This is a genomic window from Lentzea sp. NPDC058436 (assembly GCF_042721515.1).
Lineage (GTDB): Bacteria > Actinomycetota > Actinomycetes > Mycobacteriales > Pseudonocardiaceae > Lentzea.
Map to the genome: position 1 here is coordinate 790,308 of NZ_JBHXLF010000003.1, position 56,111 is coordinate 846,418.

53 protein-coding genes (1 of these 53 only partly in view) are annotated in these 56,111 nt (G+C 70.2%); 25 read left to right on the forward strand and 28 right to left on the reverse strand.

Going from position 1 to position 56,111, the window contains the following annotated elements:
• The 3 genes in view from ACFWN2_RS17400 to ACFWN2_RS17410 are tightly spaced (at most 13 nt apart) and all read left to right on the forward strand, a layout consistent with a single transcriptional unit that may run on beyond the window.
• On the forward strand, positions 1-339 hold the 3' portion of the coding sequence (locus tag ACFWN2_RS17400; RefSeq protein WP_253323863.1) for a VOC family protein. It extends 180 nt beyond the left edge of the window; the window shows 339 of its 519 coding nt (coding positions 181-519); its start codon lies off the left edge, out of view; its stop codon occupies positions 337-339.
• A 13-nt stretch (positions 340-352) separates the two neighbouring features.
• Positions 353-1,441 (forward strand): S-(hydroxymethyl)mycothiol dehydrogenase, encoded by a 1,089-nt coding sequence (locus tag ACFWN2_RS17405; RefSeq protein ID WP_382428498.1) that lies wholly within the window; start codon positions 353-355, stop codon positions 1,439-1,441.
• A complete protein-coding gene (locus ACFWN2_RS17410) occupies positions 1,441-2,040 on the forward strand; it encodes an MBL fold metallo-hydrolase (protein ID WP_382428499.1) in 600 nt (199 codons plus the stop codon). The genes ACFWN2_RS17405 and ACFWN2_RS17410 overlap by 1 nt, the downstream gene beginning before the upstream one ends.
• Positions 2,041-2,043: 3 nt before the next feature.
• Here the strand turns inward: ACFWN2_RS17410 and ACFWN2_RS17415 are convergent, their stop codons facing one another.
• Entirely contained in the window at positions 2,044-2,802 is a 759-nt protein-coding gene (locus ACFWN2_RS17415; protein WP_382428500.1) for an enoyl-CoA hydratase/isomerase family protein, read from the reverse strand.
• A 56-nt stretch (positions 2,803-2,858) separates the two neighbouring features.
• On the opposite strand from ACFWN2_RS17415, the gene ACFWN2_RS17420 reads away from it, so the two are divergent.
• Together ACFWN2_RS17420 and ACFWN2_RS17425 are read left to right on the forward strand one after the other, a co-directional pair.
• Positions 2,859-3,827: a DUF2332 family protein gene (locus ACFWN2_RS17420; protein WP_382428501.1), complete on the forward strand. Its 969-nt coding sequence runs from the start codon at positions 2,859-2,861 to the stop codon at positions 3,825-3,827.
• Positions 3,828-3,838: 11 nt separating this feature from the next.
• Positions 3,839-4,759 carry a hypothetical protein gene (locus ACFWN2_RS17425; RefSeq protein WP_382428502.1) on the forward strand — a complete coding sequence of 307 codons (921 nt, stop codon included), beginning with the start codon at positions 3,839-3,841 and terminating at the stop codon, positions 4,757-4,759.
• Between the two features lie 166 nt (positions 4,760-4,925).
• Here ACFWN2_RS17425 and ACFWN2_RS17430 read toward each other — a convergent pair whose 3' ends face one another.
• The gene (locus ACFWN2_RS17430; RefSeq protein ID WP_382428503.1) at positions 4,926-5,660 is read right to left on the reverse strand and encodes an SDR family oxidoreductase; all 735 of its coding nucleotides are present in this window, start codon (positions 5,658-5,660) and stop codon (positions 4,926-4,928) included.
• A gap of 65 nt (positions 5,661-5,725) precedes the next feature.
• On the opposite strand from ACFWN2_RS17430, the gene ACFWN2_RS17435 reads away from it, so the two are divergent.
• Together ACFWN2_RS17435 and ACFWN2_RS17440 are read left to right on the forward strand one after the other, a co-directional pair.
• On the forward strand, positions 5,726-6,505 hold the full coding sequence (locus tag ACFWN2_RS17435; RefSeq protein ID WP_382428504.1) for a helix-turn-helix transcriptional regulator: 780 nt from the start codon (positions 5,726-5,728) through the stop codon (positions 6,503-6,505).
• A 302-nt stretch (positions 6,506-6,807) separates the two neighbouring features.
• Complete coding sequence (locus tag ACFWN2_RS17440; RefSeq protein ID WP_382428505.1) at positions 6,808-7,956, forward strand: hypothetical protein; 1,149 nt, start codon at positions 6,808-6,810, stop codon at positions 7,954-7,956.
• A 73-nt stretch (positions 7,957-8,029) separates the two neighbouring features.
• Here ACFWN2_RS17440 and ACFWN2_RS17445 read toward each other — a convergent pair whose 3' ends face one another.
• Positions 8,030-8,848: an esterase/lipase family protein gene (locus ACFWN2_RS17445; protein WP_382428506.1), complete on the reverse strand. Its 819-nt coding sequence runs from the start codon at positions 8,846-8,848 to the stop codon at positions 8,030-8,032.
• Between the two features lie 221 nt (positions 8,849-9,069).
• On the opposite strand from ACFWN2_RS17445, the gene ACFWN2_RS17450 reads away from it, so the two are divergent.
• Together ACFWN2_RS17450 and ACFWN2_RS17455 are read left to right on the forward strand one after the other, a co-directional pair.
• Positions 9,070-10,596, forward strand: coding sequence for a wax ester/triacylglycerol synthase family O-acyltransferase (locus ACFWN2_RS17450; protein ID WP_382428507.1), 1,527 nt, complete (start codon positions 9,070-9,072; stop codon positions 10,594-10,596).
• Positions 10,597-10,646: 50 nt separating this feature from the next.
• Positions 10,647-11,150: a hypothetical protein gene (locus ACFWN2_RS17455; RefSeq protein ID WP_382428508.1), complete on the forward strand. Its 504-nt coding sequence runs from the start codon at positions 10,647-10,649 to the stop codon at positions 11,148-11,150.
• Here ACFWN2_RS17455 and ACFWN2_RS17460 read toward each other — a convergent pair.
• Genes ACFWN2_RS17460 through ACFWN2_RS17470 form a run of 3 tightly spaced genes read right to left on the reverse strand, consistent with a single transcriptional unit; the run spans position 11,060 to position 13,417 of the window.
• Entirely contained in the window at positions 11,060-11,974 is a 915-nt protein-coding gene (locus ACFWN2_RS17460; RefSeq protein WP_382428509.1) for an alpha/beta fold hydrolase, read from the reverse strand. The two genes, ACFWN2_RS17455 and ACFWN2_RS17460, sit on opposite strands and share 91 nt — an antisense overlap.
• Before the next feature lie 46 nt (positions 11,975-12,020).
• Positions 12,021-12,854 (reverse strand): hypothetical protein, encoded by an 834-nt coding sequence (locus ACFWN2_RS17465; RefSeq protein WP_382428510.1) that lies wholly within the window; start codon positions 12,852-12,854, stop codon positions 12,021-12,023.
• Positions 12,851-13,417 (reverse strand): RNA polymerase sigma factor, encoded by a 567-nt coding sequence (locus tag ACFWN2_RS17470; protein ID WP_382428511.1) that lies wholly within the window; start codon positions 13,415-13,417, stop codon positions 12,851-12,853. The genes ACFWN2_RS17465 and ACFWN2_RS17470 overlap by 4 nt, the downstream gene beginning before the upstream one ends.
• Before the next feature lie 63 nt (positions 13,418-13,480).
• Here ACFWN2_RS17470 and ACFWN2_RS17475 point away from each other — a divergent pair, with 63 nt between their 5' ends.
• Positions 13,481-14,380, forward strand: coding sequence for a phosphotransferase (locus tag ACFWN2_RS17475; RefSeq protein ID WP_382428512.1), 900 nt, complete (start codon positions 13,481-13,483; stop codon positions 14,378-14,380).
• On the opposite strand, the gene ACFWN2_RS17480 is transcribed toward ACFWN2_RS17475, so the two are convergent.
• Positions 14,377-16,557, reverse strand: coding sequence for a hypothetical protein (locus tag ACFWN2_RS17480; RefSeq protein WP_382428513.1), 2,181 nt, complete (start codon positions 16,555-16,557; stop codon positions 14,377-14,379). The two genes, ACFWN2_RS17475 and ACFWN2_RS17480, sit on opposite strands and share 4 nt — an antisense overlap.
• Before the next feature lie 301 nt (positions 16,558-16,858).
• Between ACFWN2_RS17480 and ACFWN2_RS17485 the strand changes: the two genes are divergently transcribed.
• Genes ACFWN2_RS17485 through ACFWN2_RS17515 form a run of 7 tightly spaced genes read left to right on the forward strand, consistent with a single transcriptional unit; the run spans position 16,859 to position 23,265 of the window.
• Positions 16,859-17,974 carry an ROK family protein gene (locus tag ACFWN2_RS17485; RefSeq protein WP_382428514.1) on the forward strand — a complete coding sequence of 372 codons (1,116 nt, stop codon included), beginning with the start codon at positions 16,859-16,861 and terminating at the stop codon, positions 17,972-17,974.
• A gap of 44 nt (positions 17,975-18,018) precedes the next feature.
• A complete protein-coding gene (locus ACFWN2_RS17490; protein WP_382428515.1) occupies positions 18,019-18,975 on the forward strand; it encodes a TauD/TfdA dioxygenase family protein in 957 nt (318 codons plus the stop codon).
• Entirely contained in the window at positions 18,975-19,457 is a 483-nt protein-coding gene (locus ACFWN2_RS17495; protein ID WP_382428516.1) for a flavin reductase family protein, read from the forward strand. Before ACFWN2_RS17490 ends, ACFWN2_RS17495 begins: the two co-directional genes overlap by 1 nt.
• Before the next feature lie 4 nt (positions 19,458-19,461).
• A complete protein-coding gene (locus tag ACFWN2_RS17500; protein WP_382428517.1) occupies positions 19,462-20,484 on the forward strand; it encodes an ABC transporter substrate-binding protein in 1,023 nt (340 codons plus the stop codon).
• Positions 20,481-21,314 (forward strand): ABC transporter permease, encoded by an 834-nt coding sequence (locus ACFWN2_RS17505; protein ID WP_382428518.1) that lies wholly within the window; start codon positions 20,481-20,483, stop codon positions 21,312-21,314. Before ACFWN2_RS17500 ends, ACFWN2_RS17505 begins: the two co-directional genes overlap by 4 nt.
• Positions 21,290-21,952: an ABC transporter ATP-binding protein gene (locus ACFWN2_RS17510; protein ID WP_382428519.1), complete on the forward strand. Its 663-nt coding sequence runs from the start codon at positions 21,290-21,292 to the stop codon at positions 21,950-21,952. The genes ACFWN2_RS17505 and ACFWN2_RS17510 overlap by 25 nt, the downstream gene beginning before the upstream one ends.
• Entirely contained in the window at positions 21,949-23,265 is a 1,317-nt protein-coding gene (locus ACFWN2_RS17515; protein WP_382428520.1) for an LLM class flavin-dependent oxidoreductase, read from the forward strand. The genes ACFWN2_RS17510 and ACFWN2_RS17515 overlap by 4 nt, the downstream gene beginning before the upstream one ends.
• Here the strand turns inward: ACFWN2_RS17515 and ACFWN2_RS17520 are convergent.
• Positions 23,254-24,114, reverse strand: a complete 861-nt coding sequence (locus tag ACFWN2_RS17520) for a patatin-like phospholipase family protein (RefSeq protein WP_382428521.1) — start codon at positions 24,112-24,114, stop codon at positions 23,254-23,256. The two genes, ACFWN2_RS17515 and ACFWN2_RS17520, sit on opposite strands and share 12 nt — an antisense overlap.
• Positions 24,115-24,159: 45 nt before the next feature.
• The gene (locus tag ACFWN2_RS17525) at positions 24,160-25,257 is read right to left on the reverse strand and encodes an alkaline phosphatase family protein (RefSeq protein ID WP_382428522.1); all 1,098 of its coding nucleotides are present in this window, start codon (positions 25,255-25,257) and stop codon (positions 24,160-24,162) included.
• A 49-nt stretch (positions 25,258-25,306) separates the two neighbouring features.
• Between ACFWN2_RS17525 and ACFWN2_RS17530 the strand changes: the two genes are divergently transcribed.
• Positions 25,307-27,637 (forward strand): Tex family protein, encoded by a 2,331-nt coding sequence (locus tag ACFWN2_RS17530; protein WP_382428523.1) that lies wholly within the window; start codon positions 25,307-25,309, stop codon positions 27,635-27,637.
• Between the two features lie 54 nt (positions 27,638-27,691).
• Here the strand turns inward: ACFWN2_RS17530 and ACFWN2_RS17535 are convergent, their stop codons facing one another.
• Positions 27,692-28,930, reverse strand: a complete 1,239-nt coding sequence (locus ACFWN2_RS17535) for an ABC transporter substrate-binding protein (RefSeq protein ID WP_382428524.1) — start codon at positions 28,928-28,930, stop codon at positions 27,692-27,694.
• Between the two features lie 205 nt (positions 28,931-29,135).
• On the opposite strand from ACFWN2_RS17535, the gene ACFWN2_RS17540 reads away from it, so the two are divergent.
• Positions 29,136-29,999, forward strand: coding sequence for an NAD-dependent epimerase/dehydratase family protein (locus tag ACFWN2_RS17540; protein WP_382428525.1), 864 nt, complete (start codon positions 29,136-29,138; stop codon positions 29,997-29,999).
• Positions 29,996-31,534 carry a phytoene desaturase family protein gene (locus ACFWN2_RS17545; RefSeq protein ID WP_382428526.1) on the forward strand — a complete coding sequence of 513 codons (1,539 nt, stop codon included), beginning with the start codon at positions 29,996-29,998 and terminating at the stop codon, positions 31,532-31,534. The genes ACFWN2_RS17540 and ACFWN2_RS17545 overlap by 4 nt, the downstream gene beginning before the upstream one ends.
• Here the strand turns inward: ACFWN2_RS17545 and ACFWN2_RS17550 are convergent.
• The 4 genes from ACFWN2_RS17550 to ACFWN2_RS17565 all read right to left on the reverse strand — a co-directional run bounded on the left by ACFWN2_RS17550 (position 31,528) and on the right by ACFWN2_RS17565 (position 33,808).
• Positions 31,528-31,965, reverse strand: coding sequence for an SRPBCC family protein (locus tag ACFWN2_RS17550; RefSeq protein ID WP_382428527.1), 438 nt, complete (start codon positions 31,963-31,965; stop codon positions 31,528-31,530). The two genes, ACFWN2_RS17545 and ACFWN2_RS17550, sit on opposite strands and share 7 nt — an antisense overlap.
• Before the next feature lie 21 nt (positions 31,966-31,986).
• Positions 31,987-32,472 (reverse strand): DUF4041 domain-containing protein, encoded by a 486-nt coding sequence (locus ACFWN2_RS17555; RefSeq protein WP_382428528.1) that lies wholly within the window; start codon positions 32,470-32,472, stop codon positions 31,987-31,989.
• A gap of 43 nt (positions 32,473-32,515) precedes the next feature.
• Entirely contained in the window at positions 32,516-33,274 is a 759-nt protein-coding gene (locus tag ACFWN2_RS17560; protein WP_382428529.1) for an LLM class flavin-dependent oxidoreductase, read from the reverse strand.
• A 63-nt stretch (positions 33,275-33,337) separates the two neighbouring features.
• The gene (locus tag ACFWN2_RS17565; protein WP_382428530.1) at positions 33,338-33,808 is read right to left on the reverse strand and encodes a hypothetical protein; all 471 of its coding nucleotides are present in this window, start codon (positions 33,806-33,808) and stop codon (positions 33,338-33,340) included.
• 142 nt (positions 33,809-33,950) lie between these two features.
• Here ACFWN2_RS17565 and ACFWN2_RS17570 point away from each other — a divergent pair, with 142 nt between their 5' ends.
• A complete protein-coding gene (locus tag ACFWN2_RS17570) occupies positions 33,951-34,502 on the forward strand; it encodes an NlpC/P60 family protein (protein WP_382428531.1) in 552 nt (183 codons plus the stop codon).
• On the opposite strand, the gene ACFWN2_RS17575 is transcribed toward ACFWN2_RS17570, so the two are convergent.
• The 6 genes from ACFWN2_RS17575 to ACFWN2_RS17600 all read right to left on the reverse strand — a co-directional run bounded on the left by ACFWN2_RS17575 (position 34,492) and on the right by ACFWN2_RS17600 (position 41,126).
• Entirely contained in the window at positions 34,492-37,332 is a 2,841-nt protein-coding gene (locus ACFWN2_RS17575) for a BTAD domain-containing putative transcriptional regulator (protein WP_382428532.1), read from the reverse strand. The two genes, ACFWN2_RS17570 and ACFWN2_RS17575, sit on opposite strands and share 11 nt — an antisense overlap.
• Before the next feature lie 192 nt (positions 37,333-37,524).
• The gene (gene mug, locus ACFWN2_RS17580; protein ID WP_382428533.1) at positions 37,525-38,019 is read right to left on the reverse strand and encodes a G/U mismatch-specific DNA glycosylase; all 495 of its coding nucleotides are present in this window, start codon (positions 38,017-38,019) and stop codon (positions 37,525-37,527) included.
• A 9-nt stretch (positions 38,020-38,028) separates the two neighbouring features.
• Positions 38,029-38,343 carry a hypothetical protein gene (locus tag ACFWN2_RS17585; protein WP_382428534.1) on the reverse strand — a complete coding sequence of 105 codons (315 nt, stop codon included), beginning with the start codon at positions 38,341-38,343 and terminating at the stop codon, positions 38,029-38,031.
• 10 nt (positions 38,344-38,353) lie between these two features.
• Positions 38,354-38,809 (reverse strand): hypothetical protein, encoded by a 456-nt coding sequence (locus tag ACFWN2_RS17590; RefSeq protein WP_382428535.1) that lies wholly within the window; start codon positions 38,807-38,809, stop codon positions 38,354-38,356.
• A gap of 74 nt (positions 38,810-38,883) precedes the next feature.
• Positions 38,884-40,560, reverse strand: coding sequence for a bifunctional metallophosphatase/5'-nucleotidase (locus tag ACFWN2_RS17595; RefSeq protein ID WP_382428536.1), 1,677 nt, complete (start codon positions 40,558-40,560; stop codon positions 38,884-38,886).
• Between the two features lie 62 nt (positions 40,561-40,622).
• Positions 40,623-41,126 carry a hypothetical protein gene (locus tag ACFWN2_RS17600; protein WP_382428537.1) on the reverse strand — a complete coding sequence of 168 codons (504 nt, stop codon included), beginning with the start codon at positions 41,124-41,126 and terminating at the stop codon, positions 40,623-40,625.
• Between the two features lie 109 nt (positions 41,127-41,235).
• On the opposite strand from ACFWN2_RS17600, the gene ACFWN2_RS17605 reads away from it, so the two are divergent.
• From ACFWN2_RS17605 to ACFWN2_RS17620, 4 genes are read left to right on the forward strand one after another with little or no spacing between them, the layout of a single operon-like run.
• Positions 41,236-41,961, forward strand: coding sequence for a response regulator transcription factor (locus ACFWN2_RS17605; RefSeq protein ID WP_382428538.1), 726 nt, complete (start codon positions 41,236-41,238; stop codon positions 41,959-41,961).
• Positions 41,939-43,333 carry a sensor histidine kinase gene (locus tag ACFWN2_RS17610; RefSeq protein ID WP_382428539.1) on the forward strand — a complete coding sequence of 465 codons (1,395 nt, stop codon included), beginning with the start codon at positions 41,939-41,941 and terminating at the stop codon, positions 43,331-43,333. Before ACFWN2_RS17605 ends, ACFWN2_RS17610 begins: the two co-directional genes overlap by 23 nt.
• 18 nt (positions 43,334-43,351) lie before the next feature.
• On the forward strand, positions 43,352-45,073 hold the full coding sequence (locus ACFWN2_RS17615) for an ArnT family glycosyltransferase (RefSeq protein WP_382428540.1): 1,722 nt from the start codon (positions 43,352-43,354) through the stop codon (positions 45,071-45,073).
• A complete protein-coding gene (locus tag ACFWN2_RS17620; protein ID WP_382428541.1) occupies positions 45,070-46,887 on the forward strand; it encodes a glycosyltransferase family 39 protein in 1,818 nt (605 codons plus the stop codon). Before ACFWN2_RS17615 ends, ACFWN2_RS17620 begins: the two co-directional genes overlap by 4 nt.
• Here the strand turns inward: ACFWN2_RS17620 and ACFWN2_RS17625 are convergent.
• From ACFWN2_RS17625 to ACFWN2_RS17660, 8 genes are all read right to left on the reverse strand, one after another.
• Entirely contained in the window at positions 46,863-47,639 is a 777-nt protein-coding gene (locus tag ACFWN2_RS17625) for an SGNH/GDSL hydrolase family protein (RefSeq protein WP_382428542.1), read from the reverse strand. The two genes, ACFWN2_RS17620 and ACFWN2_RS17625, sit on opposite strands and share 25 nt — an antisense overlap.
• Positions 47,640-47,692: 53 nt before the next feature.
• On the reverse strand, positions 47,693-48,865 hold the full coding sequence (locus ACFWN2_RS17630; RefSeq protein ID WP_382428543.1) for a hypothetical protein: 1,173 nt from the start codon (positions 48,863-48,865) through the stop codon (positions 47,693-47,695).
• A 285-nt stretch (positions 48,866-49,150) separates the two neighbouring features.
• Positions 49,151-50,962 (reverse strand): aspartate--tRNA ligase, encoded by a 1,812-nt coding sequence (gene aspS, locus ACFWN2_RS17635; RefSeq protein ID WP_382428544.1) that lies wholly within the window; start codon positions 50,960-50,962, stop codon positions 49,151-49,153.
• 66 nt (positions 50,963-51,028) lie between these two features.
• Complete coding sequence (locus ACFWN2_RS17640; RefSeq protein WP_382428545.1) at positions 51,029-51,406, reverse strand: hypothetical protein; 378 nt, start codon at positions 51,404-51,406, stop codon at positions 51,029-51,031.
• A complete protein-coding gene (locus tag ACFWN2_RS17645; RefSeq protein ID WP_382428546.1) occupies positions 51,403-52,434 on the reverse strand; it encodes a hypothetical protein in 1,032 nt (343 codons plus the stop codon). The genes ACFWN2_RS17640 and ACFWN2_RS17645 overlap by 4 nt, the downstream gene beginning before the upstream one ends.
• Before the next feature lie 62 nt (positions 52,435-52,496).
• The gene (locus tag ACFWN2_RS17650) at positions 52,497-53,666 is read right to left on the reverse strand and encodes a S8 family peptidase (protein WP_382428547.1); all 1,170 of its coding nucleotides are present in this window, start codon (positions 53,664-53,666) and stop codon (positions 52,497-52,499) included.
• Positions 53,667-53,784: 118 nt separating this feature from the next.
• Positions 53,785-54,858, reverse strand: coding sequence for a S8 family peptidase (locus ACFWN2_RS17655; RefSeq protein ID WP_382428548.1), 1,074 nt, complete (start codon positions 54,856-54,858; stop codon positions 53,785-53,787).
• Between the two features lie 78 nt (positions 54,859-54,936).
• Positions 54,937-56,097, reverse strand: coding sequence for a S8 family peptidase (locus tag ACFWN2_RS17660; protein ID WP_382428549.1), 1,161 nt, complete (start codon positions 56,095-56,097; stop codon positions 54,937-54,939).
• Between the last annotated feature and the right edge of the window lie 14 nt (positions 56,098-56,111).

Sequence of the window (56,111 nt, forward strand, 5' to 3'; positions counted from 1 at the left end):
TTCCCGCTGGTCGAGCTCGTCGAGAACCGCGACTACAACGGCTCCAGCCACTTCTTCTTCGACCTCGGCAGCAAGAACCTGCTGGGGTTCTTCGACTTCCCCGGCCACGACCACCCGGCGTTCTCCGAGACGATCGGCGCCGTTCAGCACCTGGCCCTCTCGACTTCCCCCGAGCGCTTCGACGAGATCAAGTCCAAGCTGGACGAGGCGGGGATCGAGTACCTGGGCCCCGACCGCGGCGTCGAGGACAGCCTGTACATCCGCGACCCCAACGGTGTAGGGATTGAGTTCTACCGGGAAGAACTCGGCGAGTTCGAAGGCACGACACTGATCAACTGAGGACGGAGTCGCAGTGGCGCAAGAGGTCAAGGGCATCGTCGCCCGGGGCAAGGGTCAACCCGTAGAACTGACCTCGATCCTGGTGCCCGATCCCGGCCCCGGCGAGGCAGTGGTGAAGGTCCAGGCGTGCGGCGTCTGCCACACCGACCTGCACTACCGCGAGGGCGGCATCAACGACGAGTTCCCGTTCCTGCTGGGCCACGAGGCCGCGGGTGTCGTGGAGTCGGTCGGCGAGGGCGTCACCGACCTGGAGCCCGGCGACTTCGTCGTGCTGAACTGGCGGGCGGTCTGCGGCACGTGCCGCGCATGTCGCCGGGGCAAGCCCTGGTACTGCTTCTCGACGTACAACGCCTCGCAGCCGATGACGCTGACCGACGGCACGAAGCTGTCGCCCGCGCTGGGCATCGGCGCGTTCGCGGAGAAGACGCTCGTCCACTCGGGACAGTGCACGAAGGTCGACCCGTCCGCGCGCGCCGCGGCGGTGGGCCTGCTGGGCTGCGGTGTCATGGCCGGCGTCGGTGCCGCCGTGAACACCGGCAACGTGGGCCGCGGCGACTCGGTGGCCGTGATCGGCTGCGGCGGTGTCGGTGACGGCGCCATCGCGGGCGCCCGCATCGCCGGTGCCGCGAAGATCATCGCCGTCGACACCGACCCGCGGAAGCTGGAGTGGGCCAAGGGTTTCGGCGCGACGCACACCATCAACGCGCGGGAGGTCGACGACGTCGTCACCGCGATCCAGGACCTGACGGACTCGTTCGGCGCGGACGTCGTGATCGACGCGGTCGGCCGCCCGGAGACGTGGAAGCAGGCGTTCTACGCCCGCGACCTCGCCGGAACCGTTGTCCTGGTGGGTGTTCCGACGCCGGACATGCAACTGGAGATGCCGCTGATCGACTTCTTCAGCCGCGGCGGCTCCCTGAAGTCCTCGTGGTACGGCGACTGCCTGCCCTCGCGCGACTTCCCGATGCTCGTGGACCTGTACCAGCAGGGCCGCTTCGACCTGGACGCGTTCGTCACCGAGGAGATCGCGCTCGACGGCGTCGAGGGCGCGTTCGAGAAGATGCACCACGGCGACGTGCTGCGATCGGTCGTGGTGTTCTGATGGCGCTCCGCGTTGACCACACCGTCACGTCCGGCACGTTCTCGCTGGACGGCGAGACGTTCGACGTCGACAACAACGTCTGGGTCATCGGCGACGACGCGGAGTGCGTCGTCATCGACGCCCCGCACGACGTGGACGCGATCCTCAAGGTCGTGGGCGGCCGTCGCGTCGTGGCGATCCTGCTGACGCACGCGCACGACGACCACGTCCGCGTCGCACCGGACCTTGCGCACGCCACGGACGCGCCGCTCGCGCTGCACCAGGCCGACCACGTGGTGTGGAGCCTGACGCACACCGGCGTCATCCCCCACCAGGCGCTGGAGGACGGCCAGGTGCTGACCGTGGCCGGCGAGGAGATCCACGTGCTGCACACGCCGGGCCACTCGCCCGGCGCCGTGTGCTTCTACGTGCCGTCGCTGGGCGCGGTGTTCACGGGCGACACGCTGTTCCAGGGCGGGCCGGGCGCGACCGGCAGGTCGTTCTCGGACCGTCCGACGATCGAGCAGTCGATCCGGGAGAAGCTGCTGACGCTGCCCGGTGAGACCGTGGTGCACACGGGCCACGGCGACGACACGACGATCGCCGCCGAGGTGTTCTAGGGCTCAGAACCGCGGAGGCCGCTTCTCCAGGAACGCCGTCACGCCCTCGGCGTAGTCGGCGCTGGAGGCGGCCTCCGCGTACAGCGCGCGCACGAAGTCGTCCTCGTGCCCGCCGTCCGTGATCGAGTTGATGATCTTCTTCGCGCCCCGCACCGAGACCTGCGCGCGGCCCGCGATCTGCTCGGACAGCTCCTTCACGCGCACGTCCAGCGACTCCACGACCTCGTTGACCAGGCCGATCCGCAGCGCGGCGGCGGAGTCGATCAGGTCGGCGGAGAACAGGATCTGCTTCGCCCACGCCGGGCCGACGGCGTCGACCAGGGCCTTGGTGGACGTGAAGTTGTAGACGATGCCGAGCTTCGCCGGCGTGATGCCGAAGCGCGCGTCCACGGAGGCGATGCGGATGTCGCAGGCGAGCGCGATCTCGCAGCCGCCGCCGACGCAGAAGCCGGAGACGGCGGCGATCGTCGGCTTGTCCAACTGGGCGATGGCGCGCTCGCCGGCGTGCACCGCCTCGCCGTAGTGAGCGGCGCCCTCGGCACCCCTGCGCAGGGTCGAGAACTCGGCGATGTCGGCGCCCGCGGAGAAGTGCTCACCGCCGCGGATGACGAGCACCCGCACGTCCTCATCTGCGGAAACGCGACTGAGCAACCCCGGAATGGCCGACCACATGTCGTAGCTCATGGCGTTGCGCTTGGACGGGCGGTTGATCGTCAACGTGGCGACCGGGCCGGCCGCGGAAAGCTCCAGGAACTCGCTCACCCGTCGCACGATACCGACGCCCTAGTAAAGTCCCCTGGCCGAAGACAGGAGGACCCGTGACCGCGGCTGCTATGGGTGCGTCCACGCTGCGCACGTTCGCGGTGCGGTTGCGCACCACCGCGCCGGTGTCCGCGCGCATCCTGTCCGAGCTCGCGAGTGAGCTCGACAAGGGCGGGCCGGTGGCCGACCTGCTGTGCTCGCACAGCGCCGTGCACAGCCCGCTGTTCGGCGTGCAGGCGCTGGCGGGGGTGCGGTTGCTGATGCTGTCGGGCAAGGCGCCGGAACTCAGCCAGCGGTTCACCAGCGCGCACGCGGCGGCGATGGCCGGGGAGTCGGACTCGGCGGCGCTGCTGACGTGGCTGGCGGCCCGCAGCGCGATCATCGAGAACCCCGGCGAGATCCTCGCCGCGCTCGACCGCACGGTGCAGCAGCACCAGCCGAAGACGGCCGGGTTCCTGCTCAGGGGGCTCACCATGATCGGGGCGCCCAAGGTCCGGCTGCTCGAACTCGGCGCGTGCGCCGGGCTGAACCTGATCCTCGACCACTACCGCTGGTTCGGCCTCGGCTGGGAGTGGGGCGACAAGGACTCGCCGGTGCGCCTGGCCGCGGTGGGGCCGCAGCCGCCGAACCTGCGGATCGTCGACAGGGCGGGCTGCGACCTGCAGCCGCGCGACCCCGCCGACCCCAAGCACGCGATGATCCTGCAGTCGTTCATCCCGCCGGAGCACGACGCGCTGCGGTGGGACCTCGACGACGCCATCGAGCTCGCCTCCCAGGTCGGCGTGAAGGTCGCCCGCTCCCCCGCCGGGCGGTGGCTGCGCGAGAACCTCGTGCCGCCCGAGGACCGCGGCACGTACACGGTGATCTGGCACAGCTCGTTCTGGGCGTACCTGACCGAGGACGAACGCCACGAGATCGAGACGACGCTGACGGCGGCCGCCGGGTCGATGCCACTCGCGCGCGTCGCCTACGAGTCGACGGACTTTCGCTCAAACCCCCGCCTGACCGTAACCATCTACAGCTAACCTCCGGCGGCGTGAAAACGATCCGCGCCTCCCTGCTGGCCGTCGCCCTCTTCACGACGACCCTCGCCGCGCCCGCCCAGGCGGCCGTCTCCGACCACGACCTCGCGTTCCACTGGGCCCCTGTCCACCACCAGGACACCGACTCGTCCGACTACGACGCCGACTACCTGTCCACTGTGGACTTCGACGGCGACTGGAACACGCTGAACAACTGGGAGAACCAGCCCCAGCTCGCGAAGCTGACCGGCGCCGCCTACTACTCCGTCGTCGAGACGGACACGCACTGGTTCGTCGTCTACGGCTTCTTCCACCCGCGCGACTGGGACGACCAGCCGGACCCGTTCGGTCAGCGCACCCACGAGAACGACCTGGAGGGCGCCCTGTTCGTCGTCCGCAAGGACGGCTCGCAGTACGGCAAGCTCGAAGCCGCCGTCACGGTGGCGCACAGCGACTTCTACTCCTACGTGCCCGCCGACTCGCCGTACCAGAACGGCGCGGAGACCATCGACGGCACGCTGCTGCTGGTGGGCGGCCGCCCAGCCACGTTCCAGGAGGCCAAGGGCCACGGCCTGTACCGCTGGAACGGCGCCGACTTCCCCGGCGGTGACGGCGTGGTCTACCAGCCGTCCGCGACCGGCGAGGTGCCGTCGGGCGGCAACGACCGCAGCGTCGGCTACCGCCTGGTGAACACGTTGGAGGCCAACGGGATGTGGGCCCGCCGCAACAACGCGGAGACCTACTCCTCGTTCGGCACGTTCCGCGGCGACAACGGCAAGGACAACGCCGCCAACGCGCCGTGGGGCTGGGACGACCAGAACGACGGACCGGTCTACCGCGGCTACCTGGCCACCGACCCGGCCCTGCTGGTCGACCGGTACTTCTCCAACAAGGGCGACTTCAGCCTCACCTACACGCGCAACTCCTTCCGCTAGAGCCAGGGCGTGTCCCGGAAGTCCCGTCGGGCGGCAGTGGCGGCCGAGGGCCCCGGAGACGGCACCGCCGCAACGTCCGAATACGCCCGGTATGAGGCCGTCGCGGCGGCACCGTCTCCGGGGCTCTCGCCCGCGCCTGCCACCAGACGAACTTCCGGGACACGCCCTAGGCCTGGGCAGCCGGCCGGACGACGATCTCGTTCACGTCCACGTCGGCCGGCTGCTCGATCGCGAACGCGATGGCGCGGGCGATCGCGTCCGGAGGGATCGCGATCTCGTCCCGTAAGCCCGCGATCCGTTCCCGTACAACGGTGTTCGACGACGCCTCCGCGAATCCGGTGTGGACGAACCCAGGGAACACGGTGGTGACGCGCAGATCAGGACCAGCCTCCTGGCGCAGTCCCTCGCAGATCGCCCGCACCGCCACCTTCGTGCCCGCGTAGACCGCCATGGCCGGCACGACGGTGAACGCGGCCGTCGAGGCGGTGGTCACGAAGTGCCCCGACCGCTGCTCCCGGAACACCGGCAGCGCGGCCGCGATGCCGTGCAGCACGCCCTTGACGTTGACGTCGACCATCTCGTCCCACTCGTCCACGCGCAGGTCGTCCAGCGGCGAGATGGGTCCCACCCCGGCGTTGCCGACCAGCACGTCGAGCCGCCCGAACCGTTCCCGCGCCAGTCCCACCAACGCGTGCAGGTCGTCCCGACGGGTCACGTCCGTGCGCGTGCTCACCGCCGTGCCGCCCGCACCCTCGATCCTGGCCACGAGATCCGCGAGACGCTCCGTCCGGCGTGCCCCGAGCACGAGCAGCGCACCCCGTTCGGCCAGCAGCAACGCGGTCGCCTCCCCGATCCCGCTGCTCGCTCCGGTGATCGCCACGACCTTTCCCTCAACACTCATGACCCCAGCCTGCGACGACCTCAGCCTGGTATCCAGAGCCTGTTTATTCTGGTACCGGAGGTGCCATGACCGCGGACCGGAGACGAGAGCTGGGTGTGTTCCTGCGCAGCCGCCGGGAACGGATCACGCCCGCCGAGGCCGGTCTGCCGACCACCTCGCGGCGTCGCACACCCGGTCTGCGGCGCGAGGAGATCGCGGTGCTCGCCGGGATCAGCGCCACCTGGTACACGTACCTCGAACAGGGCCGCGACGTCCAGGCGTCCGACCAGGTCCTCACCGCCCTCGCCACGGCGCTGCGGCTCGACCGGCCGGAGAGGGACCACCTGTTCCACCTCGCCGGTCACGCGCCCGCCCAGGAGGCCGAGGCGGAGCCGCTGACGGCGGAGGCGGCCGCCGTACCGCACCTGCTGCAGCCGAACCCCGCGTACGTCATCGGCGCCACCTACGACGTGCTCAGCCACAACGAGGCCGCCGCGGACCTCTTCCCCGTCCTGCGCACGCCCGCGCCGAACTTCGCGCGCTGGACGTTCACCGACGAGACGGCCCGGCTCGTCGTGCTCGACTGGGAGCAGGAGGCGCGCGGCCTGCTCGCCCGGCTGCGCACGCTCGCGGCCCGGCACCCCGGCGACGAGCGGTTCACGCGGCTGTTCGAGGAGCTGCGCGAGGCGAGCCGCGAGGTGCGGGCGTGGTGGCCGCACCAGGAGGTGCAGGCCCAGAGCGGGGGTCGCAAACGTCTGCGCCACCCGGATCTGGGCGCCCTCGACTACGCGTACACGGCGTTCCACCTCGCCGGGCAGCCGAGCCAGACGCTGGTGATCTACGCGGATCCGCGCCCCTGCGAGTGACGGTTCATCCGTCCGGTGGTCGTCCCAGGCATGCGGGACGTCGCTCGTTCAGGTGGCGCGCGCTCAGCAGGTTTTTCGGGCTCGAACGCGGCTACTCCAGACGGCGCAACCAGGTGTTCCGCCCAGGGGAGGAGCTCGTGCACGGAACGCCGGAGCGACGGTGGCGGCAAGTTCTCCTTTCCCAGCACGACATCACCCTGCGGTCCGGATGCCTGCGTACTCCGGGCCGTGGTGGACGCATGGGATCCCGCCGCCGAAAACACCTCACGTGAACGAGAAGTTGTCGTCAAGAGAGGAAGAACATGCGCAAGAACGTCACGACCGGCCTCCTGGCCGCATTCGCGGCCTTTGGCCTCGTGCTCGCGGGCGGACCGACCGCCAGTGCCGACACCGGCACGTTCCCCCCGTTCCAGACCGGTGGCGCGGGACACCATCCGACGAACGCGGAGTGGTTCGCCTTCGAGGCCTGGGCCACCGCGGTGGCCGGGCACGGAGCGGCCTCCGGCGAGGGCGGCGACGCCGAGAGCTCCAACTCCGCCACGACCGGCGACTCGGGTGACTCCGACGACCTGCCCACGGGCGACACCGGCGACGCCACGAACAACAGCAACACCGAGGGCGGCAACACCGGCACCGGTGGCAACGGCGGAGACGCCGACGCCGCAACGGAAAGCGCCACCGCGTCCACTTGGGACGAGGACGAGGGCGACTACGACGACGAGAGCAAGGAGCAGCACAGCCGCCCCGCCGACAACAACGACTCCGACGCCACGGCGTCCGCGACCGCCGGCAACGGCGGGCCGTCCGGTGACGGCGGCGACGCCGACAGCACCAACACCGCGACGACCGGCGACTCGGGCGACAGCGGCGACTCCGGCGACACCGGGCACAACTCCGCCATGGTCATGTGCGTGCACTCCACCTGCCTGACCGGCACGAACTCCGGCCACTCCGGCTGGACGGCCACGGGTGACACCGGCGACGCCACGAACAACAGCAACACCCAGGGCGGCGACACCGGCAGTGGTGGCGACGGCGGAAACGCCGACGCCGCAACGGAAAGCACCTCCACCGAGTGGGACGAGGACGACGAGAGCAAGGACTGGAACAACCGTCCCGCGCACAACGACTCCGGCGCCACGGCGTCCGCCACCGCCGGCAACGGCGCGGCCTCGGGTGACGGCGGCGACGCCACCAGCACCAACACCGCCACCACCGGCGACTCGGGCGACAGCGGCGACTCCGGCGACACGGGCCACAACTCCGCCATGGTCATGTGCGTGCACTCCACCTGCCTGACCGGCACGGACTCGGGTGCTTCTGGCTGGGCGGGCACCGGCGACACGGGCGACGCCACCAACAACAGCAACACCCACGGCGGCAACACCGGCGCGGGCGGCAACGGCGGCGACGCGCTGGCCACTTCCCTGACCGAGGTGATGGGCGGCTGACCGGCTGAGACGATCACCTGGCGAGCGGGTGGGAACCGAAGTCCCACCCGCTTTCCGGGCGCCGCAAGGCTTTCTAGGCGGCGCGCGGGTACAGCCGCGCCATGCCGGGAGGTGCGGCGAAGGGCGCCCACGTGCCCTCCGCCTGCGCCAGCCGGTCCGCCACGACCCACAGCACGCTGGAGTTGAAGCCGTAGCCCAGATGTGAGGACGACACCTGGATGTTCTCCCTGCGCGGCCCCGGTTCCTCGACGCACGACTCCCACGAGACGATGCCGTCCGTTTTGGAGTAGACGGACGTAGCGGGCACCGGGATCGGCGGCCGCGTCGACTCCAGCGGCGGGAACTCGTCCTTCGGGATGTGCAGGCGCGACAACAACGAGAACGCCGGCATCGCCCGTGACTGCACGGGATCGCTCATGTTGTACGGCGACCCGAGGGTGATCACCTGCCGGACGCGGTGCGGGTGGTCGCGCGCCATCTCGCGCGCGAAGATCCCGCCCAGCGACCAGCCGACGATCGACACCGGTCCGCCGTGGGCGTCGGAGACCTTCTTCACCAACGCGTGCATGCCGTCCACGGCCTTGCGCGTCGGCCCGATGTTGCGGCCCAGCCCCCACGGGTTGACCTGGTAGCCCAGACCGGACAGGAAGCGGCGCAGCATCACCGTGGACGAGTCCGCGGCGCCGAGGCCGGGGAACACGAGGACCGGGTGGCCGTCACCGGAGGGCGCGCCGCGCAGCATCGACCTGGTGGCCACGAACTCGCTGACGTCGAGTGCGCAGCGGGTGGGCTCGGTGAGGTACCAGAAGAGGCCTGGCGCGCTGCCTCTGACGAGGTGCAGGGGCGAAGTGGCAGCCACTTCGAAGACTTCGTCCGAAGGTACGGCGGACATAGGAGCCTCCCCACACGTCGACAACCCCGAGCCGGCGCCCCGGGCGGCGTCGCCCGGTGAGTCCATGATGTTTCGTGAACGATCTTTTAGCCAGCACTTTCGAGTCTCGATTCGCCACGAAGATGTAACGCGTTGGCAACCTCACACCTGTGCAGTGCCTCTCACCTGCATGGACGTCGATTGAGACGCAACCCTGCTCTACTCTTTTTCGAGTGGATCGCATGAGCTCACTGGACGCCAGCTTCTACTTCATCGAGGACGAGAACGTGCCGATGCACGTCGGCTCCGTCCTGATCTTCGACGGGCCCGTGCCGTCCTACGGCGACGTGATCCGTCTCTTCCTGTCGCGCATGGACCAGGTCCCGCGCTACCGGCAGAAGGTGAAGGCGCTGCCGTTCCACGTGGGGCGTCCGGTCTGGGTCGACGACGACCACTTCAACATCCTCTACCACGTCCGCCACACCGCGGTGCCGTCGCCGGGCGGGGAGGACCAGCTGCGCAACCTCGCCGGCCGGATCTTCGCGCAGAAGCTCGACGACTCGAAGCCGATGTGGGAGGCGTGGCTGGTCGAGGGCCTCGAAGGCGGTCGCTGGGCGATCATCTCCAAGGTCCACCACTGCATGATCGACGGAGTGTCCGGTTCGGACATGCTGCAGCTCACCCTCGACTTCCGGCAGGACAGCGTGCTGCCGGAACCGAAGGAGTGGAAGCCGCAGCCGCAGCCCTCCACGCTCGACCTGGTGATCGACGGTGTCCGCGACGCCGTGGTGACGCCGGTGCAGCACCTGTCCGCTTTGCCCGCCGTCGCGCGCAACGTCCGTTCCTTCAGCGAGATCGTCGACTTCGGCAAGTCCGTTCTCGGTTCCCTTCCCGGTACGGCACGGCGTCTGGTGACGCGCGCGGCGACCTCTTTGAACGGTCCTATCGGGCCACACCGCCGCTGGGTGTGGGCGCGCGCGAACCTCGCCGAGATCAAGCAGATCCGCAAGGCCACGGGCGGCACGGTCAACGACGTCATCCTGACGGCGATCACGCGGGGTTTCCGGGACCTGCTGGAGAAGCGCGGCGAGCTGACCGAGGGCATGGTCGTGCGGACCATGGTCCCCGTGTCGATGCGCAAGGCCGACCAGCACAACGAGCTGAACAACCGCGTGAGCGCCGTGCTGGTCAACCTGCCCGTGGGCGAGGCGGACCCGGTGAAGCGCCTCGCGTCGATCCGCGAGCAGATGGACGACCTGAAGGGCTCGCGCCAGGCCGCGGGCGCCGACGTGCTGACGAACCTGTCGAACTTCGCCGCGCCGACGCTGATGGCGCTGGGCTCGCGGACCGCGATGCGGTTCCCGCAGCAGATCCTGCAGACCGTCACCACGAACGTCCCCGGCCCGCGCATCCCGCTCTACATGCTCGGCCGGCCGCTGGTGGAGATGTTCCCGTACGTGCCTGTCGCGTCGACGATCCGGCTCACCGTCGGCATCTTCTCCTACCTCGACAGGTTCACGTTCGGCATCAACGCGGACTTCGACGGCGTGCCGGACGTGCAGCTGCTCGCGGACGGCATCCGCGCGGGCTTCGACGAGATGGTCGCGCTGGCCGCCGAGGCCGCGGAACGCACGGAGGCGGCCCAGAGGGTCGAGCAGGTCAAGGAGGTCGTCGAGGCCAAGGCCGCCGTGAAGAAGCCCGCCGCGAAGCCGCGTGCCCCGCGTGCGAAGGCCTCCACCAACGGCGTGAAGCCGGAGACGACGGCCTGAGACACGATCTGACGGTTCAGGCGGGCGAGCACGACCTGCGCCTGACCGTGGTGGGACTCGACGCACGGCTGGGCGCCCTCAGGCTGGCTCTCGGCCAGGTCGACGACGTCCGCGTCGAGCTGGAGGACGTGCGGTGGTCGCGCTGGCGGGCCCGCCGCGCCACCGTCGTGTGCCGGGACGTCCACGTGAACCCGCCCGCCGTCCTGGTGGCGTCACCCGTCGAGTTTCGGGTCGAAGTGGACTTCGCGGACATTCCGGAGTTACAACCGGTCAGTTGGTTGCCGTTGACCGTCCGGTTGGTCGGCTCGGAGCTGCACGTGCGGCTGCACAAGTGGCTGCCCGCACGCGTGTTCGCGGTGCCGGAGCTGCCGCGCGGCATCGAACTGACGGGCGTCGAGCAGCACGAGGACCACTTCGTGCTGACCGGGGCCGCCCCCGTGCTGCGGGAGCGGCTCACGCTGGGTCAGCTCGCGGACGTGCTCAGGCGGTTGGCGTCCATCCAGTCGAGGACCCGCTCGGACACGACGCCGGGGATCTCCATCTGGGGCACGTGACCGACGTTCGCGAACTCGTCGTAGCGCCAGTGCGGGAACCGGCGGGCCACGTACCGGGCGTTGGCGACGTTGACGAGCCGGTCCCGGTCGCCGCTCATCAGGAACACCGGCACGCGCACCTTGGCCATCGCCGCGTAGTAGGCGCCGCGCTTCGAGGACGCGAACACGACACTGCGCGCGGCGTCCAGGAACGCCCTGTCGAGCCCCTCGACCTTGGCTCGCTCGCCGATGAGGTGCTCGCTGGCCTGCTTGAGCTCCTCGGGGATGCCCGACGGGTCCGCGCAGACCAGCCGCAGCAGGCGGTCGACCTGGGCACGGGCCGGCACGGTCCGCGACCTGGCCAGGAACCGCTCCCCCAGCCCCGGCACCGAGTACATGAAGAACGTGGCGAGCATCGTCGGGTCCGGCCGCGTCCCGAGCACCATCGGCAGCGCGGGGTCGACCAGCACGAGTCCCCTGACCAGGTCGGGGTCGTGGGCGGTCTGGAAGAGCGAGATCAGCCCGCCCATCGAGTTGCCGACGAGGACCACCGGCTCCCCCACCACCTCCCGCAGGAACCGACCCAGGAGCCTCGTGTTGGCCTGGACGGTGGTCTGCCGCCCTTCCGGGTGCGTCAGGCCGTGCCCGGCGAGGTCGACGGCCGTGACGCGAGCCTTCTGCGCAAGCAACGGCGCCAGCAGCACCCAGTTGAGGTGCGAGCCGCCGAGCCCGTGCACGAGGACGACCCGCGGCCCGTCCTCCGGTCCGCCGAAGTCGACCCAGTGCACGGGCCCGCCGAGGTCCGCGTGGTGGCTGGTCCCGCCGAAGTGCGCCACAGTCGTCATACCAACCAGTATGTCGCTTGAATTGACCAGTCGGTAGCCACCTTCGTCACTTCCAGGGCGACGCCGCCCGGCACTGGTCCTTCGCCCTGTTCTGGTCGCCGTAGACGATCGCGAGGGTGGCCGGGTCGTAGAAGCACGCTCCCAGCTGCTCCGTGCTGGTGCCGAGCAGGTCGCCGCTCGCGTCGTAGGCGCGCACGACGGGGTCGGGCCCGGCGCCGGAGATGGACCACGACGGCGGGTGGTACACGCGGACCGCGAACGTGCCGTTGGCGATCTTCGCCTCGACCGTCATGTCGTCGGCCGTGACCGTCACCTTCGCGACCTTCGAGTCGACCCGGCCGACCGTCGTCCGGTGGCCCGGCCTCCCCTCGTGGCCCGGCCCGAAGTGGTCGCCCCCGGCGGTCGCGGTCGCGGTGTCGACGGAGAAGTGCCCCGGCAGCACGTTCACGGCACGCCTGCCGAAGCCGGCGTTGTACTCCTTGCCCCTCTCACCGAGCCCGCAGAGCAACGCCTCCTCCCCGGTGTAGAGCACGGCCCACCGCGTCTGCTCGTCGAACAGCTGGTGCAGCTTCGCCGTCCCGATGAGCCCGGTGGACTCCATGCATCCCTTCTCGATCGCCTCGACCGTCTCCTGCGGCACCCCGAACCCGTCCGAGGTGGTCGTGGGCGCCGCGCTGGTGACGTGGACGGCGGGCGACGGTGGAGGCGGCTCCGGCTGGAGCGTGAGCACGCTGGCCACCACCGCCGCCACGGCGGCCACGCCGGCGAGGACGGGGAAGAGCAGCCGGCGCCGACCGGCGACCGCCCGTTCGACGTCGGCGCGGATCCTCGCGTGGCGGCCGGGAGGCAGGTCGCGGGTGGGCGGAAGCATGCTGGTCATCGGTCCTCCCCGGTGTGCACGAGCTCGCGGTGGTGCCGGAGCCTGGACTTCGCCTTGCTGACCCGTGCCCGGACGCTGCCCTCGGTGATGCCGAGCACCGCCGCCGCGTCCGCGTACGACACGTCCGACCACACGCACAGCGCGAGCGCTTCCCGTTCGTTGCGCGGCAGTCTCGCCACGGCGCCCAGCAGCTCCTTCATCCGCCGCTGGTCGTCGAGGCGCTCCGCCACCAGGTCCGCGTGGTCGGGCATCGCGGGTTCCCCGCTCAGCCGCCGCAGGTTCCTGAGCCTTCGCAGGAGAGAGCGCTGCTCGTTGCGCACGACGTTCGTGGCCACCGTCAGCAGCCACGGCAAAGCCGAGTCGCGTTCCAGCCGCACGTCGTCACGCTTGCGCCAGGCCAGCAGGAACGTCGCCTGCAGGTGGTCCTCAGCTTCGGCCCACGACGCGGTCAGCCTGAAGCAGTGGTTGTAGACCGCCTTCGCGTGCCGGTCGAACAGCACCCCGAAGGCGCGCGAACTGCCCCCGGCGGCCTGCGACCACAGCGCGCGGTCGTCCGTTGTCATACCTGTTCGTGTCCGCCCGCCCCAGAAGTGTTGGCACCGCAGCCACCACTAGCGTTGCGGAGCGTGGCACATCTGGGGGTGGCCGATCTCGCGGACGTCGCGCGGTCGGCGTACGGCCGCGAACTGCGCGACGTGGCCCGTCTGCGCGGCGGCAGCAAGAAGGGCGTCTACCGCCTGATGCTCGACGACGGCACGACGGGCATCGCGTACGTGTGGCGCGCTTCCGAGGACTACTGGCCAGAGCACGACGAGGATCCGTTGTTCGGCCACGCGAGCGGACGCGACCTGTTCCTCACGGCCCACACCGCCCTGTCCGAGGCCGGGGCGTGCGTGCCGAGGCTCGTGCTGGCCGACGCGGACGTCGTCGTGGTCGAGGACCTGGGCGGCGAGTTCCTGGAGAAGGCGTTCGACGCCGACGCGCTGGAACGGCTGTGGGACGACCTCGCGGCCGTGCACCGCCACACCAGCCCGCGTTACGGCCGCCCGAACGCTCTGCGGCCACTGGACGCACCACCCGTGCCGGACGTGGTGCTGCACCGGGCCCTCGGCCACCTGGAGACGTGTCGCGCACGGGTGCCGCGGATCGCCGCCGAGCGCGACCGCCTGGAAGCACAGCTGCGTGAACGGCACGCGGCGGTCGAGCCGCGCACGACGTACGCGCTGATCCACGGCGAACTGGGCCCCGACCACGTGCTGGTGACGGACGGACGGCCGGTGCTGATCGACATCGAGGGCGTGATGTTCTTCGACGTCGAGTGGGAGCACGTGTTCCTGGAGTTGCGGTTCGGCTCCCACCACCGCCCGGCCACCGGCCTGGACCAGGCACGGATGTCGTTCTACCGGCTCGCGCAGCACCTGTCCCTTGTGGAGGGTCCGCTTCGGCTGCTGGACGGCGGCTTCCCGCACCGCGACGCCATGACGGCGATCGCCGAGCACAACATCGGACGCGTTCTCGACTGCTAGCGCTCGTCGCGTTTGAAGAGCCGGCCGATCCCGGTGACGAGGCAGACCGCGAGCACCCAGCCGAGAACGGTGAACGCCAGCGACGCCCACCGCGCGCCGTGTAGCGGCACCCAGAGCTGGCTGTGTTCGAGGCTCATGATCGGCAGCAGCAGGTCGACGGTGTAGAGCCACGGATCGAACCAGCCGACGCTCAGGTGCGGCCTCGCGATGGCGAAGTTGCCGGCGTCCTGACGCAGCAGGTGGAAGACGAAGCCGCCCACCAGCGTGAGCGCCCCGAGACACCACAGGATCCGCAAGGGACGGTAGCCGTATCCCACGGTCGGGCTGAGCAGCCACCACACCGACCTGTGCAGCCTGCCGAAGAAGCCGCTCAGGGTCCGGCGGCGAGCGTCCTCCTTCGCCATCAGCACATCTGTCGCTTCGTCGTGCTGACCGGCACTCGCATAGGTGGCCGCGAGCTGCAGGTACACCTGAGGAACGTACGGGTGGCTGTCACGCAACCACCTGAGCCGCTTGTCCAGCTCCATCGACTTCTCGCGCAGCGCCCCGTAGACGAACCCGTCGAGCATGCTGCCGGCTGACCAGTCGGTCTCGCTGTCGCCGAAGGACCCCGCCTGCGCCTGGCGCAGGTCGATCCGCCCCGCAGGCCGCTCGGCGAACTTCAACCGCAACGCACCCCGAACCTGGGTGCCTCTGAGCTTCAGCGCCTTCTTGCCTCGAAGAGACGCTTTGAAGAAGGTGAGTTCGGAACCGATCCGCGCGTCGCACATCCGCACGCGACCGCTCGCCCGGACCTTGTCGAAGATGACGGCATGACCGACCCTCACCCGGTCGCACCGCACCGCGTCGTCGCTGTGCTCCAGTTCCGCCCCGGTGAAGTCGATCTTCCCCTCGACCGACGCACCCGCGAGATCGACCTTGCCGTGCGCCACGAAGGGCTTGCACAGCTTGATGTCCCGGACGACGTCGATGCCTCGGGCGGTCAACGCCTCCCCGTCGTCGCTGTCGAACCGCCCGCCCGTGCAGTCGAGGTCGCCTCCGACATGCGCATCGCTGAGCACGACCTGCCCGTGCGCGTGGAAGCGCTCATCGCCCCTGACCGAGAGGCTGAGGTCGCTGCTGACCCTGAGCCCGTAGCAGTTCAGGGCCACGCCGCCCTCGTTGTCGAGGTGTGCGCCCTGTGCGCCCAGGAGTCCGCCGATTCGCGCTCCTGCCAGACGAAGCTCGCCGCGGACGTTCGTGCCTTCGCGCAGGACGAGGTTCAGCGCGGTGACTGCGCGGGTGAGGTTGAGCGCCACGCCTCCGGGATTGGAGAACCTCCCGCCGGTGAACTTCAGCCAAGCGCCGAACTGACCGCCGACCAGGTTCAGCTCGCCGTCGACGACGCAGTCCGTGGAGAACTCCGCCTGCTGCCGCACCGTGATCCCGTACGCGAGCAGCGCGGTCCTGCCGGGGCTGCTGAAGTGCGCACCGTCGCAGATCAGGCGCCCGGCGATGGTGGCACCCCTCAGGAACACGTCTCCCTCGGCGGTGAACCCGTTGCACCAGAAGACGTGCTCGTCCACCGTGAGGCCGCTCAGGTCCAGCGCCCTGTCCCCGCCCGGGTTGCGAAAGGTCGAGCCGTCACAGATGAACTGGCCACCGAAGTGGGCACCGATCATGTGCGTCAGCCCGTTCACCGCGAAGCGTCCCGAGCAGTAGACGTCCAGGTCCACCCGGAGACCGTCCGCCTTCAACGCGCCGTCCCGCGGCCCGTCGATCACGCAGTCGTCCATGTCCAGTTGGCCGGACACGTGGGCGCCGGTGAGCTGCACGCACCCGTTGATCGTGCAGCCGCGCAACGCCAACCCGTCCTGCAACCGGACCTGGGAGGCGCGCAGCCCCGGCAGCCGGCAGTCCGAGAAGTAGAGACCGGCCATGGCCGCCTGTTCCAGGTTGGGCGCGTGGTCGAACGTGCACCGCTCGAACTCGACGGGAAACCCGACCTCGCCCGCCTCCACGTCCAGTTCTCCCACGACGGTCACGTCGCGCAGGGTCAGCTTGCGCGGCCGGGAACCGTTCCCGCGCAACAGTTGTGTCCCCAGGAACTCGGCACTGATCTCCCTGTCGCGCCCGTCGAACTCGACTCTCCCGAGCCTGTCCAGTTCGTCGAGCAGCTCGGTCTCCGCTGGCGTCATGTCGCGTGCCCCTCTGCCGCGACCGCGTCCGCCAAGCGCGATCTGATGTGCAGGGATGGTCCCACCTGGACAGCCGGTTGTTGGCCGTGTGGCGAACGTTCACCTGTTCAGACCACGTCCCACCACGTGGGCGGCCTTGGCCGGGGCCGCGCGGGATGTCAGAGTCGGGGCATGTCCCAGGCATCCGCGCTCTGCACGCGCCGCCACGTCGACCTCCGTCGGCAGGCGAGCGCGATGTGTGCGGTGCCCGCCCTCGCCTGAACGGGAATCGGACGACCCCTGCGAGAAGGGGAGGGACCGCGTGAGCCGCACCGCCGCCACCGTGCTCAGGTCCGTGCTGGACCACGGGCCCGTCGCGCGCAGCACCATCGCACGTCTGACGGGACTGAGCGCCGCCACCGTCACCAAGCAGTACGCCGAGCTCGCCGAACGCGGGCTGGTGCGCGAGGTCGACACCCGGATTCCGCGGGTGACGATCGGGCGGCCGCACGTGCCGGTGGACATCGACGTGGACCGGCACGTGGTGTGCGGGGTGCACATCGCTTACGGGCACACGACTTTGGCGCTCGTCGACCTGCGCGGGCGGGTGGTCGCCGAGGAACGCGAGACGCACGACCGGCCGGAAGCCGGGCAGGCGCTGCGCAGGATCGCCGAACGGGTGCCCGCGTTCCTGCGCCGGCACGACCGGGTGCCGCTCGGGGTCGGGGTCGCCACCGGCGGGCGCGTGGACGGCGGCACGATCGTCGAGCACAGCCAGCTCGGCTGGAAAGACGTGCGCATCAAGGAGTTTCTGACCACCGCGCTCGACACGTCCGTTCAGGTCGAGTCGCACTCGAGGGCACTCGCGCGGGCCGAGCAGCTCTTCGGGGACGACCCCAGAGCCCGCACCAGCCTCGTGCACCTGTTCGTGGGCAACGTGGTCGACGCGGCCATCGTCACCGGCGGCGTGGTGCACAGCGGGCCGGGTGGTGCGGCGGGCGACATCGCGCACCTCCGGCTGCGGGGTGACGACACGCCCTGCCCCTGCGGCGGCACCGGGTGCATGCAGGCGGCGGTGGCGGACAGGACGATCGCCGAACGGGCGGTGCGGCTCGGCATCGTGCGCGAGCCGTTGGTGATGGACGTGGTCGCCGCCGCCGAACGCGGTGACCGCCGGGCGTTCGACCTCCTGCGCGGACGAGCCCGGCTGGTCGGGCAGGCCACGCGGCTGCTGCTCGACGTGATCAACCCGGACCTCCTCGTCGTGGTCGAGGTCGGTTCGATGTTCATTCCTGAATGCTGGGAGGTGTTGACAGATGAAATCGGATCACGCAGCACGGAAGTAATTCGAAGCAGTTTCGGCCGTAACGTGCTCAGCGTGGCCGCCGGAGCCGTCGTGCTCAGCCAACTCTACGGTCAGCCGACTTATTTTCCCTGAGCACAAAATAGACAGAGACATATCCTGAGCTGCAGTATCAAAGCATGACCTCAGTTCAGGAAAAGACCACCACCGTCAAGCCGATCGCCGGTCACATCGGTGCGGAAATCTCGGGCATCGACATTTCTCAGCCTCTCCGCGCGGCCGAGCTGGAAATCATTCACGAGGCACTGTACGCGCACAAGGTGATTTTCTTCCGAGACCAGGATCTGGACCACGCGAGCCAGATCGCGTTCGGGCGCCAGTTCGGCGAGCTCACCTACGCCCACCCGCACGACGAGGCACCGCCGACCGGTTTCCCGGAGATCTTCACGATCGACCCGCGCCGCTACGAGGAGCGTTACGGCAAGGAGTTCAAGCAGGTCCAGAAGCGCCAGTACAGCTACTTCTCCGGCTGGCACACCGACGTCACCGCCGCGGTGAACCCGCCGGCCGCGTCGATCCTGCGCGCCGAGGTGGTGCCCGAGATCGGCGGCGACACGACGTGGACGAACCTCACCGCCGCGTACAACGGGCTCTCCACGCCACTCAAGTCCTTTGTGGACGGGCTCAGGGCCGAGCACCGCTACGGCGGTTCGGTGAAGGTCGGGGACGGCGCGTACGCCAAGCGCGTCAACGACAACCTGCTCGTCGCCGAGCACCCGGTCGTCCGCGTGCACCCCGTCACCGGCGAGAAGGGCCTGTTCGTCAACCCCGGCTTCACGAGCCACGTCACAGGAGTCTCCGCGGCGGAGAGCAAGGCGATCCTCGACCTGCTCTACTCCGAGATCACCCGCCCCGAGTACACCGTGCGGTTCCGCTGGGAGCCGGGCAGCGTCGCGTTCTGGGACAACCGCGCGACCGCCCACCTCGCGCCGCGCGACCTGGAGCACCTCGACGTCCGGCGCACCCTGCACCGCGTCACGATCGTCGGCGACACCCCGGTCGGACCGGACGGGCGCGAGTCCACGCTGCTCGCCGGGCGCCCCTTCACCGCCGACCACGCCGTGAGGGTCGACTGATGACCGCGGTCCTGCCGGGCGCCGACTTCAAGCAGGCGTTCCGCCGGCACGCGGCCGGGGTCGTGGTGATCACCGCCGACGCCGAGCACGGACCGGTCGGCTTCACCGCCACGTCGCTAACGTCCCTGTCGCTCGACCCGCCGCTGCTGTCGTTCGGCATCGCGCGCACGTCGTCGAGCTGGCAGCACATCAACATCGCGCGCACGATCGTCGTCAACTTCCTGACCGCACACCAGGAAGAGGTCGCGCGGACGTTCGCCACCAGCGGCATCGACAGGTTCGCCGGCGACCACTGGCACCGGCTCGACGGCGGCGACCCCGTGATCACCGGGTCCAACTGGCTGCGCGCCGAGACCCACCGCCTCATCGAGATCGGCGACCACACGGTCGTCATCGCCAGGGTCATCGACAGCGACGTCTCCGACTCCTCCCCTCCTCTGCTCTACCACGACGGCTCCTACCACACGATCGGCCAGGTGTGACCCGATGCTGACCAGACGTTCCCTGTTGCTCGGCCTCGCGGCTCTCGGTGCCGCGGGGTGCTCCGCGGGCGGCGGCACCACCACCCAGGTCCTCGGCGACCTGCCCACCACGGCCCCACCGCCGGACACCAAGCTGTCGATCTCCATCCGCAGCACGCTCAAGCAGCTCGAAGCGAGCGGTGAGCTGGGCAAGCTCCCGTTCCAGGTCACCGACTGGCCGAACATCCAGGCCGGTCCGGACGTCATCCAGGCGTTCCGCGCCCGGTCGGTCGACCTCGGTGCCAACGCGGGCATCCCGCCGATCCAGGCGCAGGCCACGCGGCTCGCCACCAAGATCGTCGCCGTCGGCGAACGCGACAAGCCCCTCTACACCTACGCCACCAAACCGGGTTCGCCCATCAGGTCGCTACAAGACTTCAAGGGCAAGAAGATCGCGTTCAGCCAGGGCCAGGCCCAGGGCGTCGTGGTGCTCCGCACGCTCAAGGAACTCGGCCTCAAGATCACCGACGTCGAGCTGATCCCGTTGACCAGCAACCAGTTCCTCACCGCCGTGCAGGCAGGGCAGGTCGACGTCGCCGTGCTGGCCGAGCCCCAGCTCACCAAGTACCTCGGCCAGTACCCGGACGCGCGGGCGATCGAGATGAACTCCGTCGACCTCCTCACGGTCCTGTGGGCACCGGTCGACGTCCTCAACGACCAGGCGAAGCTCGCCGCGATCAAGGCGTTCATCCCGTTCTGGGCGCGCGGAACCGTGTGGAGCTACGAGAACCCCGACCAGTGGGTCGACCACTACTACGTGAAGGACCAGAACGTCTCCAAGGCCGACGGCGACCGGATCGTGCGGTCCCAGCCGCCGCTGACCTTCCCGACGAACTGGGACCGCGCGGTCCAGTGGGAGCAGGAGACAGCGGACCTGTTGGCAGAGGGCGGTTTCGTCGAGAAGTTCGACGTCACCGAGCTCTTCGACCGCCGGTTCGAGAAGATCGCCGCCGAGGCCGTCGACGCCAAGTACCGGAGCCGGACATGACCCAGGTCCTCGAACGCCCCGCCGCGCTCACCACGCCGGCGACCCCGACCCGCCGCAGGCGCCTCGGACTCGGCAAACCCATCCCGTACGGACGGGTCCTCGGCCCGGCCCTGATCATCACCGTGTGGAGCATCGCGTCGGCGACCGGCGCGCTGGACCCGCGCATCCTCAGCGCGCCGTGGACGATCGTCCGAACAGGAATCGAGCTTACGGAGAACGGGAAGCTGCCGGAGAGCATCCTCACCTCGCTGCAACGCGCCGCGCTGGGCTTCTTCTTCGGCGCCACAGCGGGAACGTTGCTGGCGATCGCGAGTGGGCTCAGCCGCGTGGGCGAGGCGCTGATCGACGGCACGGTCCAGGTCAAGCGCGCGATCCCGTCGCTCGGCCTGATCCCGCTGCTGATCCTCTGGCTCGGCATCGGCGAGGAGTTCAAGATCGTCGTGATCGCCGTGACCATCGCGACGATCATGTACCTGCAGACGTACTCGGCGCTCACCGGCATCGACAGCCGGTACGTCGAACTGGCGGAGGCCGTTGGCCTGAAACGGTCCCAGTACGTGCGCAAGGTCGTCTTCCCCGGCGCGCTGCCCGGTTTCTTCCTCGGGCTGCGGCTCGCGGTCACCGCGTCCTGGCTGTCGCTGGTGGTGCTGGAGCAGATCAACGCGACCAGCGGCATCGGCTACCTGATGTTCCAGGCCCAGAACTACGGCCAGACCGACGTGATCGTCGTCGGCCTCGTCGTCTACGGCCTGTTCGGGTTCGTCTCCGACGCACTGCTGCGCGTCGTCGAACGGAGGGCGCTGGCATGGCGACGCACGCTGTCCGGGTGAGCGGACTCACGAGGCAGTTCCAGGACCGCAAGGTCCTCGACGACCTCGACCTCACCATCGCGCCCGGCGAGTTCGTGGCGCTGCTCGGCCGCAGCGGCTCCGGCAAGTCGACGCTGCTCAAGGCCATCGCCGGACTCGACCACGACGTGACCGGCAGCGGCGAGCTCGAAGTGCCGAACGAGGTCGCCGTGGCGTTCCAGGACTCCAGGCTGCTGCCGTGGCTGCGGGTCCTCGACAACGTCGAACTCGGCGTGAAACCCGGCAAGGGCAAGGCCGCGTTGGAGGAGGTCGGGCTCCAGGGCCGAGAACGCGCCTGGCCGGCCGAACTCTCCGGCGGTGAACAGCAACGCGTCGCACTGGCCCGCTGCCTCGTCCGCGAACCCCGGCTGCTGCTGGCCGACGAACCGTTCGGCGCGCTGGACGCGTTGACCCGCATCAAGATGCACGACCTGCTGCGCGAGCTCTGCGCGAAGCACCGGCCCGCCGTCCTGCTGGTCACGCACGACGTCGACGAGGCTCTTGAACTCGCCGACCGCGTGGTCGTCCTGCAGGAGGGCCGCATCGGCCTCGACCTCCCGGCGCACGACGCCGACCGCACGCACCTGTTGTCCGCACTCGGCATCGGAGTAGCCGCATGACGCTCCACCTCAACCTGTTCCTGCACGACACCGGCCACCACGAGGCGTCGTGGCGCCTGCCCGAGTCGGAACCGCTGGCGCACATCGACATCGCCTACCACCAACGCATCGCGCGCATCGCCGAGGAGGCCAAGTTCGACTCGGTCTTCCTCGCGGACTCCCCGGTGCTGTGGGGAAACCCGAGCCGCCGCCCGTCCGGGAAGATCGAACCGACGATCCTGCTGACCGCGATCGCCGCCGTCACCACGAGGATCGGCCTGATCGCGACCGCGTCCACCACCTACAACGAACCGTTCAACCTCGCCCGCCGGTTCTCGAGCCTCGACCACGTGAGCGGTGGCCGCGCGGGCTGGAACATCGTCACGACGGCGGGCGACGACGCGGCGCGGAACTTCGGCCTCGACGCCCAGCCGGCCCACCTCACCCGCTACGACCGGGCGGCCGAGTTCGTGGAGGTGTCCAAGAAGCTCTGGGACTCCTGGGACGACGACGCGATCGTCGCCGACAAGGCGAACGGCGTGCACGCCAGGGACGACCGCGTCCACACCATCGACCACGTCGGCCCGCACTTCAGGGTCCGCGGGCCGCTCAACGTCCCGCGCTCACCCCAGGGCCACCCGTTGCTGGTCCAGGCCGGCAGCTCCGAGGACGGCAGAGACTTCGCCGCGAGGCACGCCGAGGCCGTCTTCACCGCGCACCAGACCCTGGAGGACGCCGTCGCGTTCTACCAGGACGTCAAGCGCCGGGCGATCGAGTTCGGCCGCGACCCGGACGAGGTCAAGATCCTGCCCGGCCTGGTCCCGGTGATCGGCTCCACGGAAGAGGAAGCGCACGAGCTCGACGCCGAACTGGAACGGCTGATCGTCCCGGAGCACGCGGCGAAGCAGCTCGCGGGCCTGCTCAAGGTCGACCACCTGGAACTGGACGAGGAACTGCCCGCCGACCTCCCGGACGAGACCGCGATCGAGGGCGCCAAGTCCCGGTACACGCTGATCGTCGAACTGGCCCGGCGCGAACACCTGACCGTCCGGCAGCTGATCGGCAGGCTCGGCGGCGGACGCGGCCACAAGACGTTCACCGGCACCGCGGTCCAGGTCGCCGACCAGCTCGAACTGTGGCACAGCGCGGGCGCCGCCGACGGGTTCAACATCATGCCCGCCGTGCTGCCGTCCGGCCTGGAGCGGTTCGCGGACGAGGTCCTGCCGATCCTGCGCGAACGCGGCCTGTTCCGCACCGAGTACACCGGCAGCACCCTGCGCGAGCACTACGGCCTCAAGCGCCCGGCAGGCCAGTTCAGCGCCCTATCCGTGTGACGGGTGCCCGTACAGCCCCGCACCGGCGAACTCCAGCGTCGTGAGGAACGTGGTCGAGGCCAGGTAGGAGGCCTCGACCAGTTCCGCGGTGTGCGAGAAGTCCAGCGGCGTCACCGCCTGCACGGGCGGTCCGGGCAGGTAGAGCACGGGTGCGCTCTGCGACGCCAGCTCCACCTCCAGCACGGCCTGGTTGCGCATGCCCAGCGTCGCCCAGAACAGCAACGTCTCGGCCAGCGTCTCCGGCACGGCGGGCAGGTGACCGGGGAACGCGCAGTCCAGCACCACCAACGACTTCGCGCCCATCGCGAGCGCCTGCCGGATCGGCACGTTCGCCAGCACACCCCCGTCGTAGAGCACCTGCTCGCCGATGCGCACAGGCGGGTAGACCCCGGGGATCGCCGCGCTGGCGAGGATCGCGGGGATCAGCTCGCCCTCGGTGATGTTCACGGCCTCGCCGGTCACGCCGTTCACCGACACCGCCCCGAACGGCAGCGCCAGATCGGCGAAGGACGCACACCCGTCGAGCCCCTCGGACAGCACGTGCGCCAGGCCTGTGTTCGGGAAGAGGTAGGTCTTGTTGGTGCGCAACGACCTCAGCTGCGCGATCGGACCGCCGGGGAACACCCGCTGCCGCGTCATGCCCTCCCACAGCACCGCCAGCCGTTCCGCGGCCTTGTCCGGGTCCAGGGCGAGCAACGAGCCGTTGACCGACCCGACCGAGGTGCCGACCACCAGGTCGGGCCGCACGCCGTGCTCCCGCAACGCGCGCAGCATGCCGACCTGCGCGGCACCGAGGCTTCCGCCGCCTCCGAGCACGAAGGCGACTGGTCCAGGCAGTTCGATCGTCACGTCCGGTGATCCTAAGGCTGACCAGCGACGAAGGCTGAGTTCGGTCTACACTGAAGTCACTGAGTGGATGAGGAGCGGGATCGCCATCTCCGCCCTGGTCCGCGAACCGTGGAACCCCGTCATGGCGTTCCACGTGGGCTCGGCCTGGCCGCGCAGCAGCACCGCGGAGTCCCTCATCGCCACCACGACGTCGCCGATCCGGTCGGCCGCCAGCGGGCTGACCGGCCCGAACCACCCGGCCTCCACCGCGTCCTCGCGCGTCAGCACGTCCGCCCGGTCACCGAGGAACTCCCGCCACACGGACAGCACCTCGTCGCTCTCGGTGTGCAGGTACCGCACCCGAGGCTCACCGGCGATCACCCGGACTCCCTGCCACAGCAGCGGTTCCGTGTCGAAGTCGATCCGCTCGTCCGCGGTGACCATGCCGTGGTCCGCCGTCACGACGAGCAGCGAGTCTTCGGGCATCCGGGAAGCGATCCTGGACGCCAGCGAGTCCACGAACTCCAGCTGCAGCAACCACTCCTCGGAGCCGGGCCCGTAGATGTGCCCGATCGTGTCGAGGTCGGCGTGGTAGGCGTAGCAGAACGACCGGTCCTGCTGGACGGCCGCCACGGCTCCGAGGGCGAGGTCGCCGAACCCGGCGGCGCCGCGGAACCACGACCCGCGCAGCACCGCCCTCGTCAGCCCGCTGCCCCGGTGCAGCAGCGGGGCGACCGCGCTGACCGCGACCCCGGCCGCCGCCGCGCGTTCGAACAGCGTCGGGTGCGGCTGCACGACCTCGGGCACGAGCGCCTTGCGCAGGTCGTGGCGGTGGTCGCCGGCCCTCGACCAGGTCAGCGAGTTGAGCACCTCGTCGCCCACCGCGAACGTGTAGCCGACGATGCCGTGCTCGCCGGAGAGCAGCCCGGTGCCGACCGAGGCGAGGCTCGTGGCGGTCGACGACGGGAACCCGGCGGAGATCTCCCTGCCGGGCAGGCCCGCCAAGAACGGCGCGTGCGAGGCGTACGTGCGCAGCAGCTCGTGGCCGAGGCCGTCGACGAGCAGCAGGACGACACGCCGGGCCGGTGGCAGGCCGAGCGTGTTGTCGGCGCCGGGAACTTCCAGGCCCGACAGCAGTGATGGGACGACCGCGGCGATGGTCATGAAGGACACCGTGCCACGTCGAATCCGGCAGCGGGCAGAATGGCGCGCTGTGACAACGCTCATCCACCAGAAGATCGCTGACGAGCTCGGAGTGGCCGCAGGCCAGGTCGGCTCTGCTGTCGAACTCCTCGACGGTGGCGCGACCGTCCCGTTCGTCGCCCGCTACCGCAAGGAGGCGACCGGCGGTCTCGACGACGCCCAGCTGCGCACGCTCGAGGAACGCCTCGGCTACCTGCGCGAACTGGAGGAGCGCCGGGCGGCCGTCCTCAACTCCATCCGCGAGCAGGGCAAGCTGAACGACGCCCTCGAAGCGCAGATCCTCGCCGCCGAATCGAAGGCGCGGCTGGAGGACCTCTACCTGCCGTACAAGCAGAAGCGCCGCACCAAGGCCCAGATCGCGAAGGAGGCCGGTCTCGAACCGCTCGCCGACGCACTTCTGGGTGATCCTGGTCTGAACCCGCAGGAGGAAGCCGCCAGGTTCGTCGACCCGGCGAAGGAGGTCGCGGACGCCGCGGCCGCCCTGCAGGGCGCGCGGGCCATCCTGGTCGAGCGGTTCGGCGAGGACGGCGACCTGATCGGCGACCTGCGCGAGCAGATGTGGACGCGCGGCCGCGTCGTCTCCAAGGTCCGCGAGGGCAAGGAGACCGACGGCGCCAAGTTCTCCGACTACTTCGAGTTCGACGAGCCGTTCGCCAAGCTGCCGTCGCACCGCATCCTGGCGCTGTTCCGCGGCGAGAAGGAGGAGGTCCTCGACCTCGTCCTGGAGCCGGAGGAGCCGCGCGAGGAGGGTCCCTCGACCTTCGAGGTGCGCATCGCGTCCCGCTTCGGCATCGACGACCAGGGCCGTCCCGGTGACAAGTGGCTCACCGACACCGTCCGCTGGGCGTGGCGCACGCGCATCCTCGTGCACCTCGGCATCGACCTGCGCGGCCGCCTGCGGGCGTTCGCCGAGGACGAGGCCGTGAAGGTGTTCGCGTCGAACCTGCGCGACCTGCTGCTGGCCGCCCCGGCCGGCACGCGCGCCACGATGGGCCTCGACCCCGGCTACCGCACGGGCGTGAAGGTCGCGATCGTCGACGCCACCGGCAAGGTCGTCGCGCACGGCGTCATCCAGCCGCACGTGCCCGCGAACCGCTGGGACGAGTCGATCGCGAAGCTCGCCGCGTGGTCCAAGCAGCACAACGTCGACCTGATCGCGATCGGCAACGGCACGGCGTCGCGCGAGACGGACAAGCTGGCCGCCGACCTGATCAAGCGCCACCCCGACCTCAACCTGACCAAGATCGTGGTCTCCGAGGCGGGCGCGTCGGTCTACTCGGCGTCGGCCTACGCCTCGTCCGAACTGCCGGGCCTGGACGTGTCGATCCGCGGCGCCGTCTCGATCGCGCGCCGCCTGCAGGACCCGCTGGCCGAGCTCGTGAAGATCGACCCGAAGTCCATCGGCGTCGGCCAGTACCAGCACGACCTGGCGGAGTCGAAGCTGTCGCGCTCGCTCGACGCGGTGGTCGAGGACTGCGTGAACGCGGTCGGCGTCGACCTCAACACGGCGTCCGTGCCGCTGCTGACCCGCGTCTCCGGCATCACCGCCGGCCTCGCGGAGAACATCGTGCTGCACCGCGACTCCAACGGCCCGTTCAAGACCCGCAAGTCGCTGATGGAGGTGGCGCGGCTCGGCCCGAAGGCGTTCGAGCAGTGCGCGGGCTTCCTCAAGATCCGCGGGGGCGACGAGCCGCTCGACGCGTCCTCGGTGCACCCGGAGGCGTACCCGGTCGTGCGGCGGATCCAGGAGTCGGCCGGCGCCGAGCTGATCGGCAACACCGCGGTGCTGACGAAGGTGCGGCCCGAGCAGTTCGTGGACGAGCAGTTCGGTCTGCCGACCGTCACGGACATCCTGAAGGAGCTGGAGAAGCCCGGCCGCGACCCGCGCCCGGCGTTCAAGACGGCGACCTTCGCGGACGGCGTCGAGAAGATCGCCGACCTCAAGCCCGGCATGGTGCTGGAGGGCGTCGTGACGAACGTGGCCGCGTTCGGCGCGTTCGTGGACATCGGCGTGCACCAGGACGGTCTCGTGCACATCTCCGCCCTGTCGAACACCTACGTGAAGGACCCGCGCGACGTCGTGAAGTCCGGTGACGTGGTGCGGGTGAAGGTGCTGGAGGTCGACGAGGCCCGCAAGCGCATCGGCCTGACGCTGCGCCTGACCGACGAGCCGGGCAAGCCCGCTCCGAAGCAGGGCGGTGGCGGCGGTGGCCGTGACCGCGGCGGCCGTCCGCAGCAGCGCGGCGGGCAGCAGCGCGGTGGTGGCCAGCAGCGCACCTCCCCGCCGCCGGCGAGCGGCTCGATGGCGGACGCGCTCCGCAAGGCCGGATTCGGCAAGTAGGACGACGGAAACGGCCCCTCCCGCGCTCGGGAGGGGCCGTTTCTCATTTGGCGCCTATTTGGCTCGGGTTCCCTTGATCTTCACGAGCTCCGACTCGAACAGTTCCTCGACGGTGGTGAGACCGCCGGGCGCCTTCGAGTCGACCTTCGTGATGTAGGACTGCGTCGCGGAAGGCCGTCCCACCAGCGAGTAGTGCAGCGCGCTGGTCAGGCCCTGGGTGTCCAGGCCGTTGGTGCTGTGGAACGCGTCCAGCACGCCGTCGCGCGAGAGGTCGCCGTTCTGGCATGCCTTCTCGATGACCGAGAGGAACACCTTCGCGACCGTGTAGCCGTGGTCAACGTAGATCGCCGGCTTGTCGTTCGGGTAGTACTTGTTGAACGCCGCAGCCACCTCGCGCGGGCCGGGCTGGCTGCCGGTGAACGGCGCCACGGACGTCACCACGGACACCTGCTTCTCCACGGCCGGGCCGACCGGCGAGTCGAGGATCGCGGTGTCGAAGCCGACCACGTTGACCATGAACGGCACCTCCCACTTGAGCGCCGCGGCCACACCGACGGCGGCGGCGGTCTGGGCGGGGGTGGTGCTGAGCACGACGGCCTTCGCGCCCGTGGCCTTCAGCGCGGCGATCTGCTGCGTGAGGTCGGCCGTGGTCTCGCCGATCGGCTGCTCGGCGATCTTCATGTTCCACTGCGTCCCGACGAACCGGCTGCCCTCGACGGCGTTGTCGCCGTAGCTGCCCTGGGCGTACACGTGACCGACGGTGTCGCCGTCCTTGATCACACCACGACGCTTGTAGTGATCAAGTCCGTTGATGACGTCGAGGTCGTACGTGGTGCCGACGATCATCATGTGCGGGTTGCCGAGCAGCGACGCGGCCCACGACGCGGGGGCGGTCAGTGTCCTGGTCTGCATGATGTCGGGCTCGATCGCGGCCGTCATCGGCGTGCCCGCGAGTTCCAGCAGGCCCAGGACCTGCGGTTCCAGGTCGAAGTAGGCGTCGAGCGCCTTCTGGACGTCGTACGCGTGGTCCTTCTGCTTGAGCTCGATCCTGCGACCGCAGATGCCACCGCGGTCGTTGACCTGCTTCAGGTACAGCTCGTAGCCCTTCATGCGGGTCAGCGCGGAGGCTTTGAACGGCCCTGTCATGTCCGTGAGGATGCCGAGCGAGATCGTGTCGTCGGTAACGCCCGGCCCGGTCTTGACCTGGGCCTTCGCATCTTCCTTTGCGCCACAGCCGGCCACCAGGACGGCTAACGCCAAGGCGGCGGAGGGCAGTACACGGCGGAGGGGCATGCAGAGGTCCTTGTCCAAATGATCGACACATACTAAGCGGTAGCTCAGTATTGGGCGGGGGCACACATAATGCCTCCTTATGTGCTACGGAACACAGCGCCGTAAGGTTCAAGTAACTACCGCTCGGTTACGGAGTGTGCTAGCTCTTCGGTGCCGAACGAAATGAGATACGCGTGATCGGTCACATCGCGGGTATCCCGGCGGCGTGAAAATCGTCGTCACCGGGGCCTCCGGCAACGTCGGCAGCGCGCTGCGCCGCCATCTGGACTTCGAGGACGCCCGTGTCGACGTGCGCACTCTCTCGTCACTGCGTGACGCTTTCCGCGGTGCCGACGTGGTGGTGCACCTGGCGTGGGCGATCAAGCCCGCTGATCGCCAGACCAACGTCGACGGCAGCGAGCACGTCCTCGCCGCGTGCGCGAAGGAGTCGGTCGGCCACCTGATCATTGCCTCTTCGGTCGCCGCGTACGGCCCGGCGGAGCGCTGGTCGAGGGTCGACGAGTCGTGGGCGCTGACGGGCATCGAGGGCAACGACTACAGCGCGCACAAGGTGCGGCTGGAGGAGATGGTCCGGCGCTACCCGTTGCCGTGCGCGGTCATCCGCCCGTGCGGCATCGGGCAGGCGTCCGCCGCAGCGAAGATCCGCCGCTGGCTGGTCAGCCCGCTGCTCCCGCCGAAGCTGCTGCCGTACCTGCCGATCCCCCTGTGGAACGACCTGCGCCTGCAGCTCGTGCACGCGGACGACGTGGCGCGCGCGATCGCGGCGATCGTGGAGCGCAAGGCGCTGGGCGCCTTCAACCTCGCCGCCGAACCGGTGCTGACCGCGCCGATGATCGCGGACCGGGTGGGCGCGGCCCGGTTGCCGGTGCCGTACGCGGTGATCGAGAAGCTCGCGGGCGCCACGGCGCGCCTCGGGCTGCAGCCCCTGACCCCGGAATGGGTCCGGATGGCCGACCAGGCACCGCTCGTGAACACCACACGAGCACACGAGGATCTGAAATGGTGGCCCGGACACGACGCGCGTGATGTGCTGCGCGAGGTCATGACGGCAATGGGAGGACGTGCGTGAACGAGGTCGACGCGGTCGTCATCGGCTCCGGTCCGAACGGGCTGGTCGCCGCGACCCTGCTGGCGGACGCGGGCTGGGACGTGCTGGTCCTGGAACAGCGCGACACACCGGGCGGTGCCGTGACCTCGGCCGAGATCACCGCTCCCGGCTTCACGAACGACGTCTACAGCGCGTTCTACCCCCTCGGTCTCGGTTCGCCGGTCATCGGCGCGTTGAACCTCGACGTGCAGTGGCAGCACGCACCGGCCGTGCTGGCCCATGTGCTGCCGGACGATCGCGTCGCGCTCCTCTCTCGTGACGTCGACGTCACCGCGAAGTCCGTGGGCGCGTTCGCCCACTCCGACGCCGACGCGTGGCAGGCCGAGTACGCGCGCTGGCGCCAGGTGCGCGACGGCGTGCTGGAGGGTCTGCTGCGCCCGTTCCCGCCCGTGCGCGGCGGGCTGTCGTTGCTGCGCACACTGGGCCTGGGCGACACGCTGCGGCTGACGCGCCTGCTGACCCAGCCCGTGCGGCGCCTCGGCGAGGAGCTCTTCGCCGGTGAGGGTGCCCGGTTGTTGCTGGCGGGCAACACGATGCACTCGGACCTGGGCCCCGACCAGGCCGGCGGCGCGGGCTTCGGCTGGCTGCTGGCCATGCTCGGCCAGGACGTCGGCAACCCGGTGCCCCGCGGCGGCGCGCGGGAGCTGACCGCGTCGCTGGTCCGCAGGTTCGGCGGCCGCATCGAGACCGGCGCGCGCGTCACCGGCGTGCTGCACGCGCGCGGTGTCGCCGTTGGTGTGCGTCTGGAGGACGGCTCGGTGGTGCGCGCACGGCGTGCGGTGCTCGCCGACGTGCCCGCCCCCAGGCTGTACCTCGACCTGATCGGCGGCGACGCGCTGCCGTCGAAGCTCGCGGAGGACCTCAAGCGGTTCCAGTGGGACGGCGACACGATCAAGGTCGACTGGGCGCTCTCGGGCCCGATCCCGTGGGCCAACGCGGAGGCGTCGCAGGCGGGCACGGTCCACCTGGGCGGCGACGTCAACGGACTCGCGACCGTCGCGCACGAGCTGGCGTGCGGCAAGGTGCCGCGCAACCCGTTCATGATCCTGGGCCAGATGACGACGACCGACCCGACCCGCTCCCCCGCCGGCACCGAGGCAGCCTGGGCCTACACGCACGTGCCGCTGAACGGGGGCTGGACGCCGGACCGGCTCAAGCGCCGCGCCGACCGCCTGGAGCTGATGATCGAGGAACGCGCACCCGGCTTCCGCGCGCTCATCCAGGGCCGTTCGGTGCTCGGTCCCGACCAGATCGGCTCGGTCAACGGCGGCACGGCGGCGATCCACCAGCAGCTCGTGTTCCGGCCGGTGCCCGGTCTGGGCCGCGCGGACACCCCGTTCGACCGCCTCTACCTGACGGGCTCGTCGGCGTGGCCGGGCGGCGGCGTGCACGGCGCGGCGGGCGCGAACGCGGCACGGGCGGCGCTGGCCCGCTGGGGTGGTGCCGGTGAGCTCTACCGGGTGCTGGTCCAGGGCCTCAACAAGACGATCTACTGACGGCCCTTCGCCAGGTCGTCGAGACGCTGCAACGTCTCCTTGTTGCGCGGGGCCAGCAGGACGTCCTGCACGACCTTCGGCATCAGCGTCGACGGCCCGCGCACGACCCGCTCGGCCATGCGCACCTCGGTGAGCGCCTCGGACCGCGCCATCAGGGTGAACGTGATGCGCGCGGCCCCGGCGGGCCACAGCCGCGCGTCGAGTTCGAGCAGCGCCCCGGGCTCGCAGCGCACGACCTCGGTGGTGTCGCTGATGACGAGCGGCCACGGCCCCACGCTGTGGTGGATCCGCGTGCCGGCCCCAGGCCAGCCCTCGTCGACGTCGCGGATGTGCGACGCGCCCACCACCCAGCCCGCGTAGGACCAGCCGTCGGCGAGCACCGCCCAGACGGCGTCGACGGGCGCTTCGACGTTCAGTGCCACCTCAGCCATGTGCGGGAGGTACCCCGTGGGTCAGGAAGCAATCCGGCGGGTGCGGCGGCTCTCGGCCTTGCGCCGCAGGTGGTCGGCGGTGAGCTCCAGCTCGTGCGTGCGCAACGCCTGGTAGCGCGGCGAGAGGCGGAGCCCGACGGTCCCGCTGAGGCGCTCGATCGCCGACGCCGCGCGATCGAGCCGCCTCCTCGCCGCGTCCAGGCCACCGGCTCCCAGCATGCGCAGGCAGTTCTCCGCTTCGAGGTTGTACGAGCGCAGCATCAGCGCCGTCCAGTCCTCGACCAGCCTGCGGCCGGTCGCGTCCGATCCGTTGTAGGTGGCCTGCCCGCCGCCCACGATCGCCGCACCGGTCTTGATCAGGGTCTTCATCTCGTCGTGCAGGAGGTCGAGCCGCGCCTGGTGGTCGGCGGTACCGGCCGTGCGGTCGACGACCCAGTCCGGCTCAGCGCTCCGGCGGTCTCTGCGTCCGAGCACGGACACCTCCCCGATCAGCGACGAAAGGCCCATGACCGTATCCATCGCAAGGGGGAACCCGCCGTTATCGACGACGTCAGGCACTCACTCCATCGAGTGATCCGACGAAGCGGACGAACCCTTCGGGGTCCTCGCTCGTGGCGGACTGCTGCAAGATCACGCTGGTCGCGCCCGCCGCGGCCACCTGGGAGACCAGGTCGGTGACGAACGCCCTGTCCCGCGAGTCCGTCTCGACGTAGACGACGACGGGGTGCTCGCGGGTCGCCCTGATGGCCTTGACCCCGCCGGCGTCGACCGACGCGTCGAGGATCGTGCCGTCGCCCACCTCGCCCGCGAGGTCCAGCGTCTTCTGCCCGTGCCCGCCCACGTAGATCGGCATCGGCGCGGGCGGCGGCCAGTCCAGCGCGACGCCGTCGAGCTTCACGTACCGGCCCTCGACGGTGACCCGCTCGCCGGCCAGCAGTGACTTCAGCGCGCCGGTGTACTCGCGCAGCAACGTCAGCGGCGACGCCACCCGCGCGCCGACCTGGCCCATCCAGTCCTGCACGCCGTGCCCGACGCCGATGGTCACGCGGCCGGGGAACAGCCGGTCGAGCGTCGCGGCCTCCATCGCGGTGATCGCGACGTTGCGCAGCGGCACCGGCAGCAGACCGACGCCGACCTTGAGCCGGGAGGTCCAGGCCAGGGCGGCGGAGGCGCAGGCGATGCCGCTCTCCAGGAAGCAGTCCTCCCACAACCACAACGAGTCCACACCGGACTCCTCCGCGGCGAGGACGACGGAGCGCAGGTTCTCGGGAGGAAGCTGAGGCCGGTAGACAGCGCCGAGTGTGGTCACCCGACAACTACTACCGGCTCCCCCTCCTTTCAACAAGCACAGTCCCGGTTCAGCAACCAGACCTCAGCACCCGCAGTTGTGGTACGTGACGTCCCAGTGGTTCGACTCGAGGTAGTAGACGTTGCCCGCGTTCGAGCGCCACTTGTTGCCGCCGATGGACGTGAAGCTGCCCTTGATGTAGTTCGTGACGCAGCTGGACAGCCGGTAGTCCACCTTGTACCCGTTCCAGTGCGAGTACGTGCCCGACGCGTGGCCGGTCTCCGTGCCGCCGGTGATGGTCAGCGCACAGCCCGACGCGCTCTTGAACGTCTTGGCACCCGCGATGGTCGTCTGGTTGATCTGCTCGAACGACGTGCAGTTCGGCCGGTTGCGGTCGCTGCAGTTGCCGCTCGAGTCCCAGGCGATGCCGGCCGCGCGCAGCTGCGCGGTCGCCTGTGCGTGCGTGTACTTCGCCGGGGCCGCCGACGCGACGGACGCGCCCATGATCAGAGCGGCGAACATCGCGACCACGGCTGCGATCGTGCGAACGAACATGTGCTCTCTCCTTATGCCCAAGGTGCCGCGAAACCTAGGAAGGAGCGGTAAAGGAAGGCCTAAAACGGCCTTAGGCCGATCTTTGGCGCCTCAGTGGACAGTTCCGGTCATCACCAACCGCAAGTCGATCGGAGCAACAAGCATGCGCATTCGCCACGCTCTCGCGGCGACCGCCATCTCGCTGGGGCTGCTCGGCGGTATGAGCGGCATCGCCCAGGCGGCGCCGGAGGGTCCTGCCCAGCAGGAGGTCGCCCTCTCGCAGGTCGAGGCGGCGGCCGGGTACGGCGGTTCGATCAGCCGCACCGAGGTCATCAAGCGCGCCAAGGACTGGTGGGACCGCAAGGTTCCGTACAGCCAGTCCGCGTACGCCTGGGACGTCAACAAGGGCAAGAAGTACCGCACGGACTGCTCGGGCTTCGTCTCCATGACGTGGAAGCTCACGACCAGCCGCAACACGCGCAACCTGCACGAGGTCGCCACCAAGATCTCCTGGGCGAACCTCAAGCCGGGCGACATGATCCTGCGCAACGGCCACGTGAAGCTGTTCGAGAAGTGGGCCAACTCCGCGAAGACGTCCGCGTGGATCTACGAAGAGGGCAGCACCGCGACGGACATGGACCACGAGACCGTGACCGTCTCGTCGCTGAAGAGCGGCGGCTACGCGCCGTGGAAGTACAACAAGATCACCGGCTGATCCGCGTGGTGGCGAGGCCCCACTGCGACCGCCACTGACGCACCTCTCCCTGTTCTCTGGTGCCCAGTCGTGCGAACAGGACGGCGGCCTCGTCCCAGGAGCGGTCCGCGCCCACAACGTCCCCCAGACGGGCGTGGACCGCTCCCAGGTCCCGAAGTGTCCTGGCGCGCCACAGCGGCAGGCTGAGGTCGTTCCACACCGGCAGCAGGTCGGTCAGCACGATCCGCGCGCCGGCGTGGTCGCCCGCCGCGAGCCGCCACTCCCCCAGCGTGCGGCGCACCAGGGCCTCCCCGAACCGGTCCCCGACGTCGCGGCAACCGTCCAGCGCCTGCTGGATCAGCTCCTCGGCGGGGTCCAGCAAACCCTTGCGCAGCAACACCTTCGCCCACGCCTGGGCGGTGTAGCAGCCGAGCAGCTCGTCGCCGGTGCCCTCCACCATCTCGTGGGCGCGCCGAATGTGGTCCTCGGCGAGGTCCAGCTCACCGCGGGCGCGGTGCACGAGCCCTATCCCGCGCGCGGCCAGCGCCTCACCCCGGCGACTGCGCGCCTGGCGGTAGACCGTCTCCGCGAGGCGGAGGGTGGCGAACGCCCCCTCGTCATCGCCGAGCTCCCGTTTGATGGAGCCGAGTCCGTACAGCGCGTGCGCCTCGCCTTCGAGGTCCGCGCCCTCCAGCAGGTCGCGCGCCCTCTCCAGCGCCTCCAGCGCGCACGGGTACTGGCCGAGGTCGCGGCACACCATGCCGATGCCGTTCATCGCCACGGCCTCGCCGCGCACGTCGCCGAGGTTCACGAACAACGTCTGCGCCGTCTCGAACCACGACCGCGCCTCGACCAGGTTGTCGCGCTTGTAGTGCATCTGCCCGAGGCTGCACCGCAGCACGGCTTCCAGCCGCAGGTCCCCGGTCCTCCACACGGCCTCCAGCGCCGCCGTGTGTGTTCGTTCCCAGGCCTCGTAACGGTTCCTGAGCCCGAACCACGCGAACACCAGCACTTCGGCCAGCTGGGACGCCATCTCCGCGAGCCCGAGTTCCGCGGCGCGTTCCACGAGCCTGGTCAGCAACGACTCCTCGCGCGCGAACCAGGCGTCCTTGTCGGTCGGCCGGGCCGCCGAGGCGACGACGCCCAGCGAGTCCTGCATCCGCGGCACGGCGAGAAAGAGCTGCTCGGTCAGTCCGTCCACAGTGGACAGCGCGGCGACCACGGCCCTGCGCACCACGTCCTCGCGTTCCCGCTGCGCGTCCTCGGCCTCGGCGAGCTCACGGGCGTGCAGCCGCACCAGCTCGTGCATGCGGTACCGCGCGCTGCCGATCACGTCGAGCAGCCGGGCGTCCACGAGCTGGTCGAGCACGTCCTCGTCGAGCAGGTGCGCCCACAGGAAGCTCGGCACCTCGGGCAGCCCGAGGAACCCGAAGATCCGGTACGCGCGGCGGACGTTCTCGTCGAGCGCCCGGTAGGTCAGCTCCAGACCGGCCCGCACCGCGAGGTCGTCCGCGACGAGCTCGTCGAGCCGCGACCGCTCGTCCGACAGCCTGCGCACCAGCTTCGACACGGGCCAGTGCGCGCGCCCGGCCAGTCGCGCGCCGGTGATCCGCACCGCGAGCGGCAGGTACCCGCACAGCCGCGCGACCTCCTGGGCCTGGTCGGGTTCCGCGGCCACCCGGTCGTCGCCGAGGATGCGCTTGAGCAGCGTCACGGCCTCGTCGCTGCTCAGCACGTCCAGCGGGACGCGGCGCACGCCTTCGAGCCCGCACAGCCTGCTGCGGCTGGTGATCAGCGTCAGGCAGCCGGGACTGCCCGGCAGCAGCGGTCGCACCTGCGACACGCTCGTGACGCCGTCCAGCACGATCACCACGCGCCGCCCGCTGACCGTTGCCCGCCACAGCGCGGCGCGTTCCTCGGCGGACTCGGGGATCCGTTCGCTCGGCACGTCCATCGCCCGCAGCAACGCGTCGAGCGCCCCGGACGGCGAGTGCAGGTCGACGAACAGCTGCCCGTCCGGGTACCGGTCGGCGAGCCGGTGCGCGGCGTGCACGGCGAGCGCGGACTTGCCGACCCCGGCGGGTCCCTCGATCCACCAGACACCGCCGTCGCTGTCGAGGAGCCTGCCCAGCTCCTCGTCGCGCCCGGTGAAGTCGCCCGCGTCGCGCGGCAGGTAGTTGCGCCGGCTGTCCCGCGAGCCCTCCAGCACGTCGCGGTAGAGCTGCTGCAGCTGCTCGCCGGGCTCGACCCCGAGCTCGTCGACGAGCACCCTGCGCGTCTCGCGGAACACCCGCATGGCGTCCGCGCGGCGCCCTGCCCGCGCGAGAGCGGTCATGAGCTGCCCGCGCAGCCGTTCGGCGAGCGGGTACTCGGCGACGAACGCCCCGAGCCGGTCGACGAGCTCGGCGTGCCGCCCCAGCGCCAGCTCGGCGTCGACCCACGCCTCGGCGGCCGCGAGCCGTTGCACGTCGAGGGTCTGCGCGAACACGACGGGCGTGCCGCGCCACAGCTCCAGCGCCTGGTTCAGGGTGTCGGCCCTGACCTTCAGGTCGGCCTCGTCACCGGCGCGGGCCACGAGCCGGCGGAACGCGTGCAGGTCGACGTCGTCGGGGTCGGCGTTGAGCACGTACCCGGCCGCCCGGTGCTCGACCGGCAACCCGGCGCGGCGCAGGCTGGAGATGTGCACCTGCAGCGACTTGCGCGCCTGCGGCGGCGGCTCCTCGCCCCAGATGAGGTCGATGAGCCGCTCGACCGGCACGATCCTGCCGCACTCGACCGCCAGCACGGCTAGGATCTGCGCGGGCTTCGGCGGCACCGTCGGCTCGACCGGCCCGAGAATCCTGACCTCCACTGCGCCCCCACCAGTGTTGAAGATTCACCAATTTCTGCACGGCATTGTCAGATTTTGACGCAGCCGGACCTGCAGGGGTTCCACTTCTGGGTGAATGCACTCGAACGGACGCAGATCTGGATGCAACCAGACCAGAGCCCACTCCGTCCAGCCCACTTTCAGTGGGCATGAATGTGAACTTTTGTTCTCGTTCTAGACGCTCGCTTTGAGTCGCCCGAACTCTTCAGCCAACGCCGGCAACTGCCAGTGCGCGTTCAACCCGCTCGGATTCGGCAGGATCCACAACCGCGCGCCGCCCACGGTGTCCTGCTGCGCCCCGACCTGCGCCTTCTTGCGACCGAACGCCGCCCGGTACACGGTCACACCGAGTATCGCGAGAACCTTCGGTGAATACCTCTCGACCTTTTCTGCGAGAACGATCGCACCTTCACGCATTTCGTCAATTGTTAATTCGTCGGCACGGGCACTCGGCCGCGCGACGACGTTCGTGATGCCCAGCCCCAGTTCGAGGAGCTTCTCCTGCTCGCCGGGCGCGAACTGCGACGGCGTGAACCCGGACAAATGAAGCGCGGGCCAGAACCGGTTTCCCGGCCGGGCGAAGTGGTGCCCGGTCGCCTCCGAGACGAGGCCGGGGTTGATGCCGCAGAAGAGGACGTCGAGCCCGGGCTTGATCACATCGCCGATCACGCGCCCAGCCTACGAGCTCACCGCCGGCACCCGCGGACGCGGCGTCCACATCGTGTAGCCCGCCCTGCGCGCGTCCTCCGGCGAGTGGAAGAACGCGTCCCCCTTCATGCGCTTGTAGTACGGCGACTCGGGGGTGTGGAACATCATCGTGCGCGAGTTCGCCTTGATCGCGGGCACTGGCCCCGCCGGTTCCTCCATGATCGACAGCGGCTGGACCTCGACGACGGAGATCTCGCGCGAACGCATCGTCAGCCACGTCAGCAGCACGCCGGCGAGGAACGCGCCCGCGCACAGCAGGAACATCTGGAAGAAGAACCCGAACACCGGACAGCTCCTAGCTCGTGGTCGTGAAGTCCTCGTCGACGCGCAGGCCGGGTGCGGCCGAGCGCAGGGCGTCGCTCAGGGAGCCCGCGCGCCCGGCGTCCGCGACGCGCGCCGACGCGGTCAGGCGTCCTTCGCGCAGGACACCGGTGAAGTCGGTGACGTCGTGGTCCAGCACCGCCGCGAGCAGCGACGCGACCACGGCGGCGGACACGGGCAGCCGTTCGCCCGCGTCCGGGGTGATCACGTCCGTGACCCGGAACGCGGTCAGCGCGCGCACGGCGTCCACGACGGCCTGGCGTTCCACAGCGGACGACGCGGTACCCGCCAGCACGATCTCCGACGACCGCACCGCGAGCACCAGGTGGCCGGGCGCCACGTCCGGAGCGGGGTGCGCCGCCAGACCCAGGGACGCGAGCAACGCCGGCACGACGAGCGCACCGACGACAACGCGTTGGGTCAACTGCACGCGCTTGGACTATCTCATCCGGCTGATCGGGTGCCACCGCCCGAAGGGGAACGCCCAGGACACCCGGCCCTATTTCACTCGTTCGTGGACACGACCACGGGCTCGCCGGCGGCCACCAGGCGCCAGTCCGAACCGGTGAACTCGGCGGGGTCCAGCACGCCCGCGGCCTTGACCCACTCGATCAGCAGTTGCCGGATCTCCTGCTGCTGGTTGTGCAGCACGGGCGCCGCGGCGATGTGCGGGAAGTCGCCGCCGCCCGCCTGCCGGTAGTTGTTCACGGCCACGGCGAACTCGAAGGAGTCGTCCACCGGCCGTCCGTCGTGGGACAGGTCCACGATCCGCGACCCGACCGGCCGCGTGATGTCGATCGAGTAGGTCAGCGGCGCCGACAGCCCGTAGGCGATGTCGAAGTTGTAGTCCGGCACGTCGGCGGACACCTCGGCGGCCGAGAACGGGCCAGGACCGGAGACCTGCCGGAAGTAGCGCGCCGACTCCTCCAGGAAGTCGCGCAGCTGCCCGGCGGTCATCCGCACGCCCACCAGCGTGTTGTCGAAGATGTAGAGCCCGGCGACGTCGCGGATGGACACCTCGCCCGCCGGGATCGCCGCGGACCGGTTGAAGGGCGCGCACAACGACACCACCGGCAGCGACGTGGACTTCGCGACCTCCAGCGCCTGCACGTGGTTGATGAACCGCAACGCGGGCGTGTCCTCGAACCGCGAGCGGAACGCCGACATCGCCGAGGCGCACGTCCCGACCCTCGCGTTGACGTACGAGACGACCTTGGAGTGGTCGTGCCGCAGCAGCCGCACGATCCGCGGGTCCTCGTCCACCGAGGCCGACGACAGCACGGACGCCCGCGACGCCTCCAGTTCCCACTGCCCGTCGTGGCGCAGGTCGAACTCCATCACCGACAACCGCTTGCCCCAGTACAGCGGCTCGGTCAGCAGCACCGGCCGCCCGGTCACCTTGTTCGTCACGATCCGCGACGGGATCTCCACGTGCGCGTGCCCGACGAGGATCGCGTCGATGCCCGGCACGGTCTCCGCCAGCAGTTCGGAGCAGTTCTCCGGGAACGGCACCTGGTCGCCCAGCGACGACGACAGGTCGGCACCGGAGTGCGCGACCACGATCACCAGGTCGGACTGGCGGCGGATCTCCGGCACCCAGTGCAGCGCCTGCTCCACCAGCCCCGGGAACGTCAGCACGCCGTCGACGTGCTCGCGGTCCCAGACGGCGATGCCGGGGTTCGTCAGCCCGAGGATCCCGACCCGCAACGGCGGCCCGCCCGTGCGCCACACCGTCTTCACCACGTACGGCTCGAAGGCGGGCAGCCCGGTCTCCACGTCCAGCGCGTTCGCCGCCAGCAGCGGGAACTCCAGCTGCCGCTCGAACGTCCGCAGCACCTGCAGTCCGTAGTTGAACTCGTGGTTGCCCAGTGCCGCGGCGGTGTAGCCGATGGCGTTCATCGCGGCGGCCATCGGGTGCACGTGCGGGCCACGCGTGATCGGCTCGACCTTCGCGTAGTAGTAGGCGAGCGGGGTGCCCTGGATGGTGTCACCGGCGTCGAGCAGCAACGTCCGATGGCGACCCACGTCCGAACGCACGTCGTTCACCAGCGTCGAGATCTTCGCGAGCCCGACGTCGTCGTGCGCGTAGTCGTCGAACTCGCGGTCGCGGTAGTAGTCCCAGTTGAACAGGTTGCCGTGCAGGTCTGTGGACCCCATCACCGTCAGGGTGAACGTCCGCACGCTCACCTCCGGTTGTGGTCGGGCCGATCACCCGACCATAACCGCTCACACTTGACCCCAAATCACCTCGTGGGAGGGGCCTGCCCGTTCCGCTGGCCTCGCTGACCAGGTTCGACGACGCTGGAGGCGACGGACTTGCCGTCTTCTGTGGTGGCGATCACCGTCACGGTGTCCCCCTTCTCGACACCTTCGGCCACGGTCTCGGCGTCGATCACGTACGTCTTGGTGTAGCCGTCGGTCGACTTCACCTCCACGGAGGAATCGCTGATCGCGGTGACCTCACCGGTCTGGAACTCGCCGTGGGTCGTGTCGCCGGTGCCGAGGCCGAAGCCGCCGCGCATGCCGCCGGCGCCGTCCGGGGGCATGCCGCCGCCCATGCCACCCGGCCCCATGGCACCGGTCTGCTGGCTCGTGCCGCTCGCGGCGTAGATGGCGACGCCTCCGGCACCGGCGATCGCGACGGCGATGGCCACGGCCGCCACGGTCTTCTTCGCGGTCCACGCCGGACGGGCCGCCGGTTCGGTCGGCTGGGGTGCGCCCCACTCCGGGGGCTGTTGTTCGGTCATGAGAGCCACCGTGTCGGTGCCGCCTGTGCCGAACCTGTGTACGCCGTAGGCCTGAGCTGTGCGCCTCGCTCACAGCTGGTACACAGGATCCGCGTTCACGATGGGAGCCATGCGCGCGATGAAGACCGAACTCCGCAGGCCGGACGGGCAGCCGGTGCGGGTGCTCGTCGTCGACGACGAGTCCACTCTGGCCGAACTGATGTCGATGGCGCTGCGCATGGAGAAGTGGGACGTGCGCACGGCGCTCGACGGCGCGACGGCGGTGCGGACCGCGCGCGAGTTCCGGCCGGACGTGGTGGTGCTCGACGTGATGCTGCCGGACTTCGACGGGTTCGAGGTGCTGCGCAGGATGCGGGCGGAGGCGCCGATCCTGCCCGTGCTGTTCCTGACGGCGAAGGACGCGGTGGAGGACCGCATCGCCGGGCTCACCGCGGGCGGCGACGACTACGTGACGAAGCCGTTCTCGTTGGAGGAGGTCGTGTTGCGGCTGCGCGCACTGCTGCGGCGCACCGGCGTGACCGACGCGGACGCGGGCACCAGGCTGATCGTCGGCGACCTGTCGCTGAACGAGGAGACGCGCGAGGTCGAACGCGGCGGCGCGTCGATCGACCTGACGGCCACGGAGTTCGAGCTGCTGCGCTACCTGATGCGCAACCCGAAGCGCGTGCTGAGCAAGGCCCAGATCCTGGACCGCGTGTGGAGCTACGACTTCGGCGGCCAGGCCAACATCGTCGAGCTCTACATCTCGTACCTGCGCAAGAAGATCGACGCCGGGCGCACACCGATGATCCACACGATGCGAGGCGCCGGATATGTCCTCAAGCCTGCGACCTAGGACCCTGCGGGCGCAGCTCGTCTCGGGCCAGATCGTCCTGCTCACCGCGCTGTGCCTGGTGATCGGCGGCGTCTCGGTGCTCGCGCTGCACGCGTTCCTGATGAACAACCTCGACCGCGAGGTCACGACCCTGCGCCCCGGACCGCCCGGCCAGCAGTACGGTCCCCCCGGTGTGAACGCGCGGATCTTCCCCGACGGCACCATCAACGGCACGATCGAGCTGCCCGGCTGGCAGAAGCCGCGCCTGCTCACCGACGACGAGATCGCGGTGCTGGCGGCCACCCCGTCGGGCGTGCGGACGGTCGACCTCGGCGAGGCGGGCGAGTTCCGCGTGACCACCGACCGGATGGGGATCAAGGGCCTGCCGCTCTCGAACGTCACCGACATCGTGTGGCAGATGGTCTGGATCCTCGCGGGACTCATCGTCGCCGGAGCGGCGGTGGTCGCGCTGGCGGGCCGGGTGATCGTCCGGCGCGCGCTCGTCCCGCTGGACCGGGTCGCCGAGACCGCCACCCGCGTCTCCGAACTACCACTGCACGAGGGCGAGGTCGCGCTGGCCGAACGCGTGCCCGAGGAGGACACCGATCCGGCCACCGAGGTCGGCAAGGTCGGCCTGGCGCTGAACAAGCTGCTCGGCCACGTCGGCGAGGCCCTGAAAGCCAGGCACGACAGCGAGACCAGGGTCCGGCAGTTCGTCGCCGACGCCTCACACGAGCTCCGAACTCCGCTGGCCGCCATCCGCGGTTACGCCGAGCTGACCCGCCGCACCGGCGAGGACCTGCCGCCCGCGGTCACCCACGCGATGGGCCGCGTGGAGTCCGAGGCGGTGCGGATGACGTCGCTGGTCGAGGACCTGCTGCTGCTGGCCCGCCTCGACGCCGGCCGCCCGCTGGAGAGCGACGACGTCGACCTGTCCCGGCTGGTGCTGGACGTGGTCGGCGACGCCAGGATCGCGGGCCCCGACCACAGTTGGAGGCTCGCGCTGCCCGAGGACCCGGTCACGGTTCCCGGTGACGTGCAACGGCTCCACCAGGTCCTCGGCAACCTGCTGTCCAACGCCCGCGCGCACACCCCGCCGGGCACCACCGTGACCACCGGCCTGTCCGTCCACAACGGACGCGTCGACCTCACCGTCACCGACGACGGCCCCGGCATCCCGCAGGGGCTGGAGGTCTTCGAACGGTTCGCGCGCGGCGACTCCTCGCGCTCGCGGGCGGCCGGCAGCACCGGGCTGGGCCTGTCGATCGTGGCCGCCGTGGTCGGCGCGCACGACGGCGAGGTGTCCGTCGCGAGCCGCCCCGGTCACACCACCTTCACCGTCTCGCTGCACACAGCTGGTTCACAGCAGGGGCACACGACCGACCCAGGCTAGGCCGCGAGGCTCGTCCGCATGAGACGAGAACGCCTGGCGCTGGCGGTCCTGCTGATCGCGACCGGCGCGCTGTACCTGTGGCGGCTGGGGGACTCGGGCTGGGCCAACGCCTACTACTCCGCCGCCGCGCAGGCCGGTGCGACGAGCTGGAAGGCGTGGTTCTTCGGTTCGTCGGACGCCTCGAACGCGATCACCGTCGACAAGACACCGGCCTCGCTGTGGGTGATGGGCCTGTCCGCGCGGCTGTTCGGCGTCAACGCGTGGAGCATCCTGGTGCCGCAGGCGCTGATGGGCGTGGGCAGTGTCTGGCTGCTGTACGCGACGGTGCGCCGCTGGTTCTCCCCCGCCGCCGCGCTGATCTCGGGCGCCGTGCTCGCGCTGACACCGGTCGCGGTGCTGATGTTCCGCTTCAACAATCCCGACGCGCTGCTGGTCCTGCTGATGGTCGCGGGCGCGTACTGCGTCACGCGAGCGGTCGAGAACGCCAGCCCGTTCTGGCTCGCGCTCGCCGGGGTCGCGGTCGGGTTCGGCTTCCTCACCAAGATGCTGCAGGCGTTCCTGGTGCTGCCCGCGTTCGCGCTGGCCTACCTGATCGCCGCACCCACGTCGATCCCGCGCAAGCTCCTGCACCTCACCGGCGCGCTGGGCGCCATGGTCGTCGCGGGCGGCTGGTGGATCGTCGCCGTGGAACTCACCCCCGACCGGCCCTACATCGGCGGCTCGCAGACGAACAGCGTGCTCGAACTGACGCTGGGCTACAACGGCCTGGGCCGCCTGACCGGGGACGAGGTCGGCAGCGTCGGCGGCGGCCGCGGCTGGGGCTCGGCGGGCTGGAGCCGCCTGCTCGGCGCGGAGATGGGCAGTCAGATCGCGTGGCTGCTGCCGGCCGCGGTGGTGCTGCTGGTCGCGGGGCTGTGGCTGACTAAGGGCCGCGCCCGCACCGCGCTGGCGCTGTGGGGCGGCTGGCTCGTCGTCACCGCCGGGGTGTTCAGCTTCATGAACGGCATCATCCACTCCTACTACACCGTGGCACTGGCTCCCGCGATCGCCGCCGTCGTCGGCATCGCCGCCACCGAACTCTGGGAGCGCCGCGCGGAACCCGTTGCGGCAGCGGTGCTCTCGGGCTCCGTCGCGCTGTCGGCGTTGCAGTGCTACGTGCTGGTCAACGGGTTCTCCACGCCGGTCGCGGTCCTCGTGCTGATGACGGGACTGATCGCGGCGGTCGGCCTGGTGCTGTCGCTGCGCTGGGCCATCCCGGTCGCGCTGATCGCCGCGCTGCTCGGCCCCACCACGTACTCCTTCGCCACCGTCACCACCCCGCACACCGGCGCGCTGCCCGTCGCGGGCCCGTCCAGTGGGCGGATGGGCGGCATGGGCGGCGGCCTGCTCGACGCCACCACGCCGGACGCCGAGGTCGTGACCCTGTTGCAGGACAACGCCGGCGACTACCGGTGGGCCGCCGCCACCATCGGTTCCAACAACGCCGCCGGCCTGCAGCTCGCGAGCGGGCAGCCGGTCATGGCGCTCGGCGGCTTCAACGGCACCGACCCCGCTCCGACCCTCGCCGAGTTCCAGGAGTTGGTCCGAAGTGGACAGATCCACTACTACGTCGCCGCCGGCCGGATGATGCAGGGCGACACCGGCAGCGACGCCGCCCACGAGATCGGCGACTGGGTCGCCGCGAACTTCACCGCGACCACCGTCGCCGGTGCCACCCTCTACGAACTGGACGCGTCATGACCGCCACCCTCGCGCCCTCGGCCGCCGCGGCACCGGCGCCACCGGCACCGCGAAACACGAAAGCGCTGCACCGCATCGCCTTCCTCGGCCTGCTCGCCGCCACCGCCGTGCTCTACCTGTGGAACCTCACCGCGTCCGGCTACGGCAACGAGTTCTACGCGGCGGCGACGCAGGCGGCCTCGCAGAGCTGGAAGGCGCTGCTGTTCGGCTCGCTCGACCCCGGCAACACGATCACCGTCGACAAGCCGCCGGTGTTCCTGTGGGTGAGCGGCCTGTTCGCGAAGCTCTTCGGCTTCTCCAGCTGGGCCGTCCTCGCCCCGCAGGCGCTGGAAGGCGTTGCGGCCGTGGGACTTCTGTACGCCACGGTCAAGCGCACCTCCGGCCCGACGGCGGCCCTGTTCGCCGGCGCGGCCTTCGCCCTGACGCCCGTGGCCACGCTGATGTTCCGGTTCAACCTGCCGGACGCGCTGCTCGTGCTGCTGATGGTCGCGGCCGCCTACTGCACGGTGCGGGCGCTGGAGAAGGCGAGCCCGCTGTGGCTGGCGCTCGCGGGCTCGGCGATCGGCTTCGCGTTCCTCACCAAGATGCTGCAGGCGTTCCTGGTGCTGCCCGCCCTCGCGCTGGCCTACCTGATCGCGGCTCCCACGTCCCCTCTGAAGCGGCTGCTGCACCTGCTCGGCGCCGGGCTCGCGATCGTCGTGTCCGCGGGCTGGTTCATCGCGCTGGTCGAGCTGTGGCCCGCGGACAGCCGCCCGTACATCGGCGGCTCGACGAACAACTCGTTGTGGGAACTGGCCATCGGCTACAACGGGCTCGGCCGCATCTTCGGCAACTCCGGCGGCGGTCCCGGCGGTGGCGGAATGGGCGGCAACGGCAACATCGGCTTCGGCGGCGAGACGGGCATCGGCCGGTTGTTCGGTGCCAGCATGGGCCCGGAGATCTCCTGGCTGCTGCCCGCCGCGCTGATCGGGCTGGGCGCCGGACTGTGGTTCCTGCGCCGTGCGCCGCGCACCGACCGCACCCGTGCGGCGCTCGTCGTCTGGGGCGGCTGGACGCTCGTGAGCGGCGCGGTGTTCAGCTTCATGAGCGGAATCACGCACCCGTACTACACGGTGGCCCTCGCCCCCGCGATCGCCGCTCTCGTCGGCATCGCCGGACGCGAGCTGTGGCGCGGCCGCGGGCACTTCCCCGCGCGGATCGCGTTGACGGCGATGGTCGCGGTGACCGGTGTGTGGGGCTTCATCCTGCTCGACCGCACCCCGGACTGGACGCCGTGGCTGCGCTGGGTCCTGCTGGCCGTCACCGCCGTCGCGGTGCTGGCGCTGCTGTTCGGCGTGAACAGGAACTGGCTCGTGGGCGTGCTGGTCGCGGCGGCGTTGCTGGGCACCTCCGGCTACGCGCTCGCCACCGCGGCCACCACCCACAGCGGCTCGATCCCGTTGTCCGGCCCGCGTTCCCAGCAGGGCGGCGGCATGCGGGAGGGCACGTCGTCCACGGAGGTCGTGCAGCTGCTCAAGGCCACCGACACGGAGTGGGCGGCGGCCACGACCGGCGCCCAGAGCGCGGCGGGACTCCAGCTGGCCTCCGGCCGGTCGGTGATCGCCATCGGCGGCTGGAACGGCAGCGATCCCGCACCGACGCTCGACGAGTTCAAGGCGCTCGTCGCCGAGGGCAAGGTGCGCTACTACGTCGAGGGCGGCCGAGGCGGCGGCCCCGGAGGCGGCGGCAGTGACATCGGCGAGTGGGTCGCGGCGAACTTCACGGCCACCACGGTCGGGGGCCAGACGCTCTACGACCTGAAGGCCGGGAGCTGATCTTCAGGACCGAGGCCGGCCGGGAACACCTCGGCCGGCTCCTGGTCCGCCCACAGCAGCGGCAGCAGGTCGGCTCCCCGCCGCCACAGCCACGGAATCCCCTTGAGCAGCAACCACGCCGCGTGGTGCCAGACCGTCAGCTCGCGCCCGCCGGAGCACTCCAGGCTGACGTCACCGAACTGGAGCCCGGTCGCGCCCAGCTCGGCCGCGAACGCCCGCGCCAGCATCCGGTGGCCGCGCTCGGACGGGTGCAGCCGGTCGACCGCCCACGTCTCCAGCTCGTAGGCGCCGGGCATCGTGTGCAGGTCGACGCACCGCACACCGTGCCGCGCCACCACCACGTCGACGACGCGGTTGTACTCGTCGATGCGGTCCTTCAGCACCCGCCGCAGCCTGCCGGGCAGCTTGAACACGCGGCCCTGGTCGTGGAACCGCACGGTGACGACCGAGACGCCGGCCGCGGTGAGCTCGCGGCAGACGTGGTCGAGGTCCTCGTGCATCCGTCGCGCGGAGAAGTCGGACCGGAGCGTGTCGTTCACGCCAGCGATCACGACGGCGGCGGTGGGCTTGTCCCGCAACGCCTGCGGCAGCTGGGTGCGTCTGACGTCGGCCAGCCGCGCGCCGGAGACGGCGTGGTTGCGGTAGCCGTTGTCCACGTAGGCGGAGGAGAGGATGGGACCGAAACCGCGCCAGCCGCCGGGCACGAGATCGCCGATCCCGACCGCTGTCGAGTCACCGAGTAACACCAGCACGCGCTTCAGGATCAGCTGGCCCGGTGATCCTGGAATGTCCGTGCGGGAACGGTTCAGCGAAATGCTGGGTAAAGCGGGAGTTCGAGCACCTCAGGGCCGTAGCGGTCGGCCAGTGCGCCGATCACCGCGTCGGCGTGCGACGCGACCGTCTTCTCGCCGAGGATCAGCGCGTCGGACCGCAGCCGGACCCACCGGCCGGCGAGCACGACGCTGCGCGGCGGGGCGTCGGCGACGGTGGGCATCGGCTTGGGCAGCGCCCGCCAGGTCGCGAGCCACACCCACAGCAGCTGGGCCTCCAGCAGCCGCGGTAAGAGCACCGCGTCGTCGTCCATCTCGGGCCACACCGAACCGACCTCGGCCCGCCAGGCGGCGATCATGGCCTCGGACATCCCCGGCGGCAGGCCCCACCCGCACCAGCAGGACGGGAACGGCACGCGCAGCGCGGCGGCGTCGAACACGATGTCGCGGACGCAGCCGCCCTCGAAGTCGACGAACCGGACCCCGCGCGAGGTGACCAGGTGGTTGTCCGGGCACGACGTCGACGGGCTGAAAGCGCGCCGCCGCGAGGTGCTGAACGCCCGCGCGGCACCGGCGGCGAACTCGACGGCCTGCGGCGACGTCTCGACGCCCAGCGCCGACTCCATCAACGCCGGTAAGCCCTCGATGGCCGCGTGCACGTCGACCGCGATCGGGTCCTGGCAGCACTGCGCGCCCGCCCTGCGCATCAACGCGTCGAAGTCGGCGTCACGGCCCGCCGTCGTGGCGTGCAGGCGGCCCATGGCGTGAGCCCACGAGAGCAGCCCTCGTTCGGCCGCGCGCGCGTCCTTGGCGTGCAGCTTCTCGGACAGCCTCGGCGCGCGTCCCAGGTCTTCGAGCACGACCAGGCGCGACGCCGCGTCGTGCGCGAAGAGTTCCGGGGTGGCGCGTTCCTCGGCGGGAAGTGCCGTCAGCAACTGGTGGCTCACGGCCTCGTGCGCCCACGGGTCCCTGTCACCGGAACCGGCGGGATAGCGCTTCACGACCAGTGTCCGCGGCATCGAGAACGGCGAGGAAGCCACTCTCACGCGAATGACGACGGAACGCCCGGTACCCCCGAGGGCCTCGGGGTCGGCGAGGCGCACCTGTGCGCCCAGTCTCTTCGTCAGTACCTGCTCAGCCGCCCCGACAGCGTCCGCGATCTCAGGTGAAGTCGTGTCGGGAGGGCCCGCGGTGATCTCCACGCTCATCCCCTCCGACCCTACTCCCCAAGTCCGTGAGCCGAACCGACGCTAATCGGGCCGGGCTGCGACCACCACCACTCGTTGGTAACGGCTCGCACCGCTCCCGGACACCCCTGCGAGGTGTGGACGTGTGGAAACACCTTCCGTTGCGCACTACGTGCTGATCAAGCCGATCGATCGGCACGCACACGTCAATACCGATCAAGTAGCTGCTCGATCGGGCGAACCGGTCTCATGTTCTGGGACGCGCGGAGGCAGCCGGACGGTTGCCTCCGCGCGGAAGAAAGATCGTCAGGCCTTCTCTGCGGCCTTGTCCTGAACCTTCTCCTGGCCCTTCTCCTGAGGCTTGGCGTCCACACCGGCCTCCTTGCGCTGCAGCGCCGTGATGGGCGCCGGAGCCGCCGTCAGCGGGTCGTAGCCGCCGCCCGACTTCGGGAACGCGATGACCTCGCGGATCGAGTCGGCACCCGCGAGCAGCATGCAGAGGCGGTCCCAGCCCAGCGCGATGCCGCCGTGGGGCGGGGCGCCGTACTTGAACGCGTCGAGCAGGAAGCCGAACTTCTCCTGCGCCTCCTCGGCACCGATGCCCATGACGTTGAACGCGCGCTGCTGCACGTCGGCGCGGTGGATACGGATCGAGCCACCGCCGAGCTCGTTGCCGTTGAGGATCACGTCGTAGGCGTAGGCCAGCGCGTTGCCCGGGTCGGACTCGAAGTTGTCGATCCAGTCCGGGGTCGGCGAGGTGAACGCGTGGTGCAGCGCCGTCCAGTTGCTGCCGCCGACCGCGACGTCACCGGCCTCCAGCTTGTCGACCGACTCGAACATCGGGAAGTCGACGACCCAGGCGAACGCCCAGGCGTTCTCGTCGACCAGGCCGACGCGGTGCGCGATCTCGACGCGGGCGGCACCGAGCAGGGCGCGCGCGTCCCTCGGGTCGCCGGCGCCGAAGAAGATGCAGTCGCCGGGGTTGGCGCCGACGGCCTTCGCGAGACCGTCGCGCTCGGCGTCGGTGAGGTTCTTCGCGACCGGGCCGCCGAGCGTGCCGTCCTCGCCGACGAGCACGTACGCGAGACCCTTGTGGCCGCGCTGCTTGGCGAACTCCTGCCACGCGTCGAGCGTGCGGCGCGGCTGCGAGGCGCCACCCGGCATGACGACGGCACCGACGTACGGCGCCTGGAACACGCGGAACGTCGTGTCCTTGAAGTACTCGGTGAGCTCGGTGAGCTCGATGTCGAAGCGCAGGTCCGGCTTGTCCGAGCCGTACTTGGCCATCGCGTCGGCGTAGGAGATCCGGCGGAACGGCAGCGGCAGCTCGACGCCCTTGGTCTCCTTCCAGATCGCGGCCAGCAGCTTCTCGGTGAGCGCGATGACGTCGTCCTGCTCGACGAAGCTCATCTCGATGTCGAGCTGGGTGAACTCCGGCTGGCGGTCGGCGCGGAAGTCCTCGTCGCGGTAGCAGCGCGCGATCTGGTAGTAGCGCTCCAGGCCACCGACCATGAGCAGCTGCTTGAACAGCTGCGGCGACTGCGGCAGCGCGTACCAGGAGCCGGGACGCAGCCGCGCCGGCACCAGGAAGTCGCGCGCGCCCTCGGGCGTCGAGCGGGTCAGGGTCGGCGTCTCGATCTCGACGAACTTGTCGCCGTGCAGCACCTCTCGGGCGATGCGGCTGACCTCGGAGCGCAGCCGGATGGCCTTGGCGGGCGCGGAGCGGCGCAGGTCGAGGTAGCGGTGCTTGAGGCGCGCCTCCTCGCCCGGCTCGACCTCGCTCTCGACCTGGAACGGCAGCGGCGCGGCCTCGTTGAGGACCTCGAGGTCGCTCACGTAGACCTCGATGGCGCCGGTCGGCAGCTCGGGGTTCTCGCTGCCCTCGGGGCGCTTGCTCACCTCACCGGTGACCTTGACGACGTACTCGCTGCGCAGGCGGTGCGCGCGCTCCGCCATCTCGCCCTCGCGGAAGACGACCTGGGCGACACCGGAGGCGTCCCGCAGGTCGATGAAGATGACACCGCCGTGATCCCGCCGGCGGGCGACCCACCCGGTGAGGGTGACGGACTGCCCGGCGTGCTCGGCCCGGAGTGACCCGGCCTCGTGCGTGCGCAACACGGTGGTGGCTCCTTGTAGACGAAGTAAACCTTGTCGTCAAGGCTAGCCGGAGCCACCGACAGATTTTCAGGCAGGGCTTTCCGGCCGCGGAGATGATCTTTCGAGCAGCGGCTCCGCCTTCGCCCACGCCGCGTGCCAGCCGGGGTCGACCTGCTCGGCGTCGCCCCACTGCGCGATCCGGTGGAGCAGGTCGAGCAGCCGCGCCCGCGGTTGCGGCGCCAGTGACGGCAGCACCTCGACGAGGAACGGCAGCACCGCCGTGGCGGCCCCGCACACGAACCCGCCCTCCTCGTGCACCGTCCGGTCCAGGTCGGTGATGGCCCGCGCGACCACCTCGGGATCGCCGGACAGCAACGCCCGCACGTGACCGGGCGTGTCCAGCGCGGGGCCGTAGGCGTGGTCCACCGAGTGCCACGCGACGTCGTCCAGGCCCTCCAGCGTCATCCCAGCTCCGCCAGCACCGACGTGGCCAGCGTCGAGACCTTCTGCCCCAACGACGTCACGGAGTGGTCGTGCACCCGCTCGGCGACGAGGTCCCGGTACTCACTCGCCCGCGCGACGCCGGTCAGCCACACCGCGAACGCCCGCAGTCGCACGTCGGGATCGGCGATCCACACCGGCACGAACGGCACGACCAGCCCCACGTCCGTCGTGTCGCGCTCGAAGAGCCGCCGCAGGTAGTCGAGCGCCTCGGTCCGCCACGGCAGCACGTCCACCAGCGCCAGCACGAGGTCCATGCCGTCGAAGTCCTTGGGCCCCACCAGCCAGAGCACGTGCTCCAGCACCTCGTCGTAGCCCATCTCGAACGACCCGGTGGCGAGGAACAGCTCCAGGTCCCCCGTCAGCGCGCGCAGGATCACGTCGGCGTCGGGCCGCGTCGCCGCCGACACGAGCATCCGCGCGAGCGGTTCGTCCTCGGAGACCGTCAGCTCCCGCAACCACGAGGCAGCCGCCTCGTCACCCCGTCCGGCGAACTCCGTGGCGACGATCACGACGCACAACCGCGTGGCCGGATCGATCTCCTCCTCCCACCGCAGGGACAGGGCGGGCAGCACGAGGGCGCTGTCGCCGAGCCCCTTGCCCAGCATGAACAGCACGCCCCGCCGCACCGCCGCCGAACTGTGGTCGAGCAGGGCGAGCAACGCCGGTTTCGAGGCCTCCCAGGCCGGTGGCCAGCTCGGGTCGACGCCGTCGGAACCGCTGCCCCCGGCCACGGCGATCGCGCCGCACACGTTCTCCAGGAGCCACTCCCGGCTCGGGGTGTTGTCGTGGGCGACCAGTTCCAGCAGGAACGGCCACGCCGCCGCCGTCGCCTCGCTGACCTCGGACTCGCCCCCGGTCAGGTGGCGCACCAGCTCCTCGTGCGACTCGACGGACGTCCGGGCCTGCCTCAACAGCCTGGGAAGGTCGTCGGCGAACCCGTCGTGACTCCGCAACCGGTACCAGTCGATCTTCTTCAGGCCGTCCACCATGGACCCAACAATAGGAAAAGGCCGCGACCGGGGAGGTCGCGGCCTTCTCACGGCGAGCTAGCTCACGCGGTGGGCGCGAGGTACAGCAGGCGGTTCGGCGAGCCGGAGCCCGGGTTCGTCACCTTCGACGGCGTCGACTGCGAGACCAGGTACGAGGCGACCTGGGCCGGCGTCGCGCCGGTGTTCGTCGAGAGGTAGCGAGCGGCGGCACCCGCGACGTGCGGGGTGGCCATCGACGTGCCGGAGATGGTGCTGGTGGCGGTGTCGGAGGTGTTCCAGGACGACGTGATGTCGCGGCCCGGGGCGAAGATGTCGAGCACGGCGCCGTAGTTCGAGAACGACGAACGGGCGTCGTTGCGGTCCGTGGAGCCGACGGTGATCGCCTCGGTCACGCGGGCCGGCGAGAAGCCGGACGCGTTGGCGTTCGAGTTGCCGGCGGCGACCGCGAAGGTCACGCCCTTGGCGACGGCGTTGCGGACGGCGGTGTCGAGGGTGGCGTTGGCGCCACCACCGAGCGAGAGGTTGGCGACGGCCGGCTTGGCGGCGTTGGCGCCCACCCAGTCGATGCCCGCGGCGACACCGGCGAGGGTGCCGGAGCCGTTGTTGTCGAGCACGCGGACGGCGACGATCTTCGCGGCCTTCGCGACGCCGTACTGCGAGCCCGCGATGGTGCCGGCGACGTGCGTGCCGTGGCCGTTGCCGTCCTGCGCGACGTTGTCGTTGTCCACGAAGTCACGGCCGTTCGTGGCGCGGCCGCCGAACGTGGAGTGGCTGATGCGGACACCGGTGTCGATGACGTACGCCGTCACGCCGGCGCCCGTCGAGGTGTAGCTGTAGGAGCTGTTGAGCGGCAGGTTGCGCTGGTCGATGCGGTCGAGACCCCAGGACGGCGGGTTCGTCTGCGTGGCCTGCGTGTGGACGACCTGGTCGGCCTCCACGAACTCCACCGACGGGTCGGCGGCCAGGCGCTTGGCCTGCTTCTCCGTGAGCTTCACGTTGAAGCCGCCGAAGGTCTTGTACTCGCGCTCGACCGTGCCGCCGAAACGGGAAGCGAGGGCGTGCCCGTTCGCCTTGACGTCCTTCAGCTTCACGATGAAGCTGCCCGCGACCTTCTCGGGTGCGTTGAGCGACAACACCTCGCCCTCGGCGGCGGAGGCGTTGGGAACCATCAGAACCGACATGGCGAGAGTCGCCGCGCCGGCACCGGCCAGGAACCGGATCTTTCGCGTCATGATGTGCATTCCGTTCTTTGCAGGGGAACGAAGCGCTTTCGACGTTATGGAGAGAACCGGTTCCTGCCAAGGGCGTCCAAGGAATAAGACGCCCTTGCATTGCCGGACAATTCACCTTTCACAGAGAAGGCGGCCAGTAGAGGATACGAGTGACGGGTGGCGTGCCGGGAGTGCCCGTGGTAACCAGTGCGCTCTCGACTTGTGCGGGCGTCGCCGCGCGATTGCGTTCCAGGAATCGTGCTGCCACACCGGCTGCGTGCGGTGCGGCCATCGACGAACCACTCAGGGTGTTGGTCGCGGTGTCGGAAGTGTTCCAGGCAGAGGGAATGCTCACTCCCGCGGCCCAGATGTCCACCAACGGTCCGTAGTTCGACGAGGACGACTTGGTGTCGTTCTGCGTCAACGCACCCACGCAGATGGCCTGGGAAACCCGTTGCGGCGACGAGTTTCCGGGATCGGTGTTGCTGCCGCCCGCGGCAACGGTGTACGAAACGCCCGAATCGATCGACTTCTTCACCGCGGTGTCGAGAGCGGCGGAAGCGCCACCGCCCAGGGACATGTTGGCCACGGCCGGTTTCACGGCGTTGCGCGTCACCCAGTCGACGCCCGCGATGACACCGGAGATCGTGCCGGAACCCGAACCGTTGAGCACCCGCACGCCCCACACGGTGGCCTGCTTGGCGACGCCGTACTTCGTGCCCGCCGCGATGCCGGCCACGTGCGTGCCGTGCCCGTTGTCGTCCTGGGCGATCGCGTCGTTGTCGACGGTGTCCCAGCCGTTGCGCGCGCGGCCGCCGAAGTCCGCGTGCGTCACGCGAAGACCGGTGTCGATCACGTAGATGTTCACGCCACGGCCGGTGGTCGTGTACTCGTAGCGCTGGTCCAGCGGCAACGCGCGCTGGTCGATGCGGTCCAGTCCCCACGGCGGGTTGAGCTGGACGCTGTTGGCGTGCACGATCCCGTCACGCTCCACAGAGGACACGTTGGGGTCGGCCTTCAGCGAGCGGACCTGCGACGACGTCAGACGAGCGCTGAAACCGTTGAAGACACTCGAATACGTGTGCTCGACCGTGCCGCTGAACGACGACACGGCTCCGTCGCGCAACACGACGATGTAGGACGACGTGGCCGCGGACGCGGGAGCGACCACGACCGCCGCACCGAGGGCGGCGACTGCCAGCAGGGCTTTCACGGCAGATTTCCTCTCCGTTGCAGGGAAAACGGCCCCGGCTCGCGAGCAGAGCCGGGGCCGCACATCTCAGAGCGGGATTCAGCTGGTCGGCGCCCAGTACAGGAGCCTGGTGGTCGTGCTCGGGCCGGGGTTGGTCACCTTGCCGTTGGTGGCGTTGGAGGTGATCGCGGTCGCCACCTGGGCGGGCGTCACGTTCCGGTTGCCCTGCAGGTAGCGGGCGACCACGCCGGCGACGTGCGGCGACGCCATCGAGGTGCCGGAGATGGTGTTCGTGGCCGTGTCACTGGTGTGCCACGCGGACGTGATGCCGCCACCGGGCGCGAACACGTCGACACCCGCGCCGTAGTTGGAGAACGACGACCGCGCGTCGGTGCGCTCGGTCGAGCCGACGGTCAGCGCCGCCGCCACCCGTGCCGGCGAGAAGCCCGACGCGTTGGCGTTGGAGTTGCCCGCCGCGACGGCGAACGTCACACCGCGCGTGATCGCGCCGGACACCGCGTTGTCGAGCGAGGTGTTGGCGCCACCGCCCAGCGACATGTTGGCGACGGCGGGCTTGACGTGGTTGTTCGCCACCCAGTTCACGCCCGCGACGACACCGGCGATGGTGCCGGAGCCGGAGTTGTTCAGCACGCGCACACCGATGATGGTGGCCTGCTTCGCGACACCGTGCAGCGTGCCCGCGACGGTGCCGGCGACGTGCGTGCCGTGCCCGTTGCCGTCCTGCGCGACGGCGTCGTTGTCCACGAAGTCGTAGCCGTTGCGGGCACGGCCGCCGAAGTCGCGGTGCGAGATGCGGACACCGGTGTCGATGACGTAGGCGTTCACGCCGGACCCGGTGGAGTTGTAGGTGTAGCGCTGGTCGAGCGGCAGGTTGCGCTGGTCGATCCGGTCGAGGCCCCACGACGGCGGGTTGACCTGGGTGGCCTGGATGCTGACGACCTGGTCGCGCTCCACGTACTCGACCGAGGGGTCAGCGGCGAGTCTGCGCGCCTGCGCGTCGCTCATCTTCACCGAGAAGCCCTGGAACACGGCGTCGTAGACGTGGCCGACCTGGCCGCCGAACCGGGAACCGAGGGTCTGCGCGCTCGCGGAGACGGCGTTGTCCTTCAGCTTCACGATGAAGCTGCCGGGGATGTTCTGGCCGGGCGAGACGCGGATCTCGCCTGCCGCGGCGGTGGCGGGTGCCGCGAAGGCGGCGATCATGACCGCGGAGCCCAGCAGAGTTGCAGTCTTGCGCATTGTGCAGTCCTGTT

What these genes read in the sequence shown, in the direction of transcription:
- ACFWN2_RS17490 (WP_382428515.1), top strand. Translation starts at nt 18,019, where the DNA reads ATGACCTCAGTTCAGGAAAAGACCACCACCGTCAAGCCGATCGCCGGT.
- ACFWN2_RS17460 (WP_382428509.1), bottom strand. Translation starts at nt 11,974, where the DNA reads ATGACGACTGTGGCGCACTTCGGCGGGACCAGCCACCACGCGGACCTC.
- ACFWN2_RS17430 (WP_382428503.1), bottom strand. Translation starts at nt 5,660, where the DNA reads ATGAGTGTTGAGGGAAAGGTCGTGGCGATCACCGGAGCGAGCAGCGGG.
- ACFWN2_RS17445 (WP_382428506.1), bottom strand. Translation starts at nt 8,848, where the DNA reads ATGTCCGCCGTACCTTCGGACGAAGTCTTCGAAGTGGCTGCCACTTCG.
- ACFWN2_RS17565 (WP_382428530.1), bottom strand. Translation starts at nt 33,808, where the DNA reads ATGTTCGTTCGCACGATCGCAGCCGTGGTCGCGATGTTCGCCGCTCTG.
- ACFWN2_RS17510 (WP_382428519.1), top strand. Translation starts at nt 21,290, where the DNA reads ATGGCGACGCACGCTGTCCGGGTGAGCGGACTCACGAGGCAGTTCCAG.
- ACFWN2_RS17570 (WP_382428531.1), top strand. Translation starts at nt 33,951, where the DNA reads ATGCGCATTCGCCACGCTCTCGCGGCGACCGCCATCTCGCTGGGGCTG.
- ACFWN2_RS17645 (WP_382428546.1), bottom strand. Translation starts at nt 52,434, where the DNA reads ATGGTGGACGGCCTGAAGAAGATCGACTGGTACCGGTTGCGGAGTCAC.
- ACFWN2_RS17660 (WP_382428549.1), bottom strand. Translation starts at nt 56,097, where the DNA reads ATGCGCAAGACTGCAACTCTGCTGGGCTCCGCGGTCATGATCGCCGCC.
- ACFWN2_RS17650 (WP_382428547.1), bottom strand. Translation starts at nt 53,666, where the DNA reads ATGACGCGAAAGATCCGGTTCCTGGCCGGTGCCGGCGCGGCGACTCTC.
- ACFWN2_RS17535 (WP_382428524.1), bottom strand. Translation starts at nt 28,930, where the DNA reads ATGCCCCTCCGCCGTGTACTGCCCTCCGCCGCCTTGGCGTTAGCCGTC.
- ACFWN2_RS17640 (WP_382428545.1), bottom strand. Translation starts at nt 51,406, where the DNA reads ATGACGCTGGAGGGCCTGGACGACGTCGCGTGGCACTCGGTGGACCAC.
- ACFWN2_RS17470 (WP_382428511.1), bottom strand. Translation starts at nt 13,417, where the DNA reads ATGACAACGGACGACCGCGCGCTGTGGTCGCAGGCCGCCGGGGGCAGT.
- ACFWN2_RS17605 (WP_382428538.1), top strand. Translation starts at nt 41,236, where the DNA reads ATGCGCGCGATGAAGACCGAACTCCGCAGGCCGGACGGGCAGCCGGTG.
- ACFWN2_RS17450 (WP_382428507.1), top strand. Translation starts at nt 9,070, where the DNA reads ATGAGCTCACTGGACGCCAGCTTCTACTTCATCGAGGACGAGAACGTG.
- ACFWN2_RS17630 (WP_382428543.1), bottom strand. Translation starts at nt 48,865, where the DNA reads ATGAGCGTGGAGATCACCGCGGGCCCTCCCGACACGACTTCACCTGAG.
- ACFWN2_RS17515 (WP_382428520.1), top strand. Translation starts at nt 21,949, where the DNA reads ATGACGCTCCACCTCAACCTGTTCCTGCACGACACCGGCCACCACGAG.
- ACFWN2_RS17440 (WP_382428505.1), top strand. Translation starts at nt 6,808, where the DNA reads ATGCGCAAGAACGTCACGACCGGCCTCCTGGCCGCATTCGCGGCCTTT.
- ACFWN2_RS17600 (WP_382428537.1), bottom strand. Translation starts at nt 41,126, where the DNA reads ATGACCGAACAACAGCCCCCGGAGTGGGGCGCACCCCAGCCGACCGAA.
- ACFWN2_RS17435 (WP_382428504.1), top strand. Translation starts at nt 5,726, where the DNA reads ATGACCGCGGACCGGAGACGAGAGCTGGGTGTGTTCCTGCGCAGCCGC.
- ACFWN2_RS17465 (WP_382428510.1), bottom strand. Translation starts at nt 12,854, where the DNA reads ATGACCAGCATGCTTCCGCCCACCCGCGACCTGCCTCCCGGCCGCCAC.
- ACFWN2_RS17615 (WP_382428540.1), top strand. Translation starts at nt 43,352, where the DNA reads ATGAGACGAGAACGCCTGGCGCTGGCGGTCCTGCTGATCGCGACCGGC.
- ACFWN2_RS17410 (WP_382428499.1), top strand. Translation starts at nt 1,441, where the DNA reads ATGGCGCTCCGCGTTGACCACACCGTCACGTCCGGCACGTTCTCGCTG.
- ACFWN2_RS17495 (WP_382428516.1), top strand. Translation starts at nt 18,975, where the DNA reads ATGACCGCGGTCCTGCCGGGCGCCGACTTCAAGCAGGCGTTCCGCCGG.
- ACFWN2_RS17505 (WP_382428518.1), top strand. Translation starts at nt 20,481, where the DNA reads ATGACCCAGGTCCTCGAACGCCCCGCCGCGCTCACCACGCCGGCGACC.
- ACFWN2_RS17550 (WP_382428527.1), bottom strand. Translation starts at nt 31,965, where the DNA reads ATGGCTGAGGTGGCACTGAACGTCGAAGCGCCCGTCGACGCCGTCTGG.
- ACFWN2_RS17480 (WP_382428513.1), bottom strand. Translation starts at nt 16,557, where the DNA reads ATGACGCCAGCGGAGACCGAGCTGCTCGACGAACTGGACAGGCTCGGG.
- ACFWN2_RS17610 (WP_382428539.1), top strand. Translation starts at nt 41,939, where the DNA reads ATGTCCTCAAGCCTGCGACCTAGGACCCTGCGGGCGCAGCTCGTCTCG.
- ACFWN2_RS17500 (WP_382428517.1), top strand. Translation starts at nt 19,462, where the DNA reads ATGCTGACCAGACGTTCCCTGTTGCTCGGCCTCGCGGCTCTCGGTGCC.
- ACFWN2_RS17620 (WP_382428541.1), top strand. Translation starts at nt 45,070, where the DNA reads ATGACCGCCACCCTCGCGCCCTCGGCCGCCGCGGCACCGGCGCCACCG.
- ACFWN2_RS17555 (WP_382428528.1), bottom strand. Translation starts at nt 32,472, where the DNA reads ATGGGCCTTTCGTCGCTGATCGGGGAGGTGTCCGTGCTCGGACGCAGA.
- ACFWN2_RS17525 (WP_382428522.1), bottom strand. Translation starts at nt 25,257, where the DNA reads ATGACCATCGCCGCGGTCGTCCCATCACTGCTGTCGGGCCTGGAAGTT.